The sequence below is a fragment of the Bacillus sp. 1735sda2 genome (genome assembly GCF_024159245.1).
Classification (GTDB): domain Bacteria; phylum Bacillota; class Bacilli; order Bacillales; family Bacillaceae; genus Bacillus; species Bacillus pumilus_O.
The window spans coordinates 346,030-403,700 of the sequence record NZ_JAMYWZ010000001.1 but is presented as its reverse complement, the minus strand read 5'-3'; the positions used below and the strand labels follow the sequence as shown (position 1 = coordinate 403,700).

At 43.5% G+C, this 57,671-nt stretch carries 18 protein-coding genes, 1 pseudogene and 1 riboswitch (2 of these 20 only partly in view); of the genes and pseudogenes, 7 read left to right on the top strand and 12 right to left on the bottom strand.

What is annotated here, in order from left to right:
* From NKR21_RS01950 to NKR21_RS01920, 7 genes and pseudogenes are all read left to right on the top strand, one after another.
* Positions 1-414 (top strand): annotated as a pseudogene (locus NKR21_RS01950) (DMT family transporter) (it extends 541 nt beyond the left edge of the window).
* Between the two features lie 367 nt (positions 415-781).
* Entirely contained in the window at positions 782-1,081 is a 300-nt protein-coding gene (locus NKR21_RS01945) for a hypothetical protein (RefSeq protein WP_088000588.1), read from the top strand.
* A gap of 318 nt (positions 1,082-1,399) precedes the next feature.
* Complete coding sequence (locus tag NKR21_RS01940) at positions 1,400-2,572, top strand: hypothetical protein (protein WP_253602412.1); 1,173 nt, start codon at positions 1,400-1,402, stop codon at positions 2,570-2,572.
* A gap of 8 nt (positions 2,573-2,580) precedes the next feature.
* Positions 2,581-3,270, top strand: coding sequence for an ABC transporter ATP-binding protein (locus NKR21_RS01935; RefSeq protein WP_144457052.1), 690 nt, complete (start codon positions 2,581-2,583; stop codon positions 3,268-3,270).
* Entirely contained in the window at positions 3,227-3,760 is a 534-nt protein-coding gene (locus tag NKR21_RS01930) for a stage II sporulation protein M (protein WP_088000582.1), read from the top strand. The genes NKR21_RS01935 and NKR21_RS01930 overlap by 44 nt, the downstream gene beginning before the upstream one ends.
* Positions 3,761-3,780: 20 nt before the next feature.
* Positions 3,781-4,320, top strand: a complete 540-nt coding sequence (locus NKR21_RS01925) for a hypothetical protein (protein WP_088000580.1) — start codon at positions 3,781-3,783, stop codon at positions 4,318-4,320.
* A gap of 123 nt (positions 4,321-4,443) precedes the next feature.
* Positions 4,444-5,796 carry an IS1182 family transposase gene (locus NKR21_RS01920; RefSeq protein WP_253602411.1) on the top strand — a complete coding sequence of 451 codons (1,353 nt, stop codon included), beginning with the start codon at positions 4,444-4,446 and terminating at the stop codon, positions 5,794-5,796.
* Between the two features lie 118 nt (positions 5,797-5,914).
* On the opposite strand, the gene NKR21_RS01915 is transcribed toward NKR21_RS01920, so the two are convergent.
* The 12 genes from NKR21_RS01915 to NKR21_RS01860 all read right to left on the bottom strand — a co-directional run.
* Positions 5,915-6,655, bottom strand: coding sequence for a thioesterase II family protein (locus tag NKR21_RS01915; protein WP_144458010.1), 741 nt, complete (start codon positions 6,653-6,655; stop codon positions 5,915-5,917).
* A gap of 6 nt (positions 6,656-6,661) precedes the next feature.
* Complete coding sequence (locus tag NKR21_RS01910) at positions 6,662-14,857, bottom strand: non-ribosomal peptide synthetase (RefSeq protein WP_144458008.1); 8,196 nt, start codon at positions 14,855-14,857, stop codon at positions 6,662-6,664.
* A 13-nt stretch (positions 14,858-14,870) separates the two neighbouring features.
* The gene (locus NKR21_RS01905) at positions 14,871-25,001 is read right to left on the bottom strand and encodes a non-ribosomal peptide synthetase (protein ID WP_144458006.1); all 10,131 of its coding nucleotides are present in this window, start codon (positions 24,999-25,001) and stop codon (positions 14,871-14,873) included.
* Positions 25,002-25,064: 63 nt separating this feature from the next.
* Positions 25,065-28,898: a non-ribosomal peptide synthetase gene (locus tag NKR21_RS01900; RefSeq protein WP_144458004.1), complete on the bottom strand. Its 3,834-nt coding sequence runs from the start codon at positions 28,896-28,898 to the stop codon at positions 25,065-25,067.
* A gap of 44 nt (positions 28,899-28,942) precedes the next feature.
* The gene (locus NKR21_RS01895; RefSeq protein ID WP_144458002.1) at positions 28,943-39,631 is read right to left on the bottom strand and encodes a non-ribosomal peptide synthetase; all 10,689 of its coding nucleotides are present in this window, start codon (positions 39,629-39,631) and stop codon (positions 28,943-28,945) included.
* Positions 39,632-39,651: 20 nt separating this feature from the next.
* Complete coding sequence (locus tag NKR21_RS01890) at positions 39,652-50,358, bottom strand: non-ribosomal peptide synthetase (protein ID WP_186299673.1); 10,707 nt, start codon at positions 50,356-50,358, stop codon at positions 39,652-39,654.
* Between the two features lie 146 nt (positions 50,359-50,504).
* Positions 50,505-50,597: riboswitch (cyclic di-GMP riboswitch) on the bottom strand.
* Between the two features lie 369 nt (positions 50,598-50,966).
* Positions 50,967-51,770: an ABC transporter permease gene (locus NKR21_RS01885; RefSeq protein ID WP_041815150.1), complete on the bottom strand. Its 804-nt coding sequence runs from the start codon at positions 51,768-51,770 to the stop codon at positions 50,967-50,969.
* Positions 51,763-52,632, bottom strand: coding sequence for an ABC transporter permease (locus NKR21_RS01880; protein ID WP_144457997.1), 870 nt, complete (start codon positions 52,630-52,632; stop codon positions 51,763-51,765). Before NKR21_RS01880 ends, NKR21_RS01885 begins: the two co-directional genes overlap by 8 nt.
* Positions 52,632-53,723, bottom strand: coding sequence for an ABC transporter ATP-binding protein (locus NKR21_RS01875; protein ID WP_144458012.1), 1,092 nt, complete (start codon positions 53,721-53,723; stop codon positions 52,632-52,634). The genes NKR21_RS01880 and NKR21_RS01875 overlap by 1 nt, the downstream gene beginning before the upstream one ends.
* A gap of 8 nt (positions 53,724-53,731) precedes the next feature.
* Complete coding sequence (locus NKR21_RS01870) at positions 53,732-54,817, bottom strand: ABC transporter substrate-binding protein (protein WP_144457995.1); 1,086 nt, start codon at positions 54,815-54,817, stop codon at positions 53,732-53,734.
* Positions 54,814-56,799, bottom strand: a complete 1,986-nt coding sequence (locus tag NKR21_RS01865) for a hydantoinase B/oxoprolinase family protein (protein WP_144457993.1) — start codon at positions 56,797-56,799, stop codon at positions 54,814-54,816. The genes NKR21_RS01870 and NKR21_RS01865 overlap by 4 nt, the downstream gene beginning before the upstream one ends.
* Positions 56,789-57,671: the 3' end of a hydantoinase/oxoprolinase family protein gene (locus NKR21_RS01860; RefSeq protein WP_144457991.1), read on the bottom strand. Its footprint extends 1,187 nt past the window's final position; the window shows 883 of its 2,070 coding nt (coding positions 1,188-2,070); its start codon lies beyond the right edge, outside the window; its stop codon occupies positions 56,789-56,791. Before NKR21_RS01860 ends, NKR21_RS01865 begins: the two co-directional genes overlap by 11 nt.

The window sequence follows — 57,671 nt, the reverse complement described above, 5'->3', positions numbered from 1 at the left end:
TATTTGCCCGGGTCATTACACGGCGCTTCCATGTAATTGAACTCACTTTCGTGATGACATTCTTTGGATTTATCTTCTTCAATGCCGCTGCGCTCATTCGGCATTCAGTAAACGGAACAACACTGCAATTTTTCAGCCCATTTACACAACCATCCTTTATATGGTCAATGCTCTTTTTAGGCATTCTTTTTAGGCATTCTTTCTTCACTTCTCACAGCATATTTATCAAACTATGCCCTTTCCCAGCTTGAAGCGGCAAAGGTCAGCATCTTTAACAATTTATCTGCGTTTATTACAGTCGCCGCTGGGGTTCTCATTTTACATGAAACAATTGATTGGTATCATCTCATCGGAGGTGTGCTGGTCATTGGCGGAGTGATTGGCGGGAATGTGGTAAAGAAGCGGAATTCATAAGAAAAAGCGGTCCCTTTAAGGAGGACCGCTTTCTTTTTACTGTTTCATGAATTGTTGTTTGCCTTCAAGATCAATGCATCTTCCTCTATTTATCCAAGCAAAGAATATTGCATCAAATTGTTAGGATTAAATAATGATTCTATTTACTTCACACTTCATAGATAGTTATTGAAGTATTATCAAATTAATAATATACAAGTTTATGAGGTTTTATTTTTTTAATAAAATCGTCTTCTGTCCTGTTAATACATCAAAATAAACACCTCAATAACCATTTAAATGGAAAATACAGTACACAAATCCCATTTATCTTAAAACCATTTTATGTATAATGTGGGTATATAAGCAAGGGGGGGAGGTGTTAAATATGAAAATGGGGTTAAAAAATAGATTGTTCGCAATTCTTGGCTTGAGTCTTATTTTCACTTTAACTTTAACAACTATGGTTTTATTGACTCTTGAACCAGTCACACCTTTTGCAAATCTAGCAGCAAACTATCCTCAAATACCTACTTGGGCATTAACTTCTATTAGTGCCATTCTAAATGCTGCTGGTACAGTTGGTGCTATTGCTGCTGTCCTAGGTACTTTTGGACTTGGTGCTATTGCCTCTCTAGTAATTAGTTATGCTAGAAAATACGGGGTTAAATACGCTATCGCTTTCTAAAAAATGTTTTTTTATAGAGAAGGTGTAAAACGCCTTCTCTTTACACCTTTAAAAATGGAAGTGTTGTAAATGCAGAAATATTTAACATACACAAAGATCTTGTTAATTAATGATTTTAGAAGACATCAATGTAATAATGCTCTCATTTTTGCACTTTTTTCTTTCTTATACATAATTTCACCCCTATTACTGGGTGTATTAACTACTTATTTTTTGAAAAATATATCAATAATCTATCTATCACTTTTCATATTAATGTTTACAATAAATATTGATAAGAGCTTGATGAGAATACTTTTCTCTTCGGATAAAAAACAGATGGCTATTTTAAAAATCCATCTAGATCAATATATTTTCGGTAAAGATATGAGTAAATTTTTCAGTACTATGGTTGGTTTATTATTCTTCATCCTAGGTTCTTACTTAACAAATTTAAGTATACACGGGTTACAAGGAGCTTTTACACTAGCAGCTCTGGCCGTGACTTCTTTCATCTTAGGTTACTTACTTAGATTGCATATATTGTTACTACTTTCAAACCCCAAATTTTTCGTCATTTCATCAACTATTGGATATATAACTACAGGCCTCATTGCAATTTGGGTATTCACTATATTTAAATTCAATTTATTAAAAAGTAATTTATCTAGTTATTCAATATATATTATTTTAGCCTTCACATTCATTAGTATGCTTTTAGTAATTTATTGGGGAAGAAACGTTCGTAATGTGCCAATTTTCCATTTCCAAAAAAAAGAGAAAGAACAAAAGGGGACATCTAGAAAATTTAATCATATATTGTTTTATGAAATTACACTCCTCATGAGAAATCCCCCTATCCAATGGTCAGTATTATTATTTATATTAACAATATCTGGGGGGCTATTTGGTTTAATTATTTATGGTGTTAATACGAACCAACTTGAAACATTAAATATAGAAAATGATTTTTTATTTATTTTTAGTGTTATTTTCCCTATGATTTTTATATCAAATGCAATACAACCGTATGTTTCCTTTGATATTGATGGCCCTATTCTACCTTTAAAACGAAAATTACCTAACTTAGTTAAAAATAAAATCAAAAATAAGATTATTTTATCTATCATACTACATTTCTTCTTTTGTATTTTATACACCATTTTCTCAAGTTTCACTATAAAACTAGACGAGCCTCTATACGTGATAATCACTTTAGTAAACACCTGTATTCTTATAGCTGTTTGTACTGTAGGTTCTACTGTCGTATTTCCATATTTCAAGTGGGAATTTGTTTATCAAGTTCCTAGTTCTCTTAGTAAATTGACTTTAAATATTTGTTATGGGTTGATTTTAGCTTTATCAGTCATTTCATCCTATAGCACAATATATTTTATTGTAACGAATATCGTTATGGTCACTAGTTTATTTATTATTATATTTTTAATAATTAGATTTTGGGAAAGAACAATAAATAAAAACTACAAATCATTTAAAACATTATTTGAGTGAGGGATTGTATGTTATCACTTCATAATCTAACTAAAGAATATAAAGAATCCAACTTTAAAGTTATGATTCCTGAGATGCATTTCAAAGAAGGATCAATAATTGGTTTATTAGGTAAAAACGGTGCTGGAAAAACTACTATTTTAGAAATGATAGCTGGATTAATACAACCTGACGAAGGTCAAATATTGATAAATCATAGCAAGCAAAATTTTTCATCAATAGGATATATGGAAGATGATCCAATTTTGTTTGACAACTTAACTTGTTTTGAATTAGTAAAATATCAATCTATGCTTGTAGAACAACCCTTAGAAAATGACCAGATAAATGAGATGTTGCGTAACTATGGATTAGAAGAGCAAACAAACCGGCGTTCCTCTTCTCTTTCAAGAGGAATGAGACAAAGAATGTCTTTTATTCTAACAATATTACACAATCCAAACATTATTTTATTAGATGAGCCATTTACAGGTTTGGATCCTACAAACATGGCTGATATGAAGAAACATTTAAGAAATTTCAAAGAAGCCAACAAAATCATTTTGCTTTCCACTCATATCATCCAATTTGCAGCACACTTATGCGATGAAATCCTTTTTATTGATAATGGCACTATTATTCACTCAGAAAAAAAATCTTCAGGAGTGACTTTTCATGAAGATCAACTCGAAAAGAAATTTTTTGAAAAGTTATCTTAAAATTTTTTTGATTTTTATTGTACTTTTTTTAGGAGGTTTTAGTTTAAGTGTTTTCGCTTCAACTTTTATAGATAGTATTGATTTTAAAAACAATATAAATATTGACAGCTATCAAAAAATTTTCTTTAATAACCTTTTTGTATCACTACTAATATTAGTTGCTGGAATAGTTAGCTTGGGCTTGTTATCTAGTATCATTATTTTTTTAAATGGATTTTTCCTAGGTGCATTTTTTATATCATATACATATATATATGGAATTGACATAGCAATATATTATATAATTTTCCATTCCCCGGTGGAAATTATCGGGTTGTTTCTTTTTTATTTTGTCTCATTTGATGTATCAAAGCAAATTATGTTCTATATAATATCTAAAGACAAAATATCTTTTAAACCAAAAGGAAAAATCTATTTCTGTCAGCTCTTAACCGGAGTTTTTTTGTTATTCATTGCTTCTATTATTGAATTTCATTTCATAAAAATTTGATATTGCTAAAGGGTGTTCTTATGAAAAAACATATTTTATTAGTATGCATACTCTCTGGTATTATAGCTTTTATCCTTTCTATATTGAAAATGGATGAAATAAATAAAAATTTACTAGAACTACAAGTTGAAGGAAACCAAGATATAATTGAAATTAGTAAGTGGATAGGTATTTCTCTTGCTGTTATTGGAGAAGTATTCAAGCCTATGGTAGAGGTTTTATTATTTTCGTTAATTATTTTTCTGAGTTTGATAGTTTTTGGAACAAAAGATTCCTATAAAAGTATATTTAAAAAAGGTATATTATCTTACTATTTCATTTTACTAGGTAACTTGATTGTCATTATTTTATACCTTTTTAATGTACCTAATGCTGAATACACAATCACAATTCCATTTTTGTGGAATATTAATATTTTTGTTATCGTTTCATTTAGTGTATGGTGCTATTCCTACGTGAAAAATCAAGAAAATAGAGATTATAAACTTTACATCCCTTTCGTCATAGTATTCTTGTTTTCTTTGGCTATATCAGCATTTTCAAGTATTATCCCTCAGTAAAAAACGACCCATTTGGGTCGTCAGGCTGTCGAGAAAATCTCGGCAGCTTTATTTTTTCCCTTAAATTTTCCACCACTCCATTTTATAATAGAGAAAAGCATTCTAAAGGAAGGTGTTTTTCTCATGTTCCACACTAGAAATTCTTCTCAGCACGAAGCCGAATTTGTATTGCTAGATCAACTGGTCGAAGAGGATCACCTGCTTCGTAAAATTGATCAGTACATTGATTTTTCATTTATCGTAGATAAAGTAAAACCCTATTATAGTGAAAATAAAGGTCGTCCTTCCCTTGATCCGCTTATTTTGTTCAAAATGATGTTTATCGGATACCTTTACGGTATCCGTTCTGAAAGACAACTCGAAAAAGAAATTTACTATAACATGGCGTATAGATGGTTTTTGGATTTGAACATCAATGATCCCGTTCCCCATCACTCCACTATTAGTTGGAATCGTCGTACTCGATTTAAAAATACAACGATTTTTCAAGACATTTTCGATGAGATTGTGCTTCAAGCTATCAATCATGATATGGTAGGAGGTCGCGTTCTTTTTACTGATTCAACTCACCTTAAAGCTAATGCTAATAAACATAAATATACGAGAAAAACGATTGAACAAGATACCCAGAACTATATCAATGATTTAGAAGAAGCAGTCCAAGAAGATCGGGTGGCACATGGAAAAAAGCTCTTAAAGGTAAAAGAGGAGGTGAAAACAGAAAAAGACATTCGTCAAAGTATGACTGATCCTGAAAGTGGCTATCTATATCGCGAAAACAAGCCTGAAGGCTTTTTCTACCTAGACCACCGGACAACAGATATGAAGTATAATATCATCACCGATGCTCATGTCACGCCTGGAAATGTCCATGATTCTGTTCCATATCTTGATCGGTTAGATCACCAAATCGCACGATTTGGTTTTCAAGTAGAAGCTGTTGCGCTTGATTCAGGTTATTTGACAACACCAATTTGTAAAGGTTTATCTGATCGACATATTTTTGGTGTCATTGCCCATAGACGTTTTCATCCAACAAGAGGATTATTTGAGAAGTGGAAGTTTCAGTATGATTCTGAAAATGATCATTACATATGCCCAAAAGGTGAGAAGCTTTTATATACGACAACAGATCGAAAAGGTTATCGATTCTACAAATCAGATCCTAAAAAATGTGCATCGTGTCCTTTCCTTGAAAGATGCACAAGGTCGAAAAATCATCAAAGAGTCATCTCAAGACACATATGGGAAGAACATAAAGAAAAGATCAGACAGAATCGTCTAACTGTTTCTGGAAAAGAGCTATATAAAAAAAGAAAAGAAAAAATAGAGCGAAGCTTTGCAGATTCAAAACAACTGCATGGGCTTCGCTACTGCCGGTTAAGGGGGAAACAAAATGTGAGTGAGCAAGTTCTCCTCACAGCTGCGTGTCAGAACATGAAAAAGATTGCCACACACCTAGCGAAGCTAGGTTAGGATTGTGGGAGGCCTTTTTCATTAAATCTCATCCATCATAATTACGATGAAAATAAAAAAGCCTGTAGAAAAACATGAGTTTCTCTACAAGCTGACGACCCATTTGGGTCGTTTTTTCTTAATTCTTTATCAAGTGTTGTTTGCCTGCAAGGTCGATCACAAGTCTCATCTGTTCTGCAAAGGATTCGAGGTGTGTGTTGATATACATGTGCCCTCCTTCGAAATTGGTGCGTTCGATGGTTTTTGCCCATGGCAGCCAGCCGTTTGCATCTTGCATGCATTTTTTATCTTGTGTTCCATTGAATAAATAAACGGGTGTTTCGATGATGGATTGGTCTTTGTGCTGGAAGGTTTCCAGCGCCTGATAGTCTGCACGTAAGGACGGCGTAAAGTAATCCATCATTGGTTTGTTTTCTAATAATTCCTTTGGTATCCCGCCCATTTCGGCAATATGCTGAACAAATGCTTCATTCGATAAATGGGTCAGGATCTGTCGTTTTGTTTGCGGCGGCTGAATAGCCGAAATTACGACTGCAACAGGATTAATTCCTTCCCTTTCTAATAGCTGCGTCAGTCTATACACGACAAGTCCTCCCATGGAATGTCCAAACAGGATAAATGGGCGGTTCAAGTTGCCCATGAGCCCTTCTTTGTACAGCTCAGCCAATCGGTCAATGCTCGTTTCGAGAGGCATGAGATTGGTTCCATGACCTGGGGGCTCTGCTGCTGTGATTTCGGCAGTGCCTTTTAGCTGTTCAAAAAGCGGGCGGTACGAGGCGGAATAACCGCCTGCAAAGGGAAAACAAATAAGTTGAATAAGGTCTGATTTTTTTTCAAAAGTTTTAAATAAATGACTCATACGTTCTTACCCCTTTATCATCGTTTGAAGAATTCGTGCCAGTTCATCTGCCTGCGGCCTTTTCATCATGGTGACATGGTCTCCTTTGATGTGATAATACGAGCACGATCCTTTCGTATAAGCCTCCCAATCTGAGAACTTCTTTTGGAAATCAATGGCGTGATCACTGCTTTGTACAATATAAAACGGCACATCAAATGGTTCTTTTTCTAATTCAATGGCTTGTGACATGATCGTATTATGCGTTTGCATTTGCAAATATTTATCTAAATACTGATCATTCATAAATTGATGAACCACTTCATCCTTTTCTGCCTCTTTGAGTATTCTTTGCTTCACTTCTTGGAAGCTGAGCCCTTGTAATGCCTCTGGCTGGATACCGACGAGATTTCCCATTCCAAGGACAAGCGCAAGCATTTTCACTTCTTCTTCGTTCATATCCGCATGGAGCGCCTGATCTGCCTCATCCCTTAACACTGGGACCGTATCTAAAATGATGAGTCCTTTCGGCGCTTTTCCTGCATGGCAGAGCCGCTGATTCATTCCGTAAGCAAGATGCCCGCCCATTGAATGACCTGCTAGATAGTCAACACCAGGTCGATAGAAGGTCTCAATGGCTTCTACAAATATGGACACAAGTTCTGTGTAATGAAGGAATTGCGGTTCCTCATCCTCATATAAGCCAGGAGACTGCACGGCGTACACAGCGCCTTGATGGGTCATCAGCTTAGCCACATCGATATAGCCCATCACCGTTCCACCGGCAGGCGGTGCAAAGAAAATCCTTGGCTCGGCTGGATCGCCTTTTTTCAGTTCAATCACGTAGTCCTTTGGAGACCTTTCGACGTGCTCCCCAGCCTCTGGCATTGCATCCACATGTGCGGCTAGCTGAGCCGGTGCTGGATGCATGAAAATCCATTTTGGATCAACCCGAATCCCCTGTTCTTTTAATTTGGCAACGGCTTGGATACTCATAATTGAATCGCCGCCTAAATCAAAGAATGAGTCATGTATGCCTACTTGTTTGACACCAAGTACTTCCTTGAAGGCTGTGACAATTTGTTCCTGCGTTTCGGTGACTGGTTTGTCATCTCCTTGAGAAAGAGAGATCGTTTCTGCTGGGTCTGGCAACGCTTTTTGATCAACCTTTCCGTTTGTTGTGACTGGCATTTCGTCCATTACAATAAAGTAACTTGGAATCATGTAACCTGGCAGGCTTTCCTGTAAAAATGCTTTCCAGCCTGGAGTAGGATTCTCTCCGTCTGTGACAAGGTAGGCTGCCAGCCGTTTTGAGCTGCCATACGTTTTGGCGATGACTGTACACTCTTTTACTTGTGGATGCTTGAGGAGAGCTGTCTCTATTTCTCCACATTCAATCCGGTAGCCTCTAATTTTCACGAGGTTGTCTTTTCGGCCGAGATATTCAATGGTGCCATCTGAACGCCATGTACCAAGATCACCTGAACGAAACAGCCTTTCTCCCTCTAGTTCAGGGAATGGATTGTCTATAAACCGTTCCTGCGTCCGCTCTAGATCATGAAGGTAGCCTTTTGCCAGACCTGTTCCGCCGATATAAATTTCTCCTTTGACGCCTGCTGGCACTGGATTGAGCGCATCATCTAGTATGACGACAGTTGAATTCGATACTGGGACACCAATTGGAACTGACCTTGCTCCCTCCGGCACGTGCGTGACTTGGTGTGTTGTAGCTAGGGTCGTGTTTTCTGTAGGACCGTAAGCATTGATCAGTACACCTTTCATATGGGGCAGTGCCTTTCGTGCATGCTCGCTGGACATCGCTTCTCCGCCAACGAGTAATGTACGGTAGCCTGCTACACTTGTTGGATCGTGCTCTACCAGCCGATTGAATAAAGCGGTTGGCAGACAGTTGGCTGTCACTTCATGCGCTTTGATCAGCCGTGATAATTCATCCATATTCAGCGCGGCATATTTCGGAATCAGAATGAGCTGACCGCCATTCAGGAGCATACCCCACAACTCAAATGTAAAGGCATCAAAAGCATAGTTTGAGAGCTGAAGCATCTTATCATCTGGACCTAGTTTCATATAATTTGTTTCTCTCACGAGACGGACAACTCCTGCATGGGGGAGCATGACGCCTTTTGGTGTACCTGTTGAGCCTGATGTGTAGTTGACATAGGCTAACTGGTCTTCTCCAATGATAGATTGTTCTCTTTGATACCCTGCATCTGTTTCTAGTAGTGGCTTGTCCATGTCAATCTTTGTACCTGTAAAGTCTACTAAACGCTCTATTAAATGAGACTGAGTAATGACCACATCACTTTGTGTATCACGAACAATGAGACGGATTCGCGCATCTGGATATTCTGGTGACATCGGAACATATGCAGCACCAGATTTGACGATGCCTAGCACTGAGACAATCATGTCAAAGGAACGATCAAAGAGCATCGTTACAAGTGAACCTGGTCCAACTCCTTTTGACTGCAAGTAAGCAGCAAGCTTTGTTGCCTTCTCATCCAACTCTTGATACGTCATATGCTCTTCCAAATAAGACAAGGCAATGCGATGCGGATCACGCTGCACCTGTTCTTCAAACAGCTCTTGAATGGTGCGCTTTGGATAAGGCGTAGCCGTTTGGTTTTTCCCAATGATCATCGCAGCCTGCTCCGCTTTGTCCATTAAGCAATAATCAGAAAATGTACGTTCAGGCTGAGCTGTCATACCATCTAGCAAACGAAGATAATAATTCATATAACGATGAATGGTTTCTTGATCAAATAAATCTGTATTGTATTCCACATGGATCGACAGCTGATCTCCCTGTTCAAATACATGTAAGGTGAGATCAAACTTAGACACTGTATGATGAACCATCACATGCTCACTTGTCAGCCCTTTGAGATTGATATTGAGCGAATCTGTTACATACCCCATCGCCACTTGGAAAATAGGCGATCGACTTAAATCTCTATCTAAAGAAAGATCATCGACAAGCTTGTCAAATGGATAGCGCTGATGCTCAAATGCTTTTAATGTCATCTCTTTCACGTTTCCCATGACATCAGCAAACGTAGCTGCTGTGGAGATATCCTGTCTCAGCGCGAGTGTATTCACAAACATTCCAACAAGCTTCTCTGATTGCTCGGCATCGCGCCCTGCGATCGGCGAGCCAATGATAATATTTGTCTGTCCAGACAGCTTGTGAAGCAGGACGTAGTACGCCGACAGCATCGTCATAAACAGCGTTGTGCCCTGCTGTTTGGACAAAGCTTGCAAACGGCGAATAAGCGTATCTTCCAAGACGATTTGCTCTGTAGCGCCGTTAAATGTTTGAACTGGCGGACGAGGACGGTCAAACGGCAGCTCTAGCACTGGAAGTTCACCTTGTAAGGTCTTGAGCCAATAGGATTGGTCTGCTTGATGATGCGTTACTTGCTCATTTTCCCAATGAACATAATCGGTCCACTCAATTTCCAGTGCTGGGAGCTGCGGCTCTTCATCTACAAGCAGGCCGTCATAAGCCAATTCTAATTCCTGAATGAGCAGACTGAGCGACCATGCATCTGAAATGATATGATGCTGTGCGCAAAGAAGATAACATTCTTCATTGCCCATATCCACAATCGTCCACTGCGCAAGAGGCCCTCTTTCCAAATCATACATGCGGTTCGCTTCTTGCTGAATAAGCTGCTTGAGCCTTCTCGTTCTTGTTTTTTCATTAAATAATGAAAAGTTCGCAACTGTGACGGATGGCGGAAGGTCTTCACGTATTAGTTGAACCGGCTTGCCGCCAAGCGATTGAAAGGTTGCACGCAGTGCTTCATGACGTTTTGTTAAGAGACCAATCGCTTTTGTTAACGCTTGAATGTGCAGTTGTCCTGTCAGCTTCCAAACACCTAATATATTGTAATGATGAATCTTTTCCAATGTGGATAAGAACCAAATACGTTTCTGAGCATGTGACAGCTCATAGCTTGTTCGCTTTTCCAGCTTTGGAATCTTGGCTTCCTGACCAGCCGATACCTCTTTGATGTCATCAACCATTTGCGCCAAATGTGCCAGATGCTTGCTTTCAAATAATATTTTTAAAGGCGTTTTGATTGAAAACTCATGATTGATCCTTGAAATGGTTTGAGTCGCTTTTAATGAATGTCCGCCAAGATCAAAGAATTGATCCTCTTTGTACACACGATCAACGTCTAAAATGTCCTCCCAAATGGTAGCAAGCACCTGCTCTGTTTCCGTTTCTGGCAATTGCTTTTCAAAGGATTGTCCATGTTTGTGATGATTCAGCTTGAGGGCTTCATGATCAATAGACCCATCTTGTCTTTTCGGTATTTCCTGTACTTGCTGAATATCCCAGCCATCTTTTGTTATGTTTGCGATTTCTTCAACATGCACTTCTTTTCCATGCATCGCCGTGTAAAGAAGCTTTTTCTCAAAAGTCGGGATTTGCGCTGGCTGAACATACGCAGCGATTTCTGGATTGGCTCCGTCTAGGCCGATAAATAGATGCGCTTCATTCAGCCGAGCACCTAGACAGAATGAATGGAGACCTTGCTTCTTTCCAATCAATTGAAATCCCTTGCGGACGGTAAGGGCTGCGCCGGTATGTCCCTTAGACAAACCGAGATTATCCCACATACTAAAGTTTAAAGAGATCGCCCGTCTCCCTTCTTTAAAGGTGAGCGTGTGTGCAAGCCCATCTAAAAAGCTATTGGCCGCAGAGTAAGCCCCGAATGTTGTACCGCCAAAAAATCCATTTACTGATCCAAAAAAGACGAGTGGTACAGCCGGATCATGCTTGAAGGCTTCCTGCAGGACAAACGCTCCGTCCGCTTTCCCTGACAGTTCCTTTGTAAAATCCTCTTCTGACGTATGAGCCAATGTATACTTATCTGCCTGCTGAAAATGCTCTGACACATTGCCTGCTCCAGCTAAATGCAGCACACCCCTGATGGATTGACCGAAATGTTTTTCTGCTTTGTAAATCGTACGCTCCACGTCAGCAAAATTCGTCACATCCGCTTGGACATAGATGACGTCACCGAGGTCTTTTAGCTGTGAGAATGCTTCTTTCTTTTCAATGTTGTCTTCCAAAGAAGTCCTTCCAATCAAGACAAGCTTTAAGCCAAATTGGAGCATCTGCTTAGACAGTTCAAATCCAATACCACCAAGTCCTCCAGTCAGCAAATACAGTCCTTCATATTCTAAAAATCCTTCTGTTTGAGATACGTTCATCATATCGACTTTTTCCAGCTTTGGTACGAGCCTGTACCCTTTTCGGTATGCCACCTCTGCTTTGATATGAATCGCCGAAAGCTCATCAGCCATATACTTTGCATCTTGTTCCACTTGCTCCGCTTCAATATCAATATGCGACACCTCTGCTCCTTCCCATTCTTGCGGGATGGTTTTTAACAAACCAACGAGCGACGTTTTCTCCACATGAAGATCGTCTTCAGCATTCACAAATTGACCACCCTTTGTTACAACAACAAGCCGGACAGGCTCTTTGTTTTCTTGCCTCCATGCTTGATACAAGTACAAAATCGATTGATTGGATCTCGCATGCATTTCTGTAAACTGCGCAGGCTCAACGATGGCTTCTTTGTCTGTCACATTCCACAAGTGGAGTATGCGCCCTGTCTTTAATTCATCTGCTTCAAGTGCTGCAACAAGCCTGACGTAATCCCCCTTGATTCTCGGGTTCATCTGGTACATCCCTTTAGACAGACGCAAAAATTCATGTCCTTTTTTCACAGAAACATAGGGCTGATTTCTTTGTTCGAATTGGACGTAAAGTGATTGGTAAAGCCCTTTTTCATCCTCGAAAACGAGTATATGATCAGCAGCAGGATGAGCCGGACCAATATGCTCCTTTGCCCAAGTGCGTTTAAAAAACCAATCTGGCAGTGTTTGTTCATTTTCAGAAGCAAGGTCCAGTGCCCTTTCAATGTCACGGAACACACCCTCTTTTAGTGCCGCGCCTAACTGAGCACGCTGGATCTTTCCGCTTTCTGTTTTCGGAAATTGGTCTTTTTTCACTGGGATGATGTGATCGGGCTCTATGCCAATTTTACGGATGATAGCCTCTCTAATTTGCTGAATCATCGTGACTTGTTCCTCTAGCGAATCCTTTTGTGTGACAAAGAAGATAGCAAGCGTGTCATTGCTTGATTCGGGATTGTAGATGCCGTACGCAGCGGCAAAAGTGACTTCAACTCCGTCCACCTCTTCCACAACTGCTTCAATTTCATAATTCAAATAGTTGGCTCCATTGATAACGATGATGTCCTTTTCTCGACCTGTCAGAACAAGACGCCCTTCGTGAATAAATCCTAAATCACCGGTGTGAAACCAGCCATTTTCCGCAAATACCTCTTGATTGGCTTCCTCATTTTGATCATAGCCCATCATAATCGTCGGACTCTTCACCTGCAATCGTCCAACCTGATCTTCTGGCAGCACATGATGATGTTCGTCTACAATCCGAATCCATACAGACGGAATCGGTGCACCGACTTCTGTAAACGTCATTTTGTGCGGATGATCTTGTGCTACGTATTGAATTTCACTTGTTAACGAAGTCTGATCAATCGTCAGCTGTCCATCTTGATCACCATGCCTCATAAATTTCTTAGATTGGACAATGGCTGAGGATGTTTCAGACATACCGTACGCCGGCACCATCGCATGACGGCTTAATCCGTGCTGACTCATCATATGCATGAAGCGCTGCGTCACTTTTGGCACAACCGCTTCGGCTGCATTCATGATATACGTCAGTGTGGAGATATCCCAGCTCCCTTTGCGAATGTCATCCTCATATTCATTCATCATCGCAAAAGCAAAATTCGGTGCCCATGTCCTTGTGACGCCGTATGTTTCTATCCAATCCAGCCACACCATCGGCCGCTCGATAAATTGATCGATGGATGGACTAATCTGCTGGCAGCCAAAGTAGACATCATGTACATGAAACATGACAATGCCTCCTACATGATCAAGCGGCATCCAGTTAAGCGACACATCCTCATGCGTAAAGCCATTTGTCTGCTCAAAGGAAATGATTCTAGATAAAATACTTTGATGGTTGTGACGGATACACTTTGGCACACCCGTACTTCCTGAAGAGAGCAGCTGAAGCACAGGCTCATCCGGCTCTGGCTCATAATGCTGTTCATCCGGCTCACATGAGAGCAATGTTTCGATAGTTAAAATGGGCATGTTTTTTGCCTCAAATGCCTCTCGCAGCCCAGCAATGTCCTCAGCACTTGCTTCATTCGTCATAATGAAAGGTTCATTTTGCAGCTGAAACACGCCTTTCAGTTTGTTCACAGCTTGATTCGTTTCATCATAAACAGGTGGTACAGAGACTGGAGTCGGAATGATGCCACCGAGAATACAGCCCCAAAACGCAGTGATGAAATCTTGATGATCTTTCAATTGGAGTAACACTTGATCGCCGTTTGTCAGCCCTGCTTTCCTTAAACCAGACAGAACCCGTTCTGCGTTTGTGAGTAACTCAGGATAGGTTTGGGTCAACGTGCGCCCGCCTTCTTTAATATAGGTTACCCCGCGATCAGGTGACATAAAGGCTGATCGAATTAGCACCTCTGTCAGTGTGACAGGTGTGCCTTGGTTTTTGATGACATCCCCGCCATACACAAGTGCAGGCGGCTTTTCATGGACGGATGCTTGCTTTGTTTCGCCCGCATCGTCCTTTGAGATCGATACATTCTCTTGCGCCCGCTGCCGATTAGGAAACAGATCATCTAGGTGATAAGGCGTTTGTTTTTCTGTCTGACTTTCTATGAGAGCAGCCGCTTCCTCTACTCCATCTATAGCTTTCGTACGATCTTCTATCTTTCTCAAACTCTCTTCATCAATGATGTCAATCGAAAGCAGTGCTTCTGTATCGACCGCTCCACTTTCTGTCCTTGGCAAGGAAGGTAATAAGACGAGAGCGGCGGGCACTTCATCAGGATGAAGTACGCCTGTCATCAGATCCTCTCTTGTCAGCGAAGGGTCCTTCGCCTGTGCAAATAGCACAAGCGAGAGGCTGCCTTCTTCATTTTTCTTCGGGATGAATGCACATTCCTTTAGCGGAAAATGAAGCATCATGACCTGTTCTAATGCTTTAAGATCAATTCGTTTTCCGTTGATTCTGACGATATGATTTGCTGCAAGTCCTTTTCTTCTACTCATTAACATCGTTCTTCTCCCCCTACACCCAATCCAAAATCTGAATCTTGTTTTTTTCAGTCCAAACGCCGACATCCCCTGTCGGATATAGGTATTCGCCTGTTTGATGTTTGAATGGATGTTGAATTTTATGCGTCTCCATCCAATCGGCAAGCTCTCCGCATAGTGCCTTGATATCCTCTGCACCGATAAAAATATCTCCAGGGAACCCTACCGGCATGAGCTGATGCTCCTCGCTCAGGACATAGATTTCTGTCTCACACGAAGGATCATGCACAGCTGAGTAGACCTCTTCTTGATCTGGATACAGCACGCTGACTTGTGCATTTTTCGCCCAATCGGTGATCATCCGCCCTTTTTCTTCATTTGTCACGATCGTGAAGGAAGAGAGTGGTGTCTCCACTTGTTCTGTCATGGCTTCAAGTGTGTGGATCAGCTGCTGCATCAGCGATTGTATTTGTTTTTCTTTATATTGATTGAAGCGGTATGTGACCCGAAGCTCCAGCGTATCTCCAGGGACAGCCACAAGGGTCAAGTCATAGTTTGTTTCTTCATGACTGGCTATATCTAAGATCCGTACACCATAAGGCTCCACTGATTCAATCGGGTAGTTTTCAAACACGACAATGCTATGAAACAATGATTCTCCATTCGGAATTTGGGTCATCTGCTGAATATCTGGGAGTACGGTATACTCGAACTCTCGCATGTGAAAAACTGTTTCCTGCGTTTGGGTCAGAAGCTCGGCAATGGTTCTGTCTGGTGTGATCGGCAAACGAAGCGGCAAAGTGTTAATAAAGAGCCCTGTCATGCTTTCAACCTCTTTTAAGTCCGCAGGCCGGCCAGATACTGTGACACCGAACACGACATCCTCTGAGCCTGAATGAAGGTGCAAGAGCAGACCCCATGCCGCCTGAATCAGCGTGCTCATCGTGACCTTCTGTGTCCCTGTCATTTTCTCCAGCTTCTGCTGCATTTCAGGCGTCAGTTTGATACTAATCTGATCAATACCTGCTCCTTCATCCGAAGCTTGCTCTCCGTCTCCTGGTAGTGGTGTGGCTTCCCCTACTCCTGACATGTAATGTTTCCAGAACTCTTGCGCCTTCTCTTGATCCTGCTTTTGCAGCCACTCAATAAAATCTTTATATGGACGCACAGCAGGAAGATTCATCTCTCGTTCATCCACAAGCGAGCGATATATTGAAAAGGATTCCTCAATCAAGCCAAACAGGCTCCAGCCATCAATTAAAATATGATGAAAGCTAAAAACAAACGTACATGTTTTCTCATCACGGTGGAATAAAGCGATACGAATGAGCGGTTCAGCCGCATTTTCTAATTCGAAATCCTTTGAACGATCGGTTTTTAAATACTGCTCAATGGTTTTCTTCTGCTCCATTTCATTCAGGTGGCGCACATCGTGCTGAGTGAGGTGAAGGCTTCCTTCTGATTGAATCAATTGGACAGGCTCCTTTAGCCCCTCCCAAGCAAATCTTGTCCGTAAAATCGAATGACGTTCCACAAGCAAATTCCATGCTTTTTCATAGGCTTTGCCGTCCGTTAAGCCTTCGAGTGTCATATGCACCTGACCAAAATACGCCTGTGATGCTTGATCTAACAGTGCATGAAACAGCATCCCTTGCTGCATCGGAGATAGTGGATACACATCTACCACATTGTCTGGAAGCTCATCTATTTGCTTTTGCGTCAGCTGGACCATTGGAAAATCAGATGGCGTAAAGCCGCCTTTTGCCTCTACACAATGCGTCAGAATGTCCTCCATTTTTTCTTTAAATCGTTCAGGTAACTGACGCACCTCTTCCTCCTGAAGCAGTTCACGATTGATCATAAAATTCATCTGAAGCTGACCACTGATAACGTATCCATACACATCGATCAAATGCTGTCTTTCTGCTTTTGGATCATGCACATGTCCATTTCGCTCATCAGCTATATACAGATTTGCCTCTCCATCTACTTGATCTAGCTGTCCAAGGTAATTAAAGCTCACCTGCGGCGCTACCGTTTTAAGTAAACATGATGCGGTCATGTATTGAAGTAAGCCATAGCCGATCCCCTTTTGCGGCACAGCTCTTAAGGTTTCTTTGACATCTTTAATTTGTCTCTCAACATCGGTTTGAATAAAAGGAATAAAAATAGGATAAGAGCTTGTAAACCAGCCGACTGTCCGTGACAAATCCATCTGTTCAAATAAATCCTCGCGTCCGTGCCCTTCTAACGTGATCAGTAGTGGCTTTCCAATCGCTTGCGCAAGTCCTGATAAGAGTAAATCGTTCACTTCTGTTCGGTACGCTTGTGATGCATGCCTTAGTAAAATGTCTGTTTGGTCCTTCGTCAATTGAACAGTCAGGATCTCTGCATGTTCTTCTATATTGAAAAGCGCAGGCGTTTGAAAAGGAGAACCTTCTTCCTCTTGATCGATGATCTTTTCCCAAAACGGAACCTGCTCTTGTAATTGATCGGTTTGTGCATATTGATCAAGTGCCTCTGCCCACTGCTGATAGGAAGCGGTTTTCTTTGCAAGCGTGATCTCCTGCCCTGCCGCAACCTGCTTCAACCCGTTTAAGATATCTTCTTGTATGATGCGCCACGATATTCCATCCATCACAAGATGGTGGACTGCGATGAAGAGTTCAGACGTGCAATCACTTGTCTGAAAAAGAATGGCTTTGATCACTTCTCCTCGCTCTAATGACAATGTTCCTTGACAAGCGCTTGTCTCCATGCGGATTTGCTCTAGTGCTTCCTCGTGAGAAACATCCGTCAAATCAAAGAAAGTGACACAAGGGATAATGCCAGGCGCACGAATGGTTTGAATCCATGTGCCGTCTACTTCTTTTGTATAAATGGCTCTCAGCATATCGTGATGATCGACAAGCTTTGAAAGAACTTGCGTTAACTGTTCGGGTTGTATAGATTGCTTGAATTCAATATGCGCTGATAGATTCCAATAATCTTGGTTTGTCATCGATTGCTCAAAGAACCAAGATTGGATTGGAAGCAGACGTGCATCTCCCGTAACAGGTGATTGATCATAATACACAGACACATCTGCTTTTTTCATAGCGCGTGCCAGTTGTGAAATGGTTTGTTTTTCAAATACATCTCTCGGCTGTATGATATAGCCTTCCTGTGCTAGGCGCGCCACCATTTGTATGACAATAATAGAATCTCCGCCAAGCTCAAAGTAGTTATCATGAACACCGATTGAAGGAGTGCCAAGAAGCTGAGTCCACACTTTTTTCAGCACTCGTTCTTCCTTACTGAGCGCTTGATCTGTCGGTTTTTCCGCTTCTTCCTGTCTCCACACGGGCGGCGGAAGACGCTTTTGATCTACCTTACCGTTTGGCGTGAGCGGCAGTTCCTCGAGCTCTATGAATAGGCTCGGTACCATATAATCTGGCAATCTATCTTTTAATTTTCGGCGAAGGTCTTGCTGGGTCCAAGTACCTTTTTGGACAAAGTAACCGATGAGCCGCTTATGACCACTCTCGTGCTGATGCGGAATGACCGCACATTCTATAATGTCTTCAACACTCAGCATAGTGGCTTCAATTTCGCCGCATTCGACGCGATGCCCGCGTATTTTCACTTGATGATCGATTCTTCCAAGGCAGTCGATGATGCCATTTGGGAGCCAGCGGCCCATATCACCCGTTTTATATAAACGCGCTCCTTTATGGAAAGGATGCGAGATAAATGATTGCGATGTTTTTTCTTCATCTCCAAGATAACCTAGTGCGAGCCCTGTTCCGCCAACATAAATCTCTCCAATGACACCTTGCGGAACTGGCTGCAGCTGGTCGTCTAATACATAGGCTTGTGAATAAGCAATTGGCCGACCGATAGGAACGGTCGTCTGCCCTTCGTCTAATGAACGAATATGATGCACACAAGAGAACGTCGTATTTTCAGTTGGTCCATAACCGTTTAAAAGCCCTTCAGGTAAATACGGCAGTGCCTTACGAATATGAGCAGCTGAGAGCGCATCACCACCGACCAATAATGCATCGAATCCAGATAAAGCTTCTGGATGTTCTTCTGTCAATCGGTTGAACAGCGGTACTGTTAGAAATCCTGTTGTGATCTTGTATGATGTCAGCGTGTCAGCCAGTGTATCCATTGATAAAACCGTATGTCGATCGGTGAGAATCAGCCTTCCCCCGTTTAATAGAGCTCCCCATATTTCATACGTAAAGGCATCAAAGGAGAAGCTGGCCATTTGTAAAATGCGTGTATGTTCATCAAGAGTGACATAATCTGTTTCACACACAAGCCGGATGACTGCTTGATGCGGAATTAAAACCCCTTTTGGCTGTCCAGTTGATCCTGAAGTGTAATTGATATAAGCGAGTCCATCAGGTTTTAGGGCAGCAGGTATGAGCTCTGCTTCTGATAAAAATTCTTCATATCCTTCATCAAGACAAATAAGTTCGGTTTGACTAATGGATACCTTTTTCAGCCATTCATTTTTTGTCAGTAACAGCTGAATCCCTGTATCCCTCAGCATATAATCAATGCGTGCATCTGGATATTCGGGATCAATCGGCACGTAGGCGCCTCCTGCTTTCACAATCGCCAGCACCCCAAGGACCATTTCAGGCGACCTGCCGATGAGCAGCCCTACTGGTTCATGCGGCGTCACACCTCTCTGTTGCAGGGAAGCCGCAAGCCGGTCGACTTTCTCTTGTAACACGCGATACGTCCACTGCACTCCCCCGAATTCGAGAGCGATGGCTTCAGGTGACTTTCTCACCTGCGCTTCAAACCGTTCCGTGATGAGAAGCGAACCTGCAGGCTGATCTGTTTTACCACCCCATTCATAGAGCAGTTGATGCTTCTCTTTTTCTGGCAGGTAATTCATTTGTTTAATCGGGTGTGATGGATGTTCGCAAATACACTCAAGCAACTGCTCGTAATACCGAAGGAACCGGTCCATCGTATCGTCAGAAAATAAGTCCACATCATACTCCAGTTTTAATTGAAGACCCTCTGCTCCTTCAAAAACAAACAGAGATAGATCGAATTTGGCGGTATCGTTATCTTCAATGGCTAAAACAGATGTCGCTTCCCCCATCGGAGAAGCCTCAAGCGGCAGATTTTGCAAAACAAACATGACCTGAAACAGCGGCTGCTTGCCAGCCTCACGTACAATATCCAGCTCATCTACGACCATTTCAAACGGCACATCCTGATGCGCATAGGCGCCCATAGTTGTGTCTTTCACCCGTTCTAATAATTCAGTGAAAGCAGGGTTCCCGCTATGATCAATCCGAAGAGCCAGTGTATTAACGAAAAATCCGATGAGATGCTCCATCTCCGTCCGATTTCTCCCAGCAATGACTGATCCAATCACAAACTCATCCTGTGAAGACAAACGGTGCAGCAATGTAGAAAAGGCGGTCAACAGCGTCATATAAAGGGTACTATCGGTTTTTTTAGAGAGCTCAGCCAGCTGATCTGATAGCGACTTCGCCAGTTGGTATTTTTTCGTTTTTCCCTTGTAGGATTGAACGGCTGGCCGCGGGTAGTCATACGGCAAAACCAAATCTTCTACAGGGACTGCAAATTGCTCTTTCCAATAGGAAAGCTGCTTCTCCAGCGTCTCTCCCGTCAAATATTCCTTCTGCCATAAAGCGTAATCCGCATATTGAATCGGCAGTGGTAAAAGATCAGGTTCTCGCCGGTCGATCATCGCTGTATACCATTCAGACAGCTCTCTTGCGGCAATCCCAACCGACCAGCCATCTGACACAATGTGGTGAATGGACATCAGCAGCAAATGATCTGTTTCCGACAATCGAATCAGTTTCGCGCGAAAGAGCGGATCATGCTCTAAGCGGAAAGGTGTGCTTGCCTCTCTTTTCGCCCATTCAGCCGCTTTTTGTTCTTTTTCTTCCTGAGATGTCAGATCTGATAGATCCACCACTTCAAGCTCTGGAAGGGTCATATGCTCATGGATGATCTGAACTGGTTCATCGCCGCTCATAGTAAAGGACGTTCTAAGTGACTCATGCCTTTGCATCATTTGCTGAAGACTACGCTGAAGTACCTTCACATCTAAAGGTCCATTCATCCGAAAGGAAATGGTATTATTGTAAAATGGCAGATCAGGCTGTAATTGATAGAGAAACCACTGTCTTTGCTGGGCATAGGACATCGGAATCTCCTGACCCTTTGCTAATTTCCGTATTTGTACTGCTTCATCCACTTTTGCATGCGAATCAATCCATGACGCTAGTTCCTCCAGTCTCGTATGCTCAAAAAGAACAGCGAGCGGCACATCAAATCCCATTCTTTGTCTCACCGCAGACAGCATTTGTGTTGCCTTGAGCGAATGACCCCCGAGTAAAAAGAAATGATCACCGCAGCTGACATTGGAGACATCAAGCAGCTCGGACCAAATGCTTGCCAATCGTTTCTCCGTCTCCGTGTGAGGCGCTCTGTCCTCGGCATCCTGTCCACTGTCCTCAATGAGTGCTTTGAAATATGCTTCATCAGGCATGCCATCCTCTGATTCTTTCCAGTATTCCTCAGGAAATAGATGGACGGAATATTCACCAGATAGATGAGACTGCAAAGACGTATAAATGGACTGATATAGCCGCTCTTCAATGGCTTTTGTTTTGTCGGTTTTGAAAAAGACATACACAGCTTTCTCTGTTCGATCCTCCGCATGAAGCATCTCCTGAATGTCCTGCTTCGACCGATCTAATCCCATATAAATGAGAGGTGCATCTGTCATTAAACATGCAAGCATCGTCTGCAAGCCCGCTCGCTTCGGAATCGGAAGATAGCCTCTTTCTTTTAAGATGCCTTTGATCATCGAACCCTCGCTCATGCCGGTTTCATCCCACATGCTAAAGCTAAAGCAGTAAGGCTTCACGGTAGATGTCAGCCTCTGATAATGAGCAAATTGTTCAACGAACTCATTGGCAGCGCAATAAGCGCCTACGGTCATCCCGCCCTTTAACGTTCGTGCTGATGAGCTAGAAAGAAATAAGACATTCTGCCGTTTAGAAGCCGCTTCATGAAGGGCAATCGTGCCATATACCTTTGCTTCGTACATCGCATGTAAGGACACAGACGTCATGTCAGCAAGCAGCTCTTCTTGAATGATGCCAGCAAAATGAATCACGCCATACAGCCTTTTTTCATGAGCCACCTCTTGTCTTGAGATCAGGGCTTCAAGGGCTTTTGCATCCGTCAAGTCCACTTCTTCATAATGAACAGTGCCGCCGCGTTTTTCCGCTTGTTTCTCAAGTGAGGTCAATACGTCTTGCTGCTCCGCAGTTAACGCTTCTCGTGCCTTTCTTCCAAGCAGCACAAGATGCGCTTGATAGGATGTCAGAAGATGTTCACTTAGCATCCGTCCTATTCCGCCAAGCCCGCCTGTCAGCACGTAAAGCCCGGAGGATTCAAATGGCGGCGTCTTCCTCTTTTGCTCTCTTTCCAGATGAAGCGGCGTTAAAAGAGGAATATAACGAACACCTTCGCGGTAAGCAGCCACTTGATAGCTTGTGTCTTGAGTAAGCTCTGTCATAATCGCTGATGCATGGGAATGGTCAGCCGGTTCTGTTAGAGAAAAATCAAGACACCGCACCTTGATAAACGGCCATTCATGCTGTACAGCTGTCATCAATCCCGCTGTCGTTGCTTTTTCCAAATGATGTGTTTGATCTTCTGGTAAATTCATCGCATGAGCGGAGACAAAGGTAATCTCTACAGGTTCCTCATAAGCGGCCATGGCTTTTGTTGTATATAATGCACTCATGCTGCCCATTTTCTGCGCTTCCTTCGCCAATGCCGCTTGAAGTATGTCTTCCTTTTTTGTGTAGTTCCAAAGGTGAATGATTTGTTTCACCGAAACGCCATACGAACGGAGCGTCTCAAAGAGTTGTTCGTAATCTGACGGCCGATTCGGGTGGATGATGAAGTGAGTATGTGTGAGTTGTGTGAATGCTTGACCCGGTTCAACCGTAATATAGGTTTGTTCATTGTTTGAGAGGGATTTCAATTGATCTGCCAGCCCTAATGCATCTGCAAAGATTACTGTATCTCCTGCTGTTTGCTTTTCAGTTTTATGAAGCGGAGCGGGTGTCCACTTCTTTTGATAACTCCAATCAGGCAAGGTATGTTCATTTTCAAGTCTGATGTCCAGTTCCTTGATGATTTCGTCGAATTCACCTTCCTGCCACCTGGTCTTGAGCTGTGCCCTTTCTATTTTTCCAGAGCTTGTTTTCGGAAAGGCATGCTTCTGGACAGGAATAACCTTCGATGAATAAAGACCCATTTTTGTCGCAATATGGGTTTTCATGTGCTGACTAGCCCTCATGATATAAGCAGGCTCATACAACTTCGGTGTAAAAAAGAGAATCAGTTCATCGGATGCAGATGCCTCCATTCGCATGGAGCACGCTGCCACAAAGCTTGTTTCTACACCGGGTACTTCCTCTGCCATGGCTTCAATTTCATAGTTGTGATAATTTTTCCCGTTGATGATGATCATGTCTTTTTCTCTACCGGTTAATGTCAGCCTTCCTTCATGCAGAAATCCTAAATCGCCCGTGTGGAACCAGCCCTCTGTTTGAAAAACCTCTTGATTCGCTTCGTCATTCTTGTAATAGCCCTTCATTGTCGTCGGCCCTTTGATTTGTACGCTACCAATATGATCTTCAGGAAGAAGCTCATGCTCATGGTTGACGATACGAATCGTGATACCCGGAATCGGTTTCCCCAGCTCTGTAAAGCTGACGGTTCCAGCTTCGCGTGCCTCCGCTGGTCTTAACTGCTCTGTCAGTGACGTTTCCTCAAAGGTCAGAACCCCGCTGTTTTCATTTCCCCGCTCAATCGCAAAAGAGAAAACAACGGCTGATGAGATTTCTGACATGCCGAATGCCGGTCTGATGACGTCTCCTTTTAAACCGTGCGGAGCAAGCAAGTGTAAAAACCGGTGGATTGTCTTCGGTACGACGGCTTCTGCCCCATTGATCATACAAGTCATAGCAGAAAGATCCCAAGATCCTGAAGAAATGTCTTTCTCATAATCATTGATCATCGCAAATGCGAAGTTAGGTGCCCATGTCTTCGTTGCACGATAACGGTCCATCCAGTCAAGCCAGCGCAGCGGCTGAGCGATGAAGTCATCTGTTCTTGCCCGAATTTGCTCACAGCCTGTATACACATTGACAAGATGGAACATGACAATGCCGCCAATATGATCTAATGGCATCCAGTCTAATGAGACGTCATCTTGTGTAAACCCATTGGCTACCACTGTTCCTTTGACATTCGCCAGCACACTTCTATGAGAATGCTCTACGCATTTGGGCATCCCCGTACTTCCAGACGTTAAGATAAAAAAGACAGAATCATCGGGCATGACTGGATGTGCTTCTAGATCTCTTTCTAAAGTAAGCATTGGTTCAACGGCTGCAACACGTAGTTGATCTGTATGCCACAGTAAAGCTAATCCTTGCACCTCATCAATCAGCGAGTCATCCGTGAGAATGAGCGGATGCTCCAGCAGGCTCCAAGCGTGATGAAGCTTCTTCACTGAGGCATTCATTTCCCGATAGGTCGGGGCTGCAGATACAAGTGTTGGGACAAATCCGCCTAATACACATGCCCAAAAAGCTGTGACCATTGCATGATTCGATGAAAATTGAAAGAACACAGGATCTCCTGGCTTAAGGCCTAGTGCCCTTAAGCCCGTCAGAACTCGTTCGGCATCCTCCTTTAACTGCGAATAGGATTGCGTGAGTTCATTTTCACTATTGATGATATAAGTCAGTCCATTTGTTGTTTTGGCTGCCTCAGTTAGAGCGTCCTGCAAGGTTTGAGCTCCTGCACGAACATCTATATCCCCTCCATAGGAAATGGCTGGGGGCATGTCTGCTAAAGCAGGTGAAGCCATTTGCGTCTGTTTCCATTCAACTGCGGCCTCCTGCTCCATGTGATGGTCTAGAAATAAATGAGAGAGGTGATATGGCCGAGGTCGAATGGTTTTTTCACGAGAAAAAACAGCGAAGCGTTCGATTTCGTTGGTTTGTAAAATGGTTTTCTGTACATCTTGTAAAATCGTATCCATTGATTCATGTACATTCGATTGATTAATGATTGATGGTTTCATATGAGTTCCTTCCCTTTTTTGGCAGGCAGGGCTACCAGTGTGCACCCCTGCCTCATCTAAAGTTTACAAGACTGTTTCTCTATTTTTATGATGGACGATTTCATTAATGAGCTGTGCATTTCGGGCAGCACATTCTTTGTTTTTGAACATGTCCGCATGCTGACCATAGCCTTGATATTGTCGATAAGCGCCGGTCGTCGCAGCTTCCCAGTGATCCATCCATTCTGGTATCGCAATGTTTTCTTCGGATTGGATGAAATCAATGTCTGCTTGTATCTCTCCTTGATTCACCCCCTTAACAAAAGTTTCATAGTAAGCCCTCGTTTTTTGAGCAAGTGCTTCTTGAATGAGCTCTGCTTGGGCCAGTTCACTTTGCTTCGACTGATGGACGATCGCTGCGATATCGTCATCAATGGATCGTCCTTCTAAATCGCTTTCTCCTATTTTCATATAGGAATCGATCATGATGACCTTTTCGACGGTCCGCCCTGCTTGTTCGAGTGATTGAACAAGCTCAAAGGCTAGGTAGCACCCGCCTGAGTAACCCATCAAAGTCAGCGGTCCTTCAGGTTGAAGTTGCTGGATATGCTGAACGTATTGTGTGATTCGGTGATCAGCTTCAATAAAGTCAAAGGCAATCAAACGAACATCATTGAGCGTTTTTGCGGCTTCCTGATAGATAAAGCCATAGCCTGGTAATGGCGGTAGAGCAAAGACTGTTGGCGTTTGAGATTCATTGAATACAAGATAGCCCGCGGCTTCCTGATCCTGCTGTTGAATATAACGGCTGATTGCTTCAATGGTAGGCGTCTCAAACATCAAGTGAATAGGCACCTGAACATCGAATTCCTTCGACACCTTAGATAAAAGCGACATCGCTTTTAATGAATGCCCGCCAATCTCAAAGAAATGGTCATCTGTGCTGATATCTTCTCGTTCAAGCACTTCTCTCCACATCACAAGAAGCTTTTGTTCTACTTCATTTACCGGAAGCTTCACATGACGGTTTCCTTGAGGCGCCTCTGGCTTTGGTAGCTGACGTTTATCAACCTTTCCATTTGGCGTAAGTGGCATTTTCTCAAGCCTGATCAGTTCATGAGGCTGCATGTAAGCCGGAAGTTTTTCCTTTAATCCTGACTTGATCACATCGAGTTTGTCCTTCCACTCCTCCTCACACGTCATATAGGCGAGCAGCCTTGTATGCTGCGTGTTATGCTGATCAGCTATAAGAGCCGCTTGTTTGACACCTGGATGCATGAGAAGGTGGGCTTCAATTTCTGTCAGTTCAATGCGGTGACCGCGAATTTTCACCTGATCATCGACTCTGCCTGCATACTCAATCAAACCGTCCGCTCGAAAATAAGCCAAGTCTCCTGTACAATACAGCCTTTCTCTCGCAGCGAATGGATGCGTAATAAAAGCTTGTTTTGTCAGATCAGGACGATTCAAATACCCCTTCGCAAGTCCTTTGCCGCTCAGACAAAGCTCTCCGACCATTCCAATCGGCTGAAGCTGCCTGTGCTGACTCAGTATATAAGCACCCGTTTGGTTGAGCGGCTTTCCGATTGGAATCGAACGCATGTCCATCGGCAGAGCCTCATCGACTGGATAATAAGTAGCGAATACTGTTGATTCGGTTGGACCGTACACATTGATGAGTCTGCCTTTCCCCATGACAGCAAAGGCTTTCCTCACATGCTGTACCGATGCCCGCTCTCCTCCGAACAGCACTTTGCGCACACTGCGCATCCAGTCGGTGTTTTCATCAACGAGGAGATTAAATAATGCTGTCGGAACAAACATGACAGAAATGTTTTCTCTTTTAATCAATCCCGTCAGCTCGCCCATGTTTAAAATGGTCTCTTTTTTCGGCAAGACAAGCTTCGCTCCGTTTAATAGTGCGCCATACACATCAAATGTAAAGCCATCAAATACGCTGTTGGATAGGGACAGCAGTGTATCTGTTTCTGAAATGGTTAAGTAGTTCGTATTTTTGACCACCCTGGCAATATTGGAATGGGTCGTCATGATGCCCTTTGGCTGACCTGTTGTACCGGATGTATACATGATGTAAGCCGTATCGTGTAAGCCTGCTTCAAGCGGCAAATTCTCTGAGCTCATTAGTGAAATTTCTTGATCATCTGCAAACAGATACGTACCATCAAACGCAAGTGCTTTCACCTGACTGATAAAGGATGAGTGAGTCAGAAGATGCGTTGCCCCGCTGTCTTTAAGCATGTATTGAATGCGGCTTTCTGGATAATCGGGATCAATTGGCACATAGATTGCACCTGCTTTTAAGACAGCAAGTAGACTGACAATCAGTTCAGACGTGCGGTCAGCTATTATGGCGATGACCGTTTGATGCGTGACCCCATTTTTTTGCATATGTCTTGCCAATCGGTTGGCTTGTTCATTCAGCTCCGCATATGTCATCGTGTGCTCACCTGCTGATAATGCGACCGCATTCGGCTGTTTGCGGACATTATGCTCAAACCATTTCGACAAATATAGCTGGTCATGCTCAAGCTCAGACGCATTCCACTCCTCAAGAATGAGCTGCTTTTCCTGTTTCGTGACAAGTGTAAGTGTATGAATCGATTGGTCAGGATGCTTGATCGCCTCACTCATCAGTAGACTTAGCTGTTCCTTTAACCGTTGAACAAATTGAGAATCAAATGCTTTTTTGTTAAAGGCAAGCTTTAATTGCAATTGTTCTCCTGGTGATGCCAGTAAATTGAGATCATAGTTCGATTTTTCATACACATTCATATTTTCCACAGTAAATCCTAATCGCGCCTCTTGCTCGTCCTTCTTTGCGGTCGGGACGTTTTCAAACACGACAATATGATCAATGAGTGGCTGATGACCTGTCTCTGCCTGAATATCATAAATCGGAATATATTGATGCGGCTCGGCCGCAAGAGACTGCTGCTGCGTTTCTGATAGAAGAGTACGGAATGTCATGTCATCTGTCAGCTGAATTCTTCTTGGGATGACATTGATGAACAAACCAACCATTTTGTCAACGCCAGCCAAATCTGCCGGACGCCCCGACACAACCGTGCCAAACAGCACATCATTTGAACGTTGATATCTGCTCAATAAAATTGACCAGACTGATTGAAGAACACTGCTTAACGTCGCATTTTGCTGGAATGCTAACGCTGATAAAGCAGCCGTTTCTTCCTTACTCATCGACCATTCCATTTCGCCTAATTCATGTTCATTCGTTTGTTTTCTCTGTTCTTTAAAAGTGGATTGTCCGTCAAACCCGGCTAATGATTGCTGCCAGTATTGAAGTGATGCTTGTTTATCTTGTTTTTCAAGCCATTGAATATATTCTTTGTACGGCTTAACCGGTTCCAGTTTGTAAGGGATGTCATGCAAAAGGGCATGATACATCGCAAATAACTCCTGCACCACAAGCCCAAAGCACCAGCCATCAAGAAGAATATGGTGATAGCTCCATATCCAGCGATAGCTTGTAGGGCTCGTTTGGAAAACAGTTGCCCGCATGAGTGCATCCTTCGAAAGGTCAAATCCTCTCAGCTGATCTTGTTGTTTAAATGTCTCAATACGTACAAGCTGTTCGTCTTCAGAAAGATCCTGCATGTCCACCACATCAAGCGTAAAAGGGCGTTTCTTCAGTACCACTTGGACAGGACGCTTCACTTTTTCGTGGAGAAATACGGTACGAAAAATATCGTACCGCTCCACGATGACATTCATGCTTTTCTCAAGTAAGTCATGACGCAGTGTGCCCTTTACATTCATGTCCATTTGCTCTACATAAAAGCCCTTTTCTTGGTGATGGAGGGTATGAAACAGCATGCCTTCTTGCATCGGTGACAGATAATACATATCTTGAACTTGATCCCTTTTAAATGAACTCATCTATTTCTTCCTCCCTTCCCGTTTTTATGACTGATCTCATGATGTTAGGTCAATTTCTCCTCAAGCATGTCAAATATATCGTCCATTTCATCCATTTCAAGGTCACCAGCAGAGAAATCACTTGGCGTAAATTCTCGTTCTTGCTGCGCTAAACAATGAGTCATGATGCATTGGATTTTTTCCTTTAAAAATGCCATGAATTGCTGTATCGTCTCTTCTTCATATTCATCTGAACAATATGAACAAGACAACATGAATCGATTGTGTTGAACAAGACCACTGAGGTTCAGCTTATAGACAGCTTCTGAATCAGGGCTTGCTTGTCGTCCCATATCATAGGCGGATGGTCCAAAGAGTTCGGTCGTCACTTCCTGATCAATCTGGCCAAGATAGTTCAAGCTGATTTCAGGTTGTACGTGCTGTCCTGATGACTCAGTGAGATATTTTAAAATCCCATAGCCGATCCCTTTATTCGGGACACGACGCAGCATTTCTTTCGTTCCTTTAATCGCCTCTGCTATGCTCTGATCCGGCTTTGCTTTCAGTACGACTGGATACATACTCGTAAACCAACCAATCGTGCGGGAGACATCCAGTCCTGATAAAATATCCTCTCTTCCATGACCTTCAAGCTGCACATGTACATGAGACTCACCTGTCCACTCCTGAACGGCAAGACCGAGCGCACATAGAAGAATATCGTTCATTTCCGTTGTATACGGTAGGTGAATATCTGTTAAGAGATGCTCGGTTTCAGACTCTGAAAGCTGCATCTGTACTGCTTTTGTTTGCGCAACTTTTCTTTTCGACACTTCATGATCAACAGGTAAAGTGGTCATTGGCGTCCTGTCAATCTCATTCCAGTACTCACTTTGGCTTTTTAATGGCTTGGACTGTGCGTATCGTTCGATCGCCTCTGCCCATTCTTTAAAGGAGTGGGTTTTGGGCGGTAGGACGAGCGTCTGTCCTTGAGCTGCCTGCTGATAAAGAGACATAAAGTCCTCTAGTAAAATTCGGCATGAGACACCATCAATCACAAGATGGTGTGTCACGATGAGTAAGTGATCGCCATCTTTTGCACGGAAACAGATCACTTTCATGAGCGGACCTGTTTCGAGATTCAACTGACGCTGATACTCGTTGGCATAGGTGGAAATGGTTTTTTTCACGTCGTTCTCTTTAGAGACATCATGAGAAATCATCGCAATCGGCTCTGTCAGCTCCCGCTGGTTGTATTGCAGGATGCTGCCATTTTCTTGCCTGTATACCATACGCAGTGCATCGTGATGTGAAAGTAATTTCTGCATCACTTGTTCTGTCATCGAAAGGTCAAACCCATTTGGTGCATGAAGCATCATCGAAAGATTCCAATGGTGCTGGTTAGTGAATGTTCGTTCAAAAAACCAGCGTTGAATTGGAGTCAACATGACTTCCCCTTCAATGGATGATTGGTCAGCCGTCAGTTGATCCGCTTCTTCGATATATGGGCGCAGCTCGGCAATGGTTGGATATTGGAATAACAGTTTCATATCAAGCTTCCAGCCGGCTTGTGTGAGTCTGCTTGCCATTTGGATGCCTTTAATCGAGTCTCCACCAAGGAAGAAGAAGTGGTCGTGAATGCCGACTTGGCTCACGCCAAGCACGTCTTCCCAAATGCCACATAGAAGCGTTTCAACTTCGTCTCTTGGCGCTTCGTATGCTGTTTGGCCCGCTTCCATATTTGGTGCTGGCAATGCTTTTAGATCGACTTTGCCATTTGCCGTCATTGGCAGTTGGTCTAGCTTGATGATCCATGAAGGGATCATATAGTCTGGCAACGTACGTTTTAAGCTTTCTTTCAGGTTAATCGTTTCTTCATCTGTAATGACATATGCGGCAAGGGCATCTTGTTCGCTGGCATCTTTGATCGTTGTCACAACTGCTTCTTTGACATCCGAAAGTGCAAGAAGCTGCGCTTCAATTTCTGACAGCTCAATCCGGAAGCCGCGGATGTTGACCTGATGGTCTTTTCTGCCGAGATAGATCAGCTCGCCATCCTCTGTCCATTTCACCAAATCACCTGTCAGGTACATGCGCTCACCTGGATAAAATGGATCTGGGACAAAGCGTTTCTCTGTTTCCTCCGGAAGATTCCAGTACCCTCTTGCTAGTCCTTTCCCCGCAATCACAAGTTCACCCGGTACGCCTGGCGGCGAAAGGTCATATAACGAACCCATAATGTAAAAACGGGTATTGGCAATCGCTTTTCCAATCGGAAGCGTGCCTTGATCTGGGTTGATGATCCCGCTGGTCGCCACGACTGTGTTTTCGGTTGGGCCGTAGTTATTCACGAGTTGATAAGGAACAGGCTTTACCTGTTTCAACTTGTCTCCCCCTGTGAGTAAGTAACGCAAGGAGTGATTGTCCATTGACATAAACTGCTCGCATAGCTGTGTTGGTAGGAACGCAATGGTGATATTTTCGTCATTGAAATACGTATTGAGCTTGATCATATCGAGACGAATCGCTTCATCAATGATGTGCAGCTCTGCGCCGGCGATCCATGTAGGGAACATTTCCCAAATGGAGGCATCAAAGCCAAAGCCGGCATATTTGGCGGTTCGATCCGCATTGGTCACTTGGAAAGCATCATTGTGCCAGAACGCCAGATTCACAAGGGACTGGTGCTCAACCATGACACCCTTCGGCTGTCCTGTTGTTCCAGACGTGTAAATCATATAAGCGAGATCAGTTGGTTTGACATGAACCTGCATTTCTTGCGCTTCGCCTTCTATGGCATCTTCTATCAATAGGACATGACCTGTGAAGGAAGATGGTGCAGTGAGTCCTTTTTGTATGAGAAGAACCTCTGCCCCGCAGTCTTCCAGCATGTAAGCAATGCGCTGATCCGGATAATCCGCATCAATTGGAACGAATGCCGCTCCTGTCTTGAGAACCCCAAGGACGGCTGCCGTCATGTCAAGGGACGGACGAGTGAGAATGCCGACGCGATCTCCTCGTTTTATGCCGTTTGAGATGAGTCTTGAAGCGACTGTATTCGCCCGGCTGTTCAGTTCTTCATACGTCCAGCTCGTTCCGCAGAAAGTTGCCGCTTTTTGGTTCGGTACTTCAAATGCTTTAGCTTCAATCAATGCATGAACGGTTTGATCTGACGGTACATTTAGTACAGGTCCTGACCATTCATTGATCAGCTCTTGTTTTTCATTTTCCGTTAAGATCGAAAGCGATGAAATGGGTTCATTTAGCTTCGCCAGCATCTCGTCTATGATTTGTTCAAAATATCGACTCCAACGCTGAATGGTCTTCTTTTTAAACAGCGCCGTTGCATATTCAAAGCGTACGCCCACTTGGTCCTTTTCTTCGAATATACCGAGCGTTACATCAAATTTTGCATGAACTGTCTCTTGCTGCTTTTGCGAAAGCTTGAGTCCATTTAGATTCGGTAACGTCATGTCACGGTCATCCGTTGTCAGCATGACACTAAACAATGGGTTACGGCTCGTGTCTTTCGGCAGATCTAACTGTGCGACCAATTCCTCAAACGGGAAATCCTGATGTTCATAGGCTGATAGACTTCGATCTTTCATTTTTTCAAGCAATTGTGCTGTCGTTTCCTCGAGCTGCACTTCTTGTCGAAGAGCCAATGTATTGACGAACATGCCTGGAACCCGTTCGATTGCAGCATGCGTACGTCCTGCAGTGACAGCGCCTATGACGATATCTGTCTGCCCAGTTAATTTGGAAAGGAAAATAGCAAATGCCGTTTGCATGACCATGTTCATGCTTACACCTTTTTCAGCCATGAGTGCTTTAATGGTCTGCACCTTTTCAGGCGATAACCATCTGTCGACTCGATCTCCTTCAAATGACTGTACATGAGGGCGCGGAAAATCAAGTGGCAGTGCCAAATCTTCAGGTCGCTCTGCGTATTGCTCCAGCCAATACTGACGCTGTTTCTCGAGCAGCGCTCGTTGCTTTTCTTCCTGCTGCCATACCGCATAATCCTTGTAGTGCAGCTGAACTGGCGGTAACGTCTTTTTCTCATACAGCTCTGCCAATTCCTGAATGAGCAGACTGCGTGTGACACCATCCGCGATGATATGGTGCATATCCATCATGAACACATATTTTTCATCAGAAAGCTTCGCCACCTTTGCCCTCATTAATGGTGCTTGATGTAATGAGAATGGGGTGATGAATGCGTCTATGACAGGTTGCTCATGACCGTTCTCTACTTCAACCACCTCTAACGTAAACGGCACTCGGCGATACACTTTTTGAACGGGTACGCCGTCAATTTCTACAAAGGCTGTACGCAATGATTCATGTCGTTCGATCAAAGCCCCCAGCGCTTCTTCGAGCTGTTTTACATCAAGACTGCCTTCCATCATCAAAACGGCAGGCATATGATAAGTCACTGCTTCTGAATGCAGCTGTTGCAACACATACATCCGCTTTTGAGCAGAAGAGACAGGATAGAAATCTTGCTTCTCCGCCGGCTGAATGGATGTCATATCCGAGGAAACCACTTTTTCTAAATAAGCTGCCATCGCGCGTATCGTTGGCTTTTCAAAAAGGACTTTGAGCGGCACATGTTTGTTCAACTTGGCTTGCATCTTCGAAATGAGCACCATGCCTTTGAGAGAATGACCTCCCAATTCAAAGAAGTGATCATGAACACCTATTTGTTCAACTCCAAGTACTTCTGACCAAATATCACAAAGCGTCTGCTCAAGTGCCGTTTCTGGTGCTACATGCATCGCACGCTTCATATGCGCCTCGTGCGGAAGCGGTAGGGACTTCGCATCTACCTTTCCGTTTTGCGTGAGCGGGATGTGATCGACTTTGACAAAGTACGTTGGGATCATATAATCCGGCAGTGTCTCCGCAAGCTTTTCTCTAAACGTCAGTGTTCCAATTGGTTCAGGCGCAGTGTAATAAAGTGCAAGCTCTGGTAAACGGGACATATGAAGGACTTTGACATACACCTCATGAATGGATAATCGTGCACGTGCGGCATGCTCAATTTCCTGCTTCTCAATACGATAACCGCGAATTTTTACTTGATCATCTATTCTTTCAAGAAACTCAATGTCTCCATTTGCATGCTGTCTGACCAAATCTCCTGTACGATACATCAGCTCTTCAGGAAAATACGGATTTTCTAGAAAACGCTCTGCTGTTAATTCAGGCTGATTCAAATATCCTATCGATACGCCTTCCCCCGATATATAAAGCTCTCCAGGTGCGCCATAAGGAACGAGGCGCTGCTGACGATTGAGTACGAGCGCTCTTGTATGTGCAATTGGCTGCCCAATCACAGAGCGATCCTTCAAAGCGCCTAACTCTTGCTTTGTAATTAGCTTAGTCACAGTCCCAATGGTTGTCTCAGTCGGACCGTAGTGGTTCATGACTGCCACACACGGGTGCTGCTCCATAAATGTCTCCACATCCTCAGAGACAACCGGCTCTCCTCCAAGTATGACAAGGCGTAAAGCATTAAATGCATGATCCTTCGAATCTGCCATCATATGAAATAAGGACGGTGTCATTTTGATATAAGTCAGCTCTTGTTCATCAATGAAACGCATGAGTCGAACCGGGTCTTTATACACATCTTCACGAGGCACATATAGTGTCCCTCCTGCCTTCAAGACAGGGAAAATGCTTGTGTAGCCAAGATCGTATGCATAAGAAGAAAGCAGTGCCGTCCGATCGCATTCTTGCAATGTGACCTCATTTGTCAGCCAGTTCACGTAGTGTGATAGATTACGATGCGTGAGCTGTACACCCTTCGGTTTTCCTGTTGTCCCAGATGTGTAAATGACATACGCCAGTTGATCGGATGATGCTTCCGGCAAATCTAGCGTACGGCTTTGTCGTACTGCCTTTTCAACCTGCACGACCTGAATCGACTTGAGATGTTGATAGGAACTTACAAGAGACTCATTTGTTACGATCACTTGCGCACCTGAATCTTCTAATGTGTAATTGATACGTTCCGCAGGGAAGGCTGGATCAATTGGTACAAATGCACCTCCCGCTTTCATCACACCAAGCATTGAGACGATGACATAGACAGAGCGATCAAGAATCAGCGCTACAGTCTTTTCTTTCTCGACGCCTCGTACCTTTAGTTCACTGCCGAGCGCATTTGACATGTCTTCTAGCTCGCGGTAAGTGAGCTTCCGTTGTTCATCCATCACCGCAATGGCGTCAGGTGTTTCCTTTGCCTGACGTGAAAATTGGACATGGAAAGGCTCATGACGATTTGTTTGCACTTCGTCTTTTTTCTCCAACCGCTCTATTTGCTCATGCTGATCAAGTATAGGGAGCAAGCCGATCTGTTCCTCTGGGTGTTGGACCGCTTCACGAATAATCGCCAAAAGATGAGTTCCGAATCTGCGGACCGTCTCTTCTTTAAATAACGCCGCTGCATAGTCAAAGCTCAGCTTTAATGCTCCCTCTCGTTCAAATGCTTCTAGAGACAAGTCAAATTTGACTGAGTGATGCTGGATGGCATAAGGCGAAATGTGCAGGTCACCGAGCTTTAGTGCCGGAACCTCCATGTTCTGCATGTTAAATGACACGCTAAAGAGCGGGCTACGAGTTGTATCACGATCTAACGGAAGACGGGCAATTAACTCTTCGAGCGGATAGCTTTGATGAGCAAAAGCGTCAACACTCGTTTCTTTTATTTCTTCAAGTAGCTTTAAAAATGTCTTTGTTTGCGCTGGTTTTCCGCGCATCGCAACAGTGTTGATAAACATCCCCGGCATGTCCTGTATATCAGGATGTGTCCGCCCTGCAACAGGGGAACCAACAATGATATCTTCCTGACCGCTATATGCGGCAAGCAGAACTTGAAAAGCAGATAACAAGAACATGTACATGGTCGTATCAGTTTTCTGAAGCAGGTCATGAATCCGCTGAGTCGTCTCTTGATCACAACCAAACATGAATCGTTCTCCTGAAAAATCACGTTCCGCTGGACGTGAATAATCCGTTGGCAGCTCTAATACTGGCAAGTCTCCTTCGAATTGCTTTAGCCAATAGGCTTCATGCTCCTTCTGTTTCTCTGTCTCTTCTTCACTTAACTGCCAGACAGCGTAATCTTTATAATGAATGGCTCTTTCTGTAAGAGCTTCGCCATCATAGGCCTTCGCCAAATCTTGAATAAACGTCTTCATGGAGCTGCCATCTGTAATGAGATGATGTGCTTCCAAGACGAGAAGATGACGGTTTTCACTGATTTTTAACAACTGGGCTCGTAATAAAGGCGCAACTGTTAAATCAAATGGAGATTGATTTTCAGAAAGAAATGCCTCCGCCTCTTCTTCCTTGATGTGATGAACAGGAAGATCAAATGCCGTCCAATCATTCACTCTTTGAACAATGTCTTCTCCATTCATATGAAAACTTGTTCTTAGAATTTCATGCGTTTGAATCAACTGATCAAACGCTGATTTTAGCCGCTGATATTCGAGTGTTCCTTCAAGCGTTAAGACGATTGGAATATGATAATTCGTGCTGTCTGGTTCAAGAGTCTGCAAAATGTATAAACGGCGCTGAGCTGGTGATACCGGATATTCATCCGACTGTTCTGCTGGTAAAATCGGATGCATCATTTCTTCTTGACCATTCTGATCGATATATACCGCTAATGAACGAATCGTCGGCTTCTCAAAAATCACTTGAATCGGCACTTCCTTTTGAAGCACCTCTTGGATCTTCGCAGACATCATCATCGCTTTGAGAGAGTGCCCGCCAGCCATGAAGAAATGTTCATCTACTCCGACCGTTTTTCCAAGGAGCTCCTCCCAAATTTGAGCGAGTGCCTTTTCTGTCTCCGTATCAGGCGGAATGATTTCCTTTTTCTCCTGATGCGCTTCGTCCGGCTTTGGTAAAGCTTTTCGATCTACCTTCCCGTTCGATGTGAGCGTAAAAGCATCCAGCTTCATCACATGGTGCGGCACCATATAAGCTGGCAGCTCTTGATTAAATAAATTTCGCACCTCTTCTTCTGTCATGGTCCCTGTGAAGTAAGCCGTGATTTCCTTTTCATCTGAGGAAAACGAATGGACAAGCACAACCGCGTCATCTATGCCCGTTTTTTGCTGAAGCATTGTTTCAATTTCACCAAGCTCAATACGGAAGCCTCGAATTTTCACCTGATCATCTGTCCGGCCGAGGAATTCGATCTGGCCATCTGCGCCATACCGAGCCAAATCCCCTGTTCGATACAAACGGCCTGACGGCTTAAAAGGATCTGCCAAGAATACTTGATTGGTCAAATCTGGACAATGGAGATACCCTCTTGCGACACCATCTCCGCCAACATACAGCTCTCCTGGCGCTCCAATTGGCTGTAATCGTTGATCATCATCTAAAATATAAGCCGACGAATGGTTGATCGGCTGACCAATTGGAATCGGACCCGTTTCATCTCCTCTTACTTCGTAAATGGTTGAGATGGTTGTATTTTCTGTTGGACCATAGGCATTCAGTAAAACAAGTGCTGGATGATGCTGTTTCACAAGCTCCGCACTCTTCACATTGATCACGTCACCACCTGTAATTAATGTGGTTAATCCTTTGAACATTTGCGGCCGCTGCTGAGCGAGCTGATTAAATAATCCAGTCGTTAAAAAGAGCTTCGTGATCTGATGTGTTTGGATAAATTGTTCGAATCGATGGATATCCAATAAAGTATCACGATCAACAGGATACAGCGTCGCACCACCCAGCAGTGTGTTAAAAATTTCTAAGGTAATGGCGTCAAAGCTGACGGCGCCTGTATGCGCCATACGATCCGATTTGGTCAAGCCTAATTTGTCCTGAGAGCAAGCCAATCTCACAATATGCTGATGCTCAATTTGAACCCCTTTTGGCTGTCCAGTTGATCCCGATGTATACATGATATACGCCAAGTGAGAAGGAGACGTTCTGACGGATACATCCATGTGTAAGTGATGAGGCTTACTCGTCACATGTACGGTCTTGATCTGTTCATCAACTGGCGGCGGACTATCAGCATGAAGCAAAATGGTTGCGCCGCTATCTTCAAGCATCCATCGGATTCTCTCCTCAGGCTGGGAAGGGTCAATCGGTACATATGCCGCCCCTGCGTGTAGAACTGCTAAGATGGCGATCACCGCATCAGCTGATCGGTTCATATACACCGCCACAGCATCCCCAGGCTGTACGCCTTTCTCAATAAGACTGCCAGCCAAACGATGGATTTCTTCTCCAAGCTCCTCGTACGTAAATGTTCGGTCGCCTTCAACTAGTGCCAGATGGTCAGGCTGCGCCTTCACACGTTCATTGAACAGCTCAGGAATAGACAGATGCTTCGGATAATCTCGATCCGTCTGATTCCACGCTTTTATCTGCTGCTTTTCCTCTTCCGTGATACATGTCACGTCATGAAGGCGTGCATCAGGGTTTTGGATGATTTGCTTCATGAGATTGGTCAGATGTTTTGATATGTTTTCAATGACTTTTTCTTCAAAAGCTATGGCGTTGTACTTGATTTTCAATGTCCACGTTTCACCTGGATACACAAGGACATTTAGATCAAAATTCGTTTGTTCAAATCCGTCCTTTACATCAATGGAAAAACCAAGACGTGCAGACATCGTGTCACCAGACAGCTCCTGATCTAAAGGATAGTTCTCAAACCCAACCAAATGATCAAAGAGCTGCCCTCCAGCAGCTGTCTTCTGCTGAATGTCATAAAGCGGCATAAAATCATAGTTTTCCGCTTCTAGTGCATGCTGCTGAACCTTTTGAAACAACTGCTTAAATGTCTGCTTCTGATCCACTGTCACTCGAACGGGTATCGTATTGATAAATAGCCCTGCCATGCGCTCAATTCCAGATACACTTGGAGGTCTGCCCGATACAACGGTGCCGAATGTGACATCATCAGTTGCATGATAGGTGCCTAAAAGAACGGACCAGACAGCCTGAAACAGATTCGGGGCTGTCACTTGGCACTGTCTTGCTACATTTTGAATGGCTTGTACCGTTTGAGTATCCCATGTAAACTTCCATTCCTGATGATCGTATTGTCCATTCGCATCTTTTTGCTCTAGCAGCCCTTGATGCTGAACCGCTCCATCTAGACGCTCCTCCCAATATCTTTCCGCTTCTTGTTTGTTTTGCTTTCCAAGCCACTGGATATAATCTGCATAAGGCTTCCCCTGTGAGCGATCCGGTGTTCGACCGTTCCGATATGATTCATAGTAATGAAACAGTTTTTTCATTAAAACACCCATGGACCAACCATCCATGACGATGTGATGGTTGCTCCAAATCAGGTGCCAGTTTGTTTCATTTAGTTGAAAAACAGCGACCTTCAATAACAGATCATTTGTTAAGTGAAACCCTTGCTTTCTCACTTGTTTTTTATATTGATCCAGTGCCTTTTGTTGCTCTTGATGATTCAGATGAGATAGATCCTCTCGATACACATCAAGATGACGTTCAGCTAGTACAACCTGACGAGGCTTTTGTAATTGTTGATAAACAAAGGCTGTACGGAGAATGTCGTATGTCTGTATGAGCTCATTGAGACTTTTTTCAAAAACAGCGTGATCAAACTCTCCGCTTATTCCAAGCTCAAGCTGTGTGAAATAAGAGGAGGAATTAGGGTCTAGCATGGCATGATACAGCATGCCCTCCTGCATGGGTGTTAAAGGATATACCTTTTGAATCTTTTGCTTACTCATATGTCCACCTCTTCGTTTGCTTAAAATATATCCATTAGCTTTTCAAGTTCATCCATCGTGAGATCCTCATCCCCTACATCACTAGGTGTCATCTGGGTCTCCTCCTGTGATACGCAATGTGAGATCAACGTCTTCACATTCTTTTCAAGAAGGTCCTTGAATTGTTCCATCGTACGTTCTTCAAATTCAAGGTGATGATAAGAAATCGTCACATGGAGCTTGGCTTGTTCGACGAAACCAACAATATCAAGTGCATGAGGTTTCTCTGATTCTGGACTCAGCGATTTTCCTGAATCCCATGTTGAGCGGCTTAACTCACCGGTGATCTGTTCATCAAACTGTCCAAGATAGTTAAAGCTGATATCTGGCGCGAGATCGAATGAGATAGCGTCCTTCATCTTGTCAGGGGTTAAATATTTTAATATGCCATAGCCGATTCCCTTGTTCGGGATGTGCCTGAGTTCCTCTTTTAAATACTTGATCTGATAAGAAAGATCGTCTGCATGCGACATATCTAGTAACACAGGATACATACTTGTAAACCAGCCAATCGTCCTTGAGACATTAACTGCAGGGAGGATGTCCTCTCTTCCGTGTCCTTCAAGATGAATAAAGTGTCTGTCTTCACCTGTCCACTCTTTCATGGACAATCCGAGGGCTGTCAGCAAAATATCATTGATGTCTGTTTGATATGCTTCATGTACATCTGTCAGCAGACTACGTGTTTCCTCCTCAGACAATGTGAAACGAATGGTCTGTGTATGAAGCATCCGCTGATCCTCCGTCACATGATCCTTTTGAAGGGGCGTAACGGAATGCGCAAGTACCTTTTTCCAATAAGCTCTTTCTGACAGCAACTCATCTGACATCGCGTATTCCGTCAGCTTCTGGGCGTATTCTTGGAAAGAGTGTGTTTTTTCAGGAAGTGTCAGGATTTCCCCTCGCTTCGACTGTTCATAAAGAGCCATAAAATCTTCAAGGAAAATACGCCATGACACACCATCGATGACAAGATGATGTACAGCTAGCAGTAAATGATCCCCTTGATCCGTTCGGAAAATGGCTGGTTTTACTAAAGGTCCTTCCGCTAGCGATATACTAGCCTGCACTTCATTAGCCAGCTTTTCAACCTGCTGAATTTGCTCCCACAGTTCCCCTTGTACTTCTACCACATCAACAGCTACCAAGTTTTCTTCGATTTTTCGATGACGCTGGATTAAGCGACCTTCTTCGAGTGGATACACCATTCGCAAGGCATCGTGATGAATCATGAGCTGCTCCAACACTTTCTGAACGATCGTTTCATCCAAACCATTTGGTGCTTGCAGCATAATCGATTGGTTCCAATGGTGCTGACTTGTAAAGTTTCTTTCAAAGAACCAGCGCTGAATTGGTGTGAAAATGACTTCCCCTTCGACAGGTGATTGGTCGACTGTCAGTTGATCCGCTTCTTCGATATATGGGCGCAGCTCCGCAATGGTTGGATACTGAAATAATAGTTTCATATCAAGCTTCCAGCCGGCTTGTGTGAGTCTGCTTGCCATTTGGATGCCTTTAATTGAATCTCCTCCAAGGAAGAAAAAGTGATCGTGAATGCCGACTTGGCTCACGCCAAGCACGTCTTCCCAAATGCCACATAGAAGCGTTTCGACTTCGTCTCTTGGCGCTTCGTATGCTGTTTGGCCCGCTTCCATATCTGGTGCTGGTAATGCTTTTAGATCGACTTTGCCATTTGCCGTCATCGGCAGTTGGTCTAGCTTGATGATCCATGAAGGGATCATATAGTCTGGCAACGTACGTTTTAAGCTTTCTTTCAGGTCAATCGTTTCTTCATCTGTAATGACATATGCGGCAAGGGCATCTTGTTCGCTGGCATCTTTGATCGTTGTCACAACTGCTTCTTTGACATCCGAAAGTGCAAGAAGCTGCGCTTCAATTTCTGACAGCTCAATCCGGAATCCTCGGATGTTGACTTGATGGTCTTTTCTGCCGAGATAGATCAGCTCGCCATCCTCTGTCCATTTCACCAAATCACCTGTCAGGTACATGCGCTCACCTGAATAAAATGGATCTGGGACAAAGCGTTTCTCTGTTTCCTCCGGAAGATTCCAGTACCCTCTTGCCAATCCTTTCCCCGCAATCACGAGTTCACCCGGTACGCCTGGCGGCGAGAGGTCATATAACGAACCCATAATATAAAAACGAGTATTGGCAATCGCTGTTCCAATCGGAAGCGTGCCTTGATTTGGATCAATAATCCCACTTGTCGCCACGACTGTGTTTTCGGTTGGGCCGTAGTTATTCACGAGTTGATAAGGAACAGGCTTTACCTGTTTCAACTTGTCTCCCCCTGTTAGTAAGTAACGCAAGGAGTGATTGTCCATTGACATAAACTGCTCGCATAGCTGTGTTGGTAGGAACGCAATGGTGATATTTTCGTCATTGAAATACGTATTGAGCTTGATCATATCGAGACGAATCGCTTCATCAATGATGTGCAGCTCTGCGCCGGCGATCCATGTAGGGAACATTTCCCAAATGGAGGCATCAAAGCCAAAGCCAGCATATTTCGCGGTTCGATCCGCATTGGTCACTTGGAAGGCATCATTGTGCCAAAACGCTAGATTCACAAGGGACTGGTGCTCAACCATGACACCTTTCGGCTGTCCTGTTGTTCCAGACGTGTAAATCATATAAGCGAGATCAGTTGGTTTGACATGAACCTGTATTTCTTGCGCTTCGCCTTCTATGGCATCTTCTATCAATAGGACATGACCTGTGAAGGAAGTTGGTGCAGTGAGTCCTTTTTGCATGAGAAGAACCTCTGCCCCGCAGTCTTCTAGCATGTAGGCAATACGCTGGTCTGGATAATCCGCATCAATTGGAACGAATGCCGCTCCTGTCTTGAGAACCCCAAGGACGGCTGCCGTCATGTCAAGGGACGGACGAGTGAGAATGCCGACGCGATCTCCTCGTTTTATGCCGTTTGAGATGAGTCTTGAAGCGACTGTATTCGCCCGGCTGTTCAGTTCTTCATACGTCCAGCTCGTTCCGCAGAAGGTCGCCGCTTTTTGGTTCGGTGCTTCAAATGCTTTAGCTTCAATCAATGCATGAACGGTTTGATCTGACGGAACGTCTAGGACAGGACCTGACCATTCGCTGAGCAATTTTTGCTGCTGCTTCGGTGATAATAGCTGCATTTGATCTAGCAATTGATCTGGCGCTGATACCATTTGTTCCAATAAATGAAGGAAAAATTCCTTCCACTTTTCAATCGATGACTGTTGAAAGATAGAAGTATTAAAATCGAACACAAGCTCAATGTGATCAACCGATTCATTTCCAGTTAAGGTCAAATCAAATTTGGCGATATTCTCTTCGAATGGCTCTGGAACAACCTGAAGTCCATCCATCTTTAAATCACGAATATCCGCATTTTCCATTGAGAACACCACATCAAAGATTGGATGACGGCTAGTGTCTCGAACCGTTTGTACTTGGTCTACCAATTCTTCAAATGGGTACAACTGATGGTCATTTGCCTCTAACACAAGCTGATGAACATTTGACGCAAATTCTGCAGCTGTCAGATGTCCTGCTGGCTGTGTTCTAAGTGCCAGCGTGTTCACAAACATACCAATGACAGATTGAATATCAGGGTGAGTTCTGCCCACAATCGGTGAACCGATGATGATATCTTCTTGTCTCGATAGCTTGCTTAAAAGGGTACTGTAGCAAGTAAGTAGCACTGTATACGTCGTACTGTTGAGTGCTCTGACAAGCTCATCCAATTTCGTTTTAAGCGGCCCATTGATGGTAAATGAGACGCGATCTCCTGAGAATGTTTGCACTTTTGGTCTTGGCAAATCTTCTGGCAGTGCCAGTACAGGCAATTCTCCTTCTAATTGCTTCAGCCAAAACGCCTCTTCAGCTTCTATTTGTGCAGAAAACGTCTCGCTTTTTGACCAAACCGCATAATCCTTATATTGAACAGGTAATTCCTCTAGTTTGTCCCCTCGATACAACGCGGATAGCTCCTCAATTAAGATGCCCACAGATGCACCATCTGAAATGATATGATGCATATCGATCAGTAAATAATGGACATTTACGGAAGCAGATACTAGACCTACTTTGAATAGAGGCGCCTTTTCTATATCAAATGGACGGATAAAGTCATTCATCAATTCCTGTATGTCTCGTCCGTTCCCTTCGATTGTCTCAATAGCTACGGAGATGTTTGGTTCAATTCGTTGAACAGGTTCATTCTGAACAAAATCAAAGCTCGTTCGGAATGCTTCATGACGTTGGACAAGCTGTTCAATTGCTTTTTTAAATCGCTTTTCATCAAAAGCACCTTCTAGCTTTAAAGCAGCCGGCATATGATAGCTCTGCTCCGCATCGGTCATTTTCTCCAATACAAACAACCTCTTCTGAGCAGATGTCACTGGATAATAGGTCGCTTCTTCTGCAACCTCCACCCGCTTGATCTCCGTTTGATCCGCTTGATCAACCGCAAAAGCAAACGCCTCTAATGTTGGGAATTCAAATAAAGATTTCAAAGTGAGCTCTACATGCATCTCTTCATACAGCTTGTTCAACATTTTCATGCCGCGCAGCGAATGACCACCGCATTCAAAGAAATGATCGTGCCTGCCGATTCTCGGTACTTCAAGAACTTCCTCCCAAATGCGCGCCACGACACGCTCCGTTTCTGTTTGAGGAGGGATGTACTCATTTACCCCTTGCTCACTTAGATCAGGCACAGGTAGCGCACGCCTATCTACCTTGCCGTTATTCGTCAGCGGAAGTTCGTCTAATTGCACGAAAAATGACGGCATCATGTACACAGGCAACTCACGCCCTGCTTGTTCTCGCAAATCAGTTAATGAGACGGACCCTTCTGCTGTAAAATACGCACATAATGTGTCATTTGGAGCTGCAATGACGACAGCTTCCTTCAATTGCGGATGGCGAAGCAGCTGATGCTCAATTTCTCCGAGTTCAATACGCTGACCTCGAATCTTCACTTGATGATCGATTCGTCCAATGAATTCAATCTCTCCATTTGACAGCCATCGTGCAAGATCACCCGTTTTGTACATGACCTCACCAGGGCGGAATGGATTTTCCACGAATTTTTCGTTTGTGAGTTCTGGCTGTCCATAATATCCTTTGACCAGTCCATCACCAGCGACACATAACTCTCCTGCTACACCTGGCGGCTGCAGCTGTCCAAATTCATCTACAATATAAACAGCCGTTTGACTCACTGGCTTTCCGATTGGAATCGATAACGCCTGCTCCTCAATGTAATTCACTGGATAATACGTTGTGAAAATCGTACTTTCAGAAGGACCGTACATATGAACAAGTGTGCCTTCCCCTACCGTTTCAAGCGCAGTCATGACATGAGGTACAGAAGCACGTTCTCCGCCAAATAGAACTTTTCTGATGTTCTTCAGGCTGTCTTTTTTCATATCAATAAGTAAGTGAAAAAGAGCTGTCGTGATCATTAAAATACTGACTTTCTCCTTCTCAATCGCTCCAGAAAGCTCATTCATGTTTAAGATATGATCCTTTGGCAGAACAATCAGTTTCGCACCGTTTAATAAAGCACCAAACACATCGAACATAAAAGCATCAAATACATAGTTTGATAGGCTCATCACCGTGTCTTCCTGATGAATGGCTAGATAATTTGATTGCTTCACTGTTCTCAAAATGTTCCGGTGTGTCACCATATTCCCTTTAGGTTTTCCAGTTGTACCAGATGTATAGGTCAAATTCGCCAAATCCTCTGGCGATAGACGAATCTTTATATTGCTGTCTGATTGCTGATCAATTGCTTGATCTTCTGTTTCGATGATGGTTCCCTCAAAAGAAGCGAGCACCGAGCGTTGGCGCAGCACTTGATGTGTCAATAAGAATTGCGTACCGCTGTCTGTTAAAAAGTGCTTCACACGTTCATCAGGAAAATCAGGATCAATTGGTACATAGACGCCGCCCGCCTTAAGTACAGCTAGAACCGAGAGTACCATCTCATTAGATCGTTCAAAGAATAAGGCTGCTTTCATCCCTCTTTCAAACCCATGTTCACGCAAATAATGAGCTAGCTGATTCACACGGTCATTTAGTTCTTGATAAGAAAGAATGACACCTTCACATTGGAGGGCAGGCTTATGACCGTGTGCCTGCACCTGTGCTTCAAACTGTGTCACAATGGTTTCTTCTGCCGGATAAGGTGTCGGTAACGGATTCCACAAATTCAGTTGAGTTTCTGCTTCTTGTTCAGTGAGTAATCGATAAGATCGAATCGCTTCCTCTGGCGCTTGGACCATCTGTTTCAGCAAATACATATAATGATGCAGCATCTGCTCGGCTGTACTTCGTTTAAATAACGCCGTACTGTAATCGAGGATAAAGGATAACCCTTGATCTGACTCCATCGCTTGCAGCGTTAAATCAAACTTTGCAATATGGAAATTGGTTTCTTCAATTTCAACTTGCATTTCTCCAATATGCTGAGCTGATCCATGATCTGGCATGAGTGTAAAAACGGTATCGAATAATGGATGACGGCTAAAATCTCTTGGCACATTCAGTTTTTCAAGCAGTCGTTCAAATGGATATTGCTGATGCTCAAATGCATGCATCGTCTTTTCCTTCACTTGCTCAATCAACTGCGACATGGTTGCATTTGGGTCAACCTCTGACCGCAAAGCAAGTGTCTGGACAAACATGCCGATCATGTCATCCAGGTCTGCATGCACACGTCCCGACGCCGGTGTTCCAACCACGAATTCCTTTTGACCCGTATACTTCGCAAGCAATGTATAGTAAGCAGAAAGCAGAACCGTATACAGTGTCGTATGGTGTTTTGCCGCCAGGTCCTGTAATTGTCCCTTTAACGTTCCATCTATTTCTTTGATCACTCGATCTCCTGCAAATGATTGGACTGCTGGGCGCTGATAATCAGTCAGCAACTGTAAAGCAGGAAGATCACCCGAAAATTCCTGTAGCCAGAAAGCCTCTTCTTTTTGAAAATCTTGTTGTTCTTGCCAAACCGCATAGTCCTGATATTGGAGCTTCAATGGATCTTTGACCGATCCATCGTAAGCATCCGACAGCTCACGCAGCACTAAATCAATTGAAAGACCATCTGAAATCAGGTGATGCATATCGAAAAAGAGCAGGTGCTCCTGATCATGTAATGACTTCAAGCCAATGCGAAGAAGTGGTGCACACTCAAGGTCAAAGGGTCTGACAAATTGCTTCATATTTTCTTCCATCGTACCGCCTGTCAGCTGTTCGATTTGAAATGAAACAGATGGAACTACCCGCTGTCGAGGAACACCTTTCAATGTATGAAAAGACGTACGCAGCATATCATGACGTGTGATCAGTGTTTCAAAGGCTTCAGTCAGCTTCTCTTGCTGCAGCGTTCCTTTTAACCTCACAACAGCTGGCATATGATATGCAGTGCTTTGCTCTAATTGACTCACCATATAAACGCGCTGCTGTGGAGGTGACAATGGATAATGGTCGAAAGCAGGTGCTTTAGGTATCACTGTTTCAGAAGATGTTTCCGCTTGCTCAATGTAAGCAGCCAAAGCAGCAACGTTCTGCTGTTCAAATAAAATGGACAGCGGCACCTCCACATGAAAATCTCGCTGCACATGTGTGAGTACAGTCATTGCTTTCAGCGAATGCCCCCCTCGCTCGAAGAAAGAATCATATACACCAATCTTCTCTTGGCCAAGAATTTCTTCCCACAGACGGACAAGCTTCGTTTCAAGCTCGTTTCTAGGCGCAGCATAAACAGCTTGAACCGCTTTATCACCTTTTAAGGCAGCAAGTGCACGACGATCGACTTTGCCGCTGACTGTGAGTGGAAATGCATCGAGTTCTTTGAAATAGAGCGGCATCATGTAAGCTGGTAGCTGATGTTTGATAGCGGCTTGCAGCATGTCAACTGACACACCTTCATGACGAGATTGATAGTAAGCACTTAACGCCTTTTCCCCGTCCGCTTCTTCAACAACAAGTACGACAGCTTGATCCACTCCAACTACCTGCTCCATCACTGCTTCAATTTCGCCTACTTCAATGCGGTAACCCCTTATTTTCACTTGATCATCCATTCTGCCAAGATAATCAATTGTGCCATCCGGAAGCCATCTGACTAAATCCCCTGTTCGATACATCCGCTCACCTGGAGAAAATGGATCTGCCGTAAATACTTTCTCCGTCAATTCAGACTGTTTCACATAGCCTCGTCCAACACCTATCCCTGCAATGCACAGTTCTCCGGCAGCACCCTGTATCTGTAATTGATCATGTTCATTTAAAATATAAAGACGGTGATGACCAAGCGGCTTTCCGATCGACACATAACGCTGCTGTTCAGAGGATTCGCGCAGTTCACTTAGTTCTAGGCGATGAACCGCCGCATCGACACACGTCTCAGTCGGACCATACACATTCCACAAAGTAAAATCAGGCTCACTCATACGAATCGCTTCGATAAGAGAATGTGCTGCTTTCGCAGGCAATGCTTCTCCCCCAACTAACATATGCAAGAGTGACAGCCCTTCTAATTCAGCTGCAAGTAAAAGCTGCACATGCGCCGGTGTTCCATCTGCTGCTTCAATTTGATGTTTTCTATAATAAGCCGCTAATTGAACACCATTTCTCGTTGTTTCTCGCGGGATGATATGAAGCGTATGCCCAAATAAAAGAGCAGTAAAAATTTGTTTCACCGATGCATCAAAATGGAATGGTGCAAGAAGCGCCATTTGAAGCTCACTCGCCTCTTCATAAATCTCATGATGCAAGGCATGAACCAAATGATGCAGCTGAAGATGCTCAATCATGACGCCCTTTGGCTTCCCAGTCGTCCCAGATGTATAAATCATATAAGCCAAATCCTCTGGTACCGACTGATCTACAAGCTGAGGCAACCGTTCATCATCTAATGCGATTTGCTGCAGCACGACCATTTTTTCCGAAAGGGCATGGTATGTTGAAACGAACGTTTCCTCTGTTAACACAATGGAAGCACCAGAATCCTCCACAATATATTGAATACGCTCCTCAGGTAATGCCGGATCAATCGGTACATACGCACCGCCAGCCTTTAATATGCCGAAGATCGCCACCATCGCCTCTGCCTTCCGATCCATTAGGACAGCAACAGGTACATCACGCGAGACACCTTTCATTTGTAAAAAACGCGCCAACTTTTCTGCCTTTTGATACAGCTCTCCATAAGTAAATGCTCCATTTTCCGCTACAACGGCTGTCCGCTCTGCATACTTATTGGCTGTTTCATCAAACATGTGATGAACCGGCTTTACAGCTGGTTTTTCAAACGGTTTTCTCTCAGATAATTGCAGCAGTTCCTTTTGTTCATCTGGTGGAAGTAAAGGGAGTTTCCCGATCAGCTGGTCAGGCTGGGAGACCGCCGCTTCTAGTATGATCAAGAATCGCTTAAACATCTGACTGATTTCTTCTTCGGTGAATACATCTGTACGATAGTCCAAATCAATGGTCAATGTATCTGTGTCCCAGCGGTCCTTTACATGAATGGAAATATCATTCATTCCGCTACCGCTAAAGATCGGTTCAGTAATAAAAGATAGATTCTCTTTTTTCTGCCACTGCATGACCTGGTATTCTAAAGAAATATCAAAAAGGCGTCCTGTAAACCCTTCTCTTTCACGCAAATCATTCATGAGAAGGTTGTAAGGGTACTTTTGGTGACGCAAGATCTTCATTTGATCCGCCATGACCTGTTTGACGAAATCAAGAAATGATTGCGACCCCTGAACAGATGCACGCATCGGAATGGTGGAAACAAACATACCAATCATCTTTTTTTCTTTGGCATTTGTTCGGTTGCCCATAAAGGTTCCAAGGACAACATCTTCCATACCGCTAAAACGATGCAAATACGTATAAACGGTAGACATAAACATTGAGAGCATACTGACTTTTTGCTCTTCACAAAACGCACGAAGTTTCTCCTTTAAAGAATCTGGAATATCCCCTGAAAATCGCTCCGCATGTAAACTCATCTCGTATCCTTTATGCGGTTTTAAAGAAGCGAAATCTGGAATATTGGCAAATTGCTCATTCCAAAAAACTTGGTCTTTTTGAAACCGTTTAGAAGTTTCATAGCTTTGCTCACTCGTGATGTGGTCAACGAAGGAAATCTCCTCAACCGGTGAAATGTCTATTCCGTGCAACATGTCCTGGTATAAGTCGATGATGCGATTTCCCATCAAGATTATGGAGATACCATCGGCCACAATATGATGTGCTTTGCAAAACAGCCAGCACTCTTCATCACTGATTTGAAAGACTGTAAACTCAATCAAGGGGCTGTCAATCAACGGCATCGGCTCACGGATTTGCTCATTCGCCCAAGCCCTCACTTCTTCTTCACTCCAGCCCTTCTCCAAGCGAATCGGCTGCTCTTCATAAGGCTTGATATATTGAACAGGTTCCTCCTGCTCATGTCGATACACCAGTCTTAACCGAAGAGAGTCAGTTTGACGAATGTACACTTGAAGTACGTCAACGACCAAAGATGGATCTAAACCCGATACCGATCTCAATCTGGCGAATCCACCTAAATTAGAAATGCTTGTACCTGGATAAAATCTTTCCGTGTAGAATACTCGCTTTTGCGCATGTGTTAAGGGGTAATAAACTGTATTCATTTTCATCCTCCGCCTCTTCTATGTTTTCTCCACCAATGTGACAACCCTGCACCCTCTATATCAAAAGAACCAAGTCTATTTCATTAAAATAGACATAATACGGAAAGAAGCCCACCCCGAATAAAACGGAGGGACTCCCATTTTGATTCGGTAACCTGGCGACCATAGTAAAAAAGCAACATTTACCTTAGGACATGGCTTTGCGTCTCTACGTTTCCATAGATTTGCCTTTTTCTTCTTTTCTTTTTAAATATTTTCTATTTACGTCCACTTTATATGAAATTATTGTTTTTTTCACCGAAAAATGGGTGTAAAGATTCATGCGTTATGCCGAATGAATCACATAATAATTTACGATATTTACCGAAAATAACTAATAATAGTTGCGTTCAACCGAAAATAATCGACTAAATACCGCAAAATTTTCATGTTTTTCCTTAAAATTTGCAAATATGACCGAAAATGTAGGATAGAGGTCTCCTTTCATCCTCCACGATTTCTTAAATCTTAAGAACTATATTCCCTAAAAAATTGAAAATATTTACCGTAAAAACAATACAAAAAGAGCTGCCATTTCAAATGACAGCTCCCTTGTTTCTTCATTATATTTACATCACCTTAGACAGGCCAATCGTTTTCTCAATAATGAGCAACGCAATGATAGAAATGATAATAAATATGACAGATATCGCATTGACACTCGGATCAAAGGTTTGCTCAATGTAATTAAACGTCCTAACAGGGATCGTAATCGTTTGAGGAGAGGAAACAAACAAACTGATCGATATTTCCCCAAATGACGTCACGGCAGAAAATACCCCGCCTGCAATTATTCCTGGTTTTATCAAAGGCAGTGTCACTCGAAAGAATGTGCGAATAGGTCCTGCGCCAAGATTCATTGAAGCTAGCTCAAGCCTCGGGTCCAAATTCGAGACACTGACGCCTACTGTTCGAACCACATAGGGAAAGCCAATAATGACGTGACCTATGACAAGTGCCCACAAAGATCCTGTAAATCCCATAGCCGTAAACAAATAAAGCATGGCAATCCCTAACACTACTTGAGGAATCATCAGAGGGGACAAAATGAAGGCTTGAATTGCCTCCTTTCCCTTAAAGGAAAGCCTTGCTAAAGCATACGAAGCCATCGTGCCTAAAAGAACTGTAAGAGGCGTTACGATAAATAGCAACATCACACTGATACGCAGAGACTCCATCCATTCTGGATTCGACACGACCTCTTGAAACCAACGAACAGAGAATGAAGTCGGCGGAAATTCAGGGAAGGCATTTGGACTAAAAGCAGATAAGACGATGACAAGAACAGGTATGGTTAAAAAGAGATAAACCAGTGACCCAGCAGTCCAAATCAGGATGGAAAGCAAGCGATCACCAAATGATTTTTTACGCATGCATCCTCGCCTCCCAACGCTTCAATAGATAGCTTAATAAACTGACCACGATAAGCACACAAACCAATAACGTAAAGGACATCGCTGCAGCAAGAGGCAAGTTATACACCTGCATGACTTGCTGATATATAGACAGCGGCAGCAGCGGTTGCATTCTTCCGCCGACTAAGAGCGGAGTGATATAGCTTCCAGCCGCCAGAGAAAAGACAATAATAGCCCCAGTCACCATCCCTGGAATAGTCAATGGAAAGGTTACATGAAAGAAGGTTCGAATTCGTCCAGCTCCTAGACTCATAGAAGCAGGTCGTAAATGACGATCCATATCAGTTAAGCTCGTCGCGATAGGCAGCACTGCAAAAGGCAGCATGACCTGAACATACGCAATAATTACCGCATTCATATTCCACAGCAAAGAGAGCGGCTTCTCAATCACATGTAAATCTAATAACATGCCATTGATCAAACCATTTTGTGAAAGAAGGACAATCCATGCAAAGGTCCGAATCACAACGCTTGTCAAAAGCGGCGAGACAAGTAAGATATAGAAAAATGCCCGCAGACGCGGATGAGGTGCCTTGACGAGCACGTATGCTGCAGGGTATGCCATCAATAGACAAATCACCGTTGTCTGCAAAGCGACCCATACTGTACTTCCAATCGCCTTCACATACGCATCTGTCGTGAACACATGAATATATTGAGAAAAGCTATACGTTTGTAATGTGTTCATCATTGAGTCCACATCGCGAAAACTAAGGACGAACATCATCACGAGCGGCGCTAGAAGAAATACAACAAGAAACAAACACGCTGGCAGCAGCATGAACCAATGAAATCGCTGATTCTTTTTCTTGATACGCATCACGTATGCACCTTCGAATCTAGGAAAACGATATCTTCAGGCTGCCAATTGATATGAATAGCTTCTCCAGCTTTAGGAAGCTCTGGAAACGCTGCATCAGAAGCATGAACAATCATTTCACCGCTATCTAGCCCCACCACCAAACGTAATGAGTGACCAATATAACTGACATCTGTCAGCACGCCTGATACATGGTTAGACTGAATGTCTCCCCGCTCAGAAGATATGTTGATTCTTTCTGGACGGAGCATGAGTAAATGCTTCTCCTTCTTCTCTTGATGTGCCGCTGTCTTTAACTGCACTTGCTGCCCGTTTGACTGGATTAAATGAGGAACGATAAATGCAGCACTTGTTTCATCATAGATTGCCTCAAATAGGTTCACTTGCCCGATAAATTCAGCCACAAATCGATTGTTTGGCTGGCGGTACACCTCTAAAGGCGTCCCAATCTGCTGGATTTTCCCCTCTCCTAAAATCCCAACCCGATCAGAAAGACTTAACGCTTCCTCTTGATCATGGGTCACGAGAATGGTGGTAATCCCGACATTCCTTTGAATATTTCGAAGCTCTGTCTGCATATTTTTTCTTAGTTTTGCATCTAGGTTGCTGAGCGGTTCATCAAGAAGAAGAACAGACGGCTGAATCGCAAGCGCCCTTGCAATCGCTACCCGCTGCTGCTGTCCACCACTTAATTGATGCGGCATACGTTTCGCAAACGCCTCTAATTGCACAAGAGACAAACTATCCATTACCTTCTCTTTGATTTCTGCCTTCTTTTTCTTTTGAACCTTTAACCCATACGCCACATTATCAAAGACAGTCAAATGCGGAAAGAGTGCATAGCTTTGAAAAACCATACCCGTTTTTCTTTGATAAGGCGGTAAATTCGTCACATCCTGATCCCCAATATAGACGACACCTTTTGTTGGCTCTAAAAAACCACCAATGATGTTTAATAAAGTTGATTTCCCGCAGCCACTAGGACCAAGAAGGGAGAAAAACTCTCCCTCATTCACCGTAAGACTGACATCGTTAAGAGCAATCTGCTCGCCGAAATGCTGGCTGATATGTTCTAAATGAATTCCACTCATACGATCACCTATTTTCCTCCGCCTAATACTTCGTTCCATCGATTTGTCCAATTGCCCAGCTCCGAAGTTGCTGTTTCGTAATCTACCCAAGTCAGCTTGCTATAATAATTCTCTCCAACCTTGACCTTCCCCTTAATCTTGTCACCGTATTTCACATCAGAATTCGACATACCATAATAAGATTTTTCCGAGAAAGCTTCCTGAGCTTCTTTTCCACTTAAATAGTTTAATAGTTTGTAAGCAGCTTCTTCATGCTGACTTCCCTTCGTTAAAGCCCAGCTCGCAACTGCTGCAACAGCGCCTTCTTTCGGATATGAGAAACCAATATCCATACCTTCTTCTTCAAGTGCGAATACTCGTCCATCCCAATAAGGAACTGCTGCGACGTCACCACGTTCTAACAAGGTTTGAATAGACCCTGGATTATCTGGAAAAGCAGCTACATGCCCTTTTAATTGCGAAAGGCTTTTAAAGGCTTTATCAATATCCTTAGGATTTGATTCTGTCCCTCCTTGAGCATGGACAAGCGCAGAGAAAAATTGTAACCCGGCTGAATAAGTCGGAGATGAAATGGCTACCTTTCCTTTTAACTGACTGCTCCATAGGTCAGTCCAGCTGTTTGGTTCCTGCTTTACGAGGTCTTTTCTATAAGCAATTCCAAGCTGACCCATACTAAAGCCTGCTGCATATTGTTTTCCATCAACAGTGAGCTTCTTTTGAACAGAACGGTAAAGCTTTTTGACATTTGTTGCTTTCCCTTCGTCAATCGGTGCAAGAACGTTTGCTGCAATGCCTCTTTGAATCGTATCAGGCTGTAAAATAAGCAGGTCATATGGTGGATTTTTACCATTTGATGCTTTTAATTTTGTAAACCATTCAGAATCCGCACCAGAGACGGTTTGGACTTTAATTCCCGTATCTTTTTCAAACTTTTCAAGAATCGGTTTGATATTCTTTTCCCAATCGCCTCCGTATACGCCAACGATCACAGTCTGTTGCTGTTTTCCTTGATCTTGTCCATTTCCACCGCAAGCTGATAGCAGTAGAATCATTGATAGAACACCTGCAAAAATAGTGATTAATCTTCTTCTCATGATTCATTTCCCCCTTTTTGTCCATCCAAATGACGAAGTGCTTGAATGATATCTTTCTTTGTTAACGGCTCATTTCTATGACTGAAATATTGATGAACTGCATGTTTATAATGTGTACGTTCGTTGGCTGGGTAGGAACGCAGAAGCACAGCAAGTTCGCTACTGGCTTCATCCGTCCATACTTTCTCATAAGCTTCTCTGTGTTCTCCGACATCCCACATCATATGAGCAGGATGATTCCCCTTTTCACGAAGCTGATTTGTTTGCTCCTCATCAATTTTCCATTCATTTTGGTCTACATACACTTTAACACCATATTGTTGCAGCGCTCTTTCTTCACTTAATAAACCTGCTTCCACTTCATGAAGGACTTTTTCTTTCTCTCTTGCAAATGGATTTCCCCAGCCGCCTCCACTTGGTGATGTCAATTGCACAATATCGCCTTTTTCAAGACGCAAGACATCTATTTTCGGCTGGTCTTGTTTTTCACCTTTTGCTGTGACTAGCTTGACCTCACCGATCGCTCCTGCTCGGCCGCCCATTAATCCCCAAGGCTGAAACTTCATCCGTTCCATACCTCGTGCGGTCACCATGGATTCAGGCTTGAGCATTTCAAATTCCAAACCAATCGCATGTCCGCCTCTGTTTTCTCCTGCTCCACCTGTGTTTGGCAAAAGCTCATATCGATGAACATGAATATCAATATGCTGTTCTAAGCTCTCAATGGGTGTATTCTTCAAAAAGCCAGACGAATGATCAATACCATCTACTCCGTCCGTTCCATTTTGAGCACCACCGCCTCCGCCTAATGGTTCGACAACAGACATTTTCCTGCCACCTGTTTGATTATCAGGAACAGAGAGAACGACAATAGCAGATTGACCAGCACCTGCTGCCGGCACCGCCTCAGGTAACAGCTTACCAATGGCACCCAGTACGACATTGTAAAGCCTCATCGTAATCGAATGCCGAATACCAACAGAAGCCGGGTATTCTGGATGCACTAGCGTCCCTTTAGGGGAAATCACTTCAATCGGATATGTGATTCCTCCATTAATCGGTATAAAGGGATCTTGACTAATAATGTAGTTAATCAACCCTTGATATAGGAAGGAATGCTTCTGACCATTGGTAACAAGGTTAAAAGCTGTTTTCACTTGAGGGTCACATTCAGAAAAATCAAGTGTCAGCCGCTTTCCTTTCACCGTTAACTTGATTTTCAACCGGATCGGTACATCCGAGATCATATCATCATCTAAATAGTCAGCGAATTCACTCGTTCCGTCCGGAATGGCTTCAATGACCTTTCCTGCACGAACCTCAGCTTGTTTCAGGAGGTCCATCATTCCTTGTTTCACTTCATTTATTCCAAATTTGCCGATCATTTCTTTTAACCGAATTTCTGCCGTATTCACTGCAGCAATCATCGCATTGATATCCCCATCGTTTAAATGACCAGCTCGGCTGTTAGCTCTTAAAAAAGTACGAACGACTTGATTCTCTTTTCCGTCTTCATAAATTTTCACTGGCGGTATTCTTAACCCTTCTTGATGAACATCTGTCGCTGTCGGTGAAATACTCGAGGGCACAAGTCCTCCCACGTCACTTACATGAACAAAAGACCAAGCATAGCTGACAATTTCACCATCTACGAAAATCGGCTTAATGATATGGACATCTGGCAAATGGGTTGCTAAACCATCTGTCGTATAAGGATCATTTGTGATGATAATATCTCCTGGCTGCATCGGTCCGCTCTCTTCAATCGCTTTTTTAAGACTCAGCCCTAAAAAGATCGTGACACCTACTGTCTTCGGATAAACAAAGAAATCTCCAGAAGGCGTAGCTAACGCTGTCGCAAAGTCAGCTGATTCTTTGACGAAAGTCGTAAAAGACGTCCGTTCAATGACATGTCCCATACCAGATGCAATTGCATTAAAATAACTGCGCATCATCTCAAGCTTTGCTGGATCAGTTCTCATGTAAAGCCGCCTCCCTTGAAATCACCAAGTTCCCTGATGGATCAATGCTGCCTGCCCAATTTGGCAGAATCAATGTTGTCGTATCATCCTGCTCAATGATGGCAGGACCATTCATGACAGAACCCACCGACAAAGTATTTCTGTGATAAATAGCTGCTTCATATTCTTTTTCTTCTATAAAGATTCGCCTGAATTCATGTGGCTTCAAAGATTGTCCACTGCTTTCATGAGCATGTGTGAGAGGCAGCGGCGGCGTTTCGCCTATGACTCGAACTCGTAAATGAGTGAACTCGATGTTCGCCTGATCATCTCTATGACCGTATTGACGTTGATGTAGTTTGTGAAAGGCTTCAACGAGTTGATGGATGTCTTGCTCTTGCTTCAGCCATTCAGCTGATAATGGTAATTCAATCTCAAAGGCTTGTCCTTGATAACGTGCATCTGCCAATAATAGAATGGACGTCTGTTTAATATGCTGAATGTTCTGCTGGCTGAACCAATCAATCGCTTTTCGAGAAAGCACCTCATAATCTTGTTTTAGTTGATCTATCGAGTAGTCTTGTAAGCATATTTTCTTCGACAGTACTGCATCATGAATAAAATCAGCGGTCAGGGCACCTAATGCACATAATGTTCCTGGACTTGGAGGAACGACTACGTTTTTCGCATGAATTTCTCGCGCAAGGAAATTCGCTACAACCGGTCCTGCTCCACCAAACGCTAGTAAACTAAAATCTCTTGGGTCAAACCCTTGCTGTTCCATGACATTGCTTAATTCTGTGTACATATTGGCGACAGCTACTTGAATCAGCTGGTCAGCAGCTTCTTCTACCGTTTTGTTGAGCTGGTTGGCAATTGGCTGAAAGGCCTTT

What these genes read in the sequence shown, in the direction of transcription:
- NKR21_RS01945 (WP_088000588.1), top strand. Translation starts at nt 782, where the DNA reads ATGAAAATGGGGTTAAAAAATAGATTGTTCGCAATTCTTGGCTTGAGT.
- NKR21_RS01940 (WP_253602412.1), top strand. Translation starts at nt 1,400, where the DNA reads ATGGCTATTTTAAAAATCCATCTAGATCAATATATTTTCGGTAAAGAT.
- NKR21_RS01935 (WP_144457052.1), top strand. Translation starts at nt 2,581, where the DNA reads ATGTTATCACTTCATAATCTAACTAAAGAATATAAAGAATCCAACTTT.
- NKR21_RS01930 (WP_088000582.1), top strand. Translation starts at nt 3,227, where the DNA reads ATGAAGATCAACTCGAAAAGAAATTTTTTGAAAAGTTATCTTAAAATT.
- NKR21_RS01925 (WP_088000580.1), top strand. Translation starts at nt 3,781, where the DNA reads ATGAAAAAACATATTTTATTAGTATGCATACTCTCTGGTATTATAGCT.
- NKR21_RS01920 (WP_253602411.1), top strand. Translation starts at nt 4,444, where the DNA reads ATGTTCCACACTAGAAATTCTTCTCAGCACGAAGCCGAATTTGTATTG.
- NKR21_RS01915 (WP_144458010.1), bottom strand. Translation starts at nt 6,655, where the DNA reads ATGAGTCATTTATTTAAAACTTTTGAAAAAAAATCAGACCTTATTCAA.
- NKR21_RS01910 (WP_144458008.1), bottom strand. Translation starts at nt 14,857, where the DNA reads ATGTTAATGAGTAGAAGAAAAGGACTTGCAGCAAATCATATCGTCAGA.
- NKR21_RS01905 (WP_144458006.1), bottom strand. Translation starts at nt 25,001, where the DNA reads ATGAAACCATCAATCATTAATCAATCGAATGTACATGAATCAATGGAT.
- NKR21_RS01900 (WP_144458004.1), bottom strand. Translation starts at nt 28,898, where the DNA reads ATGAGTTCATTTAAAAGGGATCAAGTTCAAGATATGTATTATCTGTCA.
- NKR21_RS01895 (WP_144458002.1), bottom strand. Translation starts at nt 39,631, where the DNA reads ATGAGTAAGCAAAAGATTCAAAAGGTATATCCTTTAACACCCATGCAG.
- NKR21_RS01890 (WP_186299673.1), bottom strand. Translation starts at nt 50,358, where the DNA reads ATGAATACAGTTTATTACCCCTTAACACATGCGCAAAAGCGAGTATTC.
- NKR21_RS01885 (WP_041815150.1), bottom strand. Translation starts at nt 51,770, where the DNA reads ATGCGTAAAAAATCATTTGGTGATCGCTTGCTTTCCATCCTGATTTGG.
- NKR21_RS01880 (WP_144457997.1), bottom strand. Translation starts at nt 52,632, where the DNA reads ATGCGTATCAAGAAAAAGAATCAGCGATTTCATTGGTTCATGCTGCTG.
- NKR21_RS01875 (WP_144458012.1), bottom strand. Translation starts at nt 53,723, where the DNA reads ATGAGTGGAATTCATTTAGAACATATCAGCCAGCATTTCGGCGAGCAG.
- NKR21_RS01870 (WP_144457995.1), bottom strand. Translation starts at nt 54,817, where the DNA reads ATGAGAAGAAGATTAATCACTATTTTTGCAGGTGTTCTATCAATGATT.
- NKR21_RS01865 (WP_144457993.1), bottom strand. Translation starts at nt 56,799, where the DNA reads ATGAGAACTGATCCAGCAAAGCTTGAGATGATGCGCAGTTATTTTAAT.